This window comes from Sphaerotilus hippei (assembly GCF_003201595.1).
GTDB lineage: Bacteria > Pseudomonadota > Gammaproteobacteria > Burkholderiales > Burkholderiaceae_C > Sphaerotilus > Sphaerotilus hippei.
Map to the genome: position 1 here is coordinate 57672 of NZ_QJJS01000013.1, position 57671 is coordinate 115342.

A 57671-nucleotide genomic window follows, 5' to 3' on the forward strand; every position below is an offset into this window, starting at 1 on the left:
GGCAAGGAGCCGCACCACCTCTACCTGTCGCCCGACGAGAAGTCGCTGCTGGTGGCCAATGCCGTCGGGGACTCGATCACGCTGGTCGATCCGCGCACCGGCCTGATCCAGAAGGTGCTGACCGGCATCGTCGATCCGTACCACCTGCGCTTCTCGCCGGACATGAAGTGGTTCGTCACCGCGGCCAACCGGCTCAACCACCTCGACATCTACCGCGTCACCCGTCCGGCGGCGGGCGGCTTCGAGCTGGCGCTGGCCAAGCGTGTGCCCGCGGGCAAGACGCCCAGCCACCTGGCCATCGACACCCGCAGCACGGTGGTCTATTCGAGCCTGCAGGACAGCGACCAGCTGATCGCCGTCGACCTGGCGACCCAGACGCCGCGCTGGACCGTGCCCTGCGGCAAGATGCCGGCCGACGTCTACCTCACGGCCGACGACAAGACGCTGCTGGTGGGCCTGACCGGCGACTCGGTGGTCGAGGCCTACGACGTCAGCGTCAACCCGCCGAAGCTGATCAAGCGCATCCCCACCGGGGCCGGCGCCCACGCCTTCCGTGCCTGGGGCGACAAGCGCCACGTGCTGGTCAGCAACCGGGTGGCCAACTCGATCAGCCGCATCGACACCCAGACGCTGAGCGTGGTCGACACCTATCCCGGCCCGAGCGGCCCGGACGACATGGACCTGACGCCCGACCGCAAGTTCATCCTGCTGGCCTCGCGCTGGGCGGGCAAGCTCACCATCATCGACACCGAGACGAAGAAGGTGGTCCGGCAGGTGCCCGTGGGCAAGTCGCCGCATGGCGTGTGGACGCTGGAGCATGCGGGCCGGCTGTGACCTGAGCCGCCGCGTGCGGGCGGCCGCGGCCCTCGCCCTCCGGGCGGTGGCCGCCGCGGTGCTGGCCGTGCCGGCCGGCGTGGTCTCCTCGGCGCCGGTCGCGCCGCTCGCCTGTGCCCGGCCGCTCTTCCTGACCTTCGACACCGGTCACATGGGCGTGGCGCCGCTGGTGGCCGACGTGCTGGCCCGCCATCAGGTGCGCGCCACGTTCTTCCTCGCCAACGAGAGGACGCTGACCGACGGCAGCAGCCTCGATGCGCAGTGGGCGCCCTGGTGGAAGGCGAGGGCGGCCGAGGGCCACCTGTTCGGCTCGCACACCCACGACCACGTCTACTGGCGCGCCGACCGCCCCGACGGCCGCTTCGACATGCGTGCGACCTTCGGCCCGGACGCCGGGCGCACGCGCGTGATGGACGCGGCGGCCTACTGCGCCGAGCTCGACCGCTCCGCCACCCGCTTCACGCAGATGACTGGCCAACGCATGGCGCCGCTGTTCCGGGCGCCGGGGGGCAAACATTCCCCGGCGCTGCTGGCCGCGGCCTCACGCTGCGGCTGGGCCCACGTGCCCTGGAGCCCGGCCGGCTTTCTGGGCGACGAGCTGCCGAGCGAGCGCTACCCGAACCGGATGCTGCTCGAGCGTGCACTGCGCGACATCCGCCCGGGTGACATCCTGCTGGCCCACCTGGGCATCTGGTCGCGCCAGGACGTCTGGGCGCCGGCCGTGCTGGAGCCGCTGCTGGACGGCCTGCGCCAGCGTGGCCACTGTTTCGCGACTCTCGCCGAACACCCTGCCTACCGGGCTGCGGTGGCGCGGGGTCGTCAACCCTGACCCCTGTTTCCCATGATCGAGATCCTGTCCCAGGCCTTTGCTGCGGCTCAGCAGCTGCTGTTCGAATCGATGGTGCAGCCCCTGGTGTTCGCCCTGGGCGGGGGCTCGATCCTCGAGGACGCGTTCGCGGCCACCGGCTGGCTGCTGGTCGGCCTGCTGGAGATCGTGGTGATGCTGCTGGTGATCGCCCCGCTGCAGCGCTGGCGGCCGATCCAGCGCCGCCGGGACGCGGCGGCCGTGCGGGTCGACGTGATCTACACCTTGATCCACCGGCTGGGCCTGTTCCGCGTGGCGATGTTCTTCGCCTTCGATCCGCTGTGGAACTCGTTCTGGGGCTGGCTGGCGGTGCAAGGGGTGTCGGGCTGGCAGCTCGATTCGCTGCTTGCCACCGCGTGGCCCGGCGTGGCCGACAGCGCGCTGGCCAGCTTCCTGGTCTACCTGGTCGTGTTCGACCTGGCCAACTACCTGATCCACCGCGGCCAGCACCAGTTCGACTGGTGGTGGGCGCTGCATGCCGTGCACCACAGCCAGCGCGACATGACGATGTGGACCGACAACCGCAACCACCTGCTCGACAGCGTCATCGTCGACATCCTGATCGTGCAGCTCGGCCACGCGATCGGGGTCGCCCCCGGCCAGTTCGTCGCGGTGGTCGCCTTCAGCCAGCTGCTCGAGAGCCTGTCGCACGCCAACCTGCGCCTGAGCTTCGGCTGGCTGGGCGAGCGCCTGCTGGTGAGCCCGCGCTTCCACCGCCTGCACCACGGCATCGGCGTCGGCCATGAATCGCAGGGCAAGGGCACGCTGGGAGGCCACAACTTCAGCGTGCTGTTCCCGGTCTGGGACCTGCTGGCCGGCACGGCATCGTTTGCCGCCCGCGACCCGGCCACCGGCATCCGCGACCAGCTGCCCGAGGAGGGCGGTCGTGACTATGGCCGGGGGTTCTGGTCCCAGCAGCGGCTCGGCCTGCAGCGGCTGCGGGCGGCCCTGACGGCCCGCTGATCCACGCGGGTGGGTGGCCGGTCGCGGCGGCTTGCGGCTATCCTCGTGCGCATGTCACAAGTTCTAGCAGCCTTCTGGCGTGCGGCGGCGTACACGCTGCACCCCCGCGTGATCCTCCTGTCCCTGCTGCCGGTGCTGCTCGCCGGTGGCCTGGCGTCCGGGCTGGCCTGGTACTACTGGGAGGGGGCCGTCGACGCCGTGCGCGTGACGCTGGAGCAGACCGCGCTGATCGCGCCCGCCATGCTGTGGCTCAACCAGATCAGCGGGGGCATGTTCCGCTCGGTCGTCGGGCCGCTGGTGGTGGTGCTGGTGGCCGCGCCGCTGCTGCTGATCCTGTCGATGCTGCTGGTGTCGGCCTTCATGACCGGCGCCATCGTCCGGCTGGTGGCGCGGCGGCGCTTCCCGTCGCTGGAGCGGCGTTATGGCGGGCGCTGGTGGCAGTCGCTGCTGTGGTCCGTCGGCGGCACGCTGGTGGCGCTGGTCGCGCTGGTGCTGTCCATGCCCTTCTGGCTGCTGCCCCCGCTGGCGCTGCTGCTGCCGCCGCTGATCTGGGGCTGGCTGAGCTACCGGGTGATGAGCTATGACGCGCTGGCCGAACACGCCAGCGCCGAGGAGCGCCAGCAGCTGATGAAGGAGCACCGCTGGCCGCTGTTCTCGATCGGCATGATCACCGGCTACCTGGGCGCGGCGCCGTCGCTGGTCTGGGCCTCGGGGGCCATCTTGCTGCCGATGGTGCCGCTGCTGCTGCCGGTGTTCGTGTGGCTCTACACGCTGGTGTTCGCGTTCGCCGCGCTCTGGTACACCCACTACGGCCTGGCCGCCCTCGAGGTCCAGCGCAAGAAACGCAAGGCCGCCGTGCCGGCGTCCCCGCTGCAGCCCGTCTCCTCGTCGCCGGCGGCGCTGCCCGGCAGCGGCGGCCCGGCGGCCCTGCCGTCGGTGGCGAACGGCCGCTGAAGCCGCCGTCCCGGTCTTTCCTCCCCCACAGCTCACGGTTTCCACATGAACTTCGGCCTCATCATCATCGGCGACGAGATCCTCTCGGGCAAGCGCCAGGACAAGCACATGGCGCGGGTCATCGAGATGCTCGGCGCCCGCGGACTGACCCTGTCGTGGGCCGAATACCTCGGCGACGATCCGCTGCGCATCACCGCGGCCCTGCGCCGGGCGTTTGCCGGCGGGGACATCGTGTTCTCGTGCGGGGGCATCGGCGCGACCCCGGACGACCACACCCGCCAGTGCGCGGCGGCGGCGCTGGGCGTCGAGCTGGCGCTGCACCCCGAGGCGCGGGAGCTGATCATGCAGCGGGTGCGTGCCATGGTGGCCGAGAAGGGGGGATCGGCCGAGCCGGATCACCCCGACACCGTCCATCGCCTGAACATGGGCCTGTTCCCGGTCGGCGCGCAGATCATCGCCAATCCCTACAACCAGATCCCCGGCTTCTCGGTGGGCGACGTGCACTTCGTGCCCGGTTTTCCGGTGATGGCCCATCCGATGATCGAGTCCCTGCTCGACGCCCGCTACCGGGCGCTGCACGGCAGCCACCAGCAGCGTGAATGCTCGCTGGTGGTCTACGGCGCGATGGAGGCGAGCCTGACGCCGCTGATGATCGAGATCGAGGCCCGTTTTGCCGACATCCGGGTCTTCAGCCTGCCCAGCGTCGATCACCCGGTGCATGGCCGCCACATCGAGCTGGGGGTCAAGGGCGTGCCGGGACCGGCGCTGGAGGCGGCCTACGCCCACCTGCGAGCGGGCCTGGATGCCCGTGGCGCGAAGATAGGCCCCGAAATGGTGCGCCCCTGAACGAGGCGAAATCACCAAGTTGGTGCAAATGATCAGCATCTGCCGTCGCATCCTTCACGGCCAGGCGCGGATGGTGTTCTGGCTTGCACCGACGACGGGCAGAGGCACGGATTCTGCTACATTGCCGTGCGCCCTGGGGTCGCCTCAGGGCCGTAGCTGAATTTCATTCATATACCCGCATCTCTCGCTAGGAGCCTCCTGATGGCCAAGACCGTCGCCGACGTGATGAAGCTGGTGAAGGAAAACGAAGTCAAGTTCGTCGACTTCCGTTTCACCGACACCCGTGGCAAGGAACAGCACGTGTCCGTGCCCGTTTCGCACTTCGATGAAGACAAGTTCATCTCGGGTCACGCGTTCGACGGTTCGTCGATCGCCGGTTGGAAGGGCATCGAAGCCTCGGACATGCAGCTCATGCCCGACCCGAACACGGCCAACATCGACCCGTTCTTCGAAGAGCCGACGCTGATCCTGTCCTGTGACGTGATCGACCCGGCCGACGGCAAGCCCTACGAGCGCGATCCGCGCTCGCTGGCCAAGCGTGCCGAGGCCTACATGAAGTCGACCGGCCTGGGCGACACCGCCTACTTCGGTCCGGAACCCGAGTTCTTCGTGTTCGACAGCGTGCGCTGGGGCGCCGACATGTCCGGCTCCTTCTGCTCGATCGAGTCGGAAGAAGCGGCCTGGAACACCGGCAAGGACTACGAGCACGGCAACAAGGGCTTCCGCCCGACCGTCAAGGGTGGCTACTTCCCCGTGCCGCCGGTCGATTCGGGCCAGGACATGCGCTCGGAGATGTGCCTGATCCTGGAAAGCCTGGGCATTCCGGTCGAAGTGCATCACCACGAAGTGGCCAACGCCGGCCAGATGGAAATCGGCACGCGTTTCAGCACGCTGATCGAGCGCGCCGACTGGGTCCAGCTGCAGAAGTACGTGATCCACAACGTGGCCGCCGCCTACGGCAAGACCGCCACGTTCATGCCCAAGCCCATCGTTGGCGACAACGGTTCCGGCATGCACGTGCACCAGTCGGTCTGGAAGGACGGCAAGAACCTGTTCGCCGGTGACGGCTACGCCGGCCTGAGCGACTTCGCGCTGTACTACATCGGCGGCATCATCAAGCACGCCCGTGCGCTGAACGCGATCACCAACCCCGGCACCAACAGCTACAAGCGCCTGGTCCCGGGCTACGAAGCCCCGGTGAAGCTGGCCTACTCGGCCAAGAACCGCTCGGCCTCGATCCGCATTCCGTACGTCGCCAATCCGAAGGGCCGCCGCGTCGAAGCGCGTTTCCCGGATCCGCTGATGAACCCGTACCTGGGCTTCGCCGCGCTGCTGATGGCCGGCCTGGACGGCGTCGAGAACAAGATCCATCCGGGCGAAGCCGCCACGAAGGATCTGTACCACCTGCCGCCGGAAGAAGACGCGCTGATCCCGACCGTGTGCTCGAGCCTGGAGCAGGCCCTCGAGTACCTGGACAAGGGTCGCTCGTTCCTGACCAAGGGTGGCGTGTTCACCGACTCGTACATCGATGCCTACATCGAACTGAAGATGCAGGAAGTCCAGCGCATGCGCATGACGACCCATCCGATCGAGTTCGACATGTACTACACCCTGTGAGTCCGCGCAGCCGCTCGTCGGCTGCGTGCCTCACGGCAAGCGAGACGGCCTTCGGGCCGTTTTTTTTTGTGTCACTTGCCCACCGCGGCCGGGTGCGCGGCGTCCTGATGCCTTGCCGGACGCATGCGCGTCGCGCGGGGGGTCGATACTGGACGCCTTCCCATCGTGTCCACCCGAGGTCCATGCCACTCATGCCGTCTGTTCCCTTCTGCCGTCGCCGGGTCTGCGCCGCACTGCTGATCGGTCTGGCTGCTGCTGCCCAGGCGCAGGAGCGGCAGGTCTACCGCTGCCCCGGCAACCTCTACACCGACCAGCTCACGCCCCGCGAGGCCCAGGAGCGCGGCTGCAAGACCCTGGACGGCCTGCCGGTCTCCGTCATCCAGTCGCCGGTGCGGCGTGCGCCGGCCGCCACGGGGGGGTCGGCTCCGGTGGCCGCCGGCTCGGCCCCGGTGTCGCCGCGTCCGGACCTGCGCATCGACAGCCGCGACCAGCGCGCGCGCGACAGCGATGCCCGGCGCATCCTGGAGTCCGAGCTGCGCAAGGAAGAGGAGCGCCTGTCCCAGCTGAAGAAAGAGTTCAACCAGGGCGAGCCCGAGCGCCGCGGCGACGAGCGCAACTACGCTCGTTACCAGGAACGGGTCGCCGAGATGAAGGCCGCGATCGCCCGCAAGGAGGCCGACATCGCCGCCTTGCGACGTGAACTGGCCAAGCTACCTGCCTCACCATGAAAATTTCCCGCCCCCAAGCCCCGGCCTATGACAGCTTCGACCACCTCGCGACGATGGTGGCGGTGCTGCGTCCGGACGGCCGCTGCGTCTATGTGAACGCGACCTTCGAGGCCGCCCTAGGCGTGCCCCGCAAGGCGCTGCAGAAGGGTGACGTGTTCGACTGGTTCGTTGACGACACCACGCTGCGCAGCACCTTCGCCTCCGTGGTGAACAACGAGTTCAGCACGGGCCGTTTCGAGGCCCTGATGCGCCGTCCGCCCGGCGGGCCGGCCGATCCGCTGCCGGTGCACGTGATCATCACGCAGATCGATCATGGCGAGCAGGTGCTGCTCGAGCTGGTCGAGGTCGAGCAGCAGGCTCGCCAGGAGCGCGAGACCCGCACGCTCGACCAGGCCCGCGTCACCAAGGAGCTGATCCGCAACCTGGCCCACGAGATCAAGAACCCGCTGGGTGGCATCCGGGGGGCCGCCCAGCTGCTGGAGATGGAGCTCGACGATCCGGCCCTGATCGAATACACGCAGGTCATCATCCACGAGGCCGACCGGCTGCAGGCGCTGGTCGATCGCCTGCTGGCACCGCACCGCCGGCCCCACATCGTGGCCGACGTCAACATCCACGAGGTGCTGGAGCGGGTCCGCTCGCTGGTGCTGGCCGAGTTCTCGCGCGGGCTGAAGGTCGTGCGCGACTACGACGCGTCGCTGCCGGAGTTCCGCGGCGACCGCGAGCAGCTGATCCAGGCGGTGCTCAACATCATGCACAACGCCGCCCAGGCGCTGTCGCAGCGTCGCCAGGACGGTGACGCGGTGATCATCCTGCGCACCCGGGCCGGCCGCCAGGTGACCATCGGCAAGCAGCGCTACAGGCTGGCACTGGAATTGCATATCGAGGACAACGGCCCCGGCGTGCCGTCCGAGATCCGCGACCGAATCTTCTTTCCCCTGGTGTCGGGACGGGATAGTGGATCGGGGCTCGGACTGACGCTGGCCCAGGACTTTGTCCAGCAGCACCACGGTCTGATCGAATGCGAGAGCGAATCGGGACGGACCGTGTTCAAGATACAGATTCCACTTCCTTGAGCGACTGCGCGCGGTGGCTCGGGTCCGTGGCCCTCGTTTCCTGGCAACGACAGGCTTTGCATGAAACCCATCTGGATCGTTGACGACGACCAATCCATCCGCTTCGTCCTGGAGAAGGCGCTGGCCCGCGAGGAGCTGCCCGTGCGCAGCTTCACCAATCCGCGTGACGTGCTCGCGGCGCTCGACGAGGACTCGCCTCAGGTGCTGGTGAGCGACATCCGCATGCCGGGCGGCTCGGGCATCGACCTGCTGGCGCGGGTCAAGGAGCGTTTCCCAGCGCTGCCGGTCATCATCATGACCGCCTATTCCGACCTGGACAGCGCGGTGTCCGCCTTCCAGGGCGGGGCCTTCGAATACCTGCCCAAGCCCTTCGACCTGCCCAAGGCGGTCGAGCTGATCCGCCGGGCGGTCGACGAGAGCCTGCGCGAGGAAAGCGTCGACGAGCAGGCGCCCGAGGTGCCCGAGATGCTGGGCCAGGCGCCGGCGATGCAGGACGTCTTCCGGGCCATCGGCCGCCTCAGCCAGAGCAACGTCACGGTGATGATCACCGGCGAATCCGGCTCCGGCAAGGAGCTGGTCGCGCGTGCGCTGCACAAGCACAGCCCGCGCGCCAACGGCATGTTCGTGGCGATCAACACCGCGGCCATCCCGAAGGATCTGCTGGAGTCCGAGCTGTTCGGCCATGAGCGTGGGGCGTTCACCGGTGCCCAGGCCACGCGCCGCGGCCGTTTCGAGCAGGCCGAGGGCGGCACGCTGTTCCTCGACGAGATCGGCGACATGCCCTTCGATCTGCAGACCCGGCTGCTGCGGGTGCTCAGCGACGGGCAGTTCTACCGCGTCGGCGGGCATCAGCCGCTGAAGGCCAATGTGCGGGTCATCGCGGCGACCCACCAGAACCTGGAGGAGCGCGTGCGCGACGGCGTGTTCCGCGAGGATCTGTTCCATCGCCTCAACGTCATCCGGCTGCGCCTGCCGCCGCTGCGCGAGCGGCGCGAGGACATCGCCGGCCTGGCCCGTCACTTCCTGCAGCGCAGCGCCAAGGAGCTGGGCGTCGAGCCCAAGCGCCTGTCGGACGCGGCACTGCAGCAGGTGGTCCAGTTCGACTACCCGGGCAACGTGCGCCAGCTCGAGAACCTGTGCCACTGGCTCACGGTGATGGCGCCGGCCCAGATGGTCGACCCCAAGGACCTGCCGCCCGAGCTGATGGGGGCGGGGGCGACGGCGGGCTCGCCGTCCATCGCCCACCTGAACGCCTCCGGCGTGCCCGCCGCGGCGCCGGCGGGCCTGGCCCCGGCCGGGGACCTGTCCCTGTCTGCGGCCCCGGTCGGCAGTGCGCCGGTGCCCGTTGGCCTGACCCAGACCTGGCTGGCCGATCTGGAACGTGATGCGCGGGCGCTGCTCGAGCGTGGCCAGCCCGACGTCTGGGACCACCTGACCCGGCTGTTCGAGGGCCGGCTGATCCAGACCGCGCTGACGATGACCAAGGGCCGGCGCATCGAGGCCGCCCACAAGCTCGGCATCGGGCGCAACACCATCACCCGCAAGATCCAGGAACTCGGGCTCGAGTGAGTACCACCTTCGGCTGAGTCCCCCGGTACATCCGGGGGCATGCCGCCTTGATGTGTCTCAATGGCGAGCCGGGCAGCTTCTGTGACAGTCGTGTCACCCTGAGCTGAATGGGCCCTGGCCCAGTCTGGATGCCGTGGAGACTCTCTACACCCCTGCTGATCGCGAATCCGATCGACGCCCGCTGAGCCTGCGCCCGCGGCGTCGTGTCGCGGACGCCCCTCCGGCACCTGCCGATCCCGCCCCCTGGAAACAGGCCTTCGGTGACTTGATCCTGGATGACCGGGAGGTGGGTCTGCTGATGCGGCTGGCTCGCCGCCGGGTCGTGGCCGCCGGTGAGCTCGTGCTGCATGGCGATCACCCGGCCAGGGATCTGGTGCTGCTGCTGTCCGGTGACGTCGTGCTGGGTTCGCGTGCCGCGGACGGATCGCTGCGCACCGAGCGCAGCCTGAGCGGCCCGGCGTGGCTCGACCTGAGTTCCGCCTGGCGCGAGGCCGTCTACGAGATGGAGGCGCTGGCGCTGTCCGACGTGGTCGTGGCCGAACTGGATCTGGTGATGCTGCGCGCCGAACTGCTGCTGCAGCCGGCGCTGGCGCTGAAGCTGTGCAGCCGGCTGTCGCTGCAGGTCCATCAGCTGATCGATGCGTCGCGCAACCTGCTGCACAACGACGCGTCGGCCCGTTTTGCCCAGTGGCTGTTGCAGCGCTGCCCCGATGCCGAGGGTGAGGTGCAGCTGCGCCTGCAGGAACGCAAGCGTGACATCGCCCAGCAGCTGGCGATGACCCCCGAGACCCTGTCGCGCCTGATGCGCAGCTTCGAGGGGCGTGGCGTGATCGACGTGCGCGGCTACCAGGTGCGCATCCGCGACGTCGCCCGGCTGCGTGAGCTGGCGGGCGGCGCGGTCGACTGAAGGCCGTGGTCGTGGCCGCGGCGGGGCGGCGAGCGTGTGACAAATGGCAGCCTCCCCCGAGCGTGGGGATCGCCCCGCTTTGGCACTCGGGAATCCCGAGTGCTAAGATTCAAGGAACCAATCCTGGTTCTGGTGGTTCATACAGGCCATGAATCTGATCATGTCGAATGTCGTGACGAGTCCTGTCTCTTCTGTTGTTGCCCTGCGTGACCCGTGGGCGATGGTGCCTTCGCTGGGCAACCTCGAGTCCTACATCGGCGCGGTCAACCGCCTGCCGATGCTGACGCCCGAAGAGGAGCTGTCGCTGGCGCGCAAGCTGCGTGAGCATCAGGATCTGGATGCCGCCGGCCGGATGGTGCTGTCGCACCTGCGGCTGGTGGTGTCGGTGGCCCGCCAGTACATGGGCTACGGCCTGCCGCAGGGTGACCTGATCCAGGAAGGCAATGTCGGCCTGATGAAGGCCGTCAAGCGCTTCGACCCCGACCAGGGCGTGCGGCTGGTCAGTTACGCGATGCACTGGATCAAGGCCGAGATCCACGAATACATCCTGAAGAACTGGCGCACGGTCAAGGTGGCCACCACCAAGGCCCAGCGCAAGCTGTTCTTCAACCTGCGCTCGATGAAACGCGAGCTCAAGGGCGCCGCGGCCGACAGCGACAGCTACCGCTCGTCGCTGACCGAGGCCGAGATCGAGACGGTCGCCACCAAGCTCAACGTCAAGCGCGAGGAAGTCATCGAGATGGAGGCGCGCTTTGCCGGCGGTGACGTGGCGCTGGAGCCCGGGGCGAGCGAGGACGACGAGAGTTTCGCGCCGATCGCCTACCTGGCCGACGACCGCCAGGAGCCGACCCGCGCGCTGGAGGCCCGTCGTCGCGACGAGCTCGCCGGTCCCGGCCTGCTGCGTGCGCTCGATCTGCTGGATGCCCGCAGCCGCCGCATCGTCGAGGAGCGCTGGCTGAAGGTCAACGACGACGGCTCGGGCGGCATGACGCTGCATGACCTGGCAGCCGAATACGGCGTCAGCGCCGAGCGCATCCGCCAGATCGAGGTGGCCGCGATGAAGAAGATGAAGAAGGCGCTGGCCGAGCCCGCCTGAGTCCCCTGTTCACCCTCCTGTCCGACGCCGGCCTCGTGCCGGCGTTTTTCATGGTGCGTCCGGCACCGGCAGGTGAGGCGGCTTCAGCGCAGCAGGGCGTCACGGGCGCGCTGGAACGCGGACCAGAAGGTGGCGTCCTGCGACGAGGCGAAGTTGATGCGCATGCAGGAACTGGCCTGCCGGCGGGCATGGAACAGGCTGCCGGGTGCGAGCAGCCAGCCGTCGTCAAGCAGCCGCTGGGCCAATGATTCGGTGTCGACGCCGGTCTCGACCCAGCCGAACAGTCCCTGCGGCGGGCAGAGGAAGCTACAGCCGGCCTCGTGGGCGAGCTGCACGCTGCGCGAGCGCGCCGCATCCAGCCGCGTGGTGACCCGTTCGGCGTGGCGCCGCAGCTGGCCCTGTTCCAGGCAGATCGCCATGGCCTGCTCCAGCAGGGCCGGGGTGGTCAGGCTGGCCAGCAGCTTGATGTCGATCAGGCGCTCGACCTGCTCGGCCGGTGCCGCGACGAAGCCGATGCGCCAGCCCGGCGCCAGGATCTTGGAGAAACCGCTGACGTAGAACGTGCGCCGCAGCCCGTCCAGTGCCGACAGGCGGGGTGCATGGGCCGGCGCGAGGTGGGCATAGGTGTCGTCCTCGATGATCTGCAGGTCATGGTGCTCGGCCAGCCGCAGCAGCTGGTGGGCGGTCGACAGGCTGAGCATGCCGCCGGTGGGGTTGTGCAGCACCGAGACGGTGACGTACAGGCGCGGGCGGTGTTCCCGCGCCAGCGCCTCCATCACCTCCAGGTCGGGGCCGTCCGGGCCCCGGGGCACGGGCAACAGGCGCATGCCCAGCTGGGTCAGGCGGGCGTACTCGACCGACCAGCCGGGCTCGTCCACCAGCACGGCATCTCCCGGCGTGAGCAGCGTGCGCGAGATCAGGTCCAGCGCCTGCGTGGCGCCCATCGCGGTGATGATCTGGCCGGCGCCGGCGCGCACGCCGAAGTCGGCGATGCGCATCGACAGCGCGGCCCGCAGGCGCCGGTCGCCCGCCGGCTCGCCGTAGTGCAGCGAGGCGGCGGCTTCGCCCGTCACGCGGTCTTCGGCCAGCACCTTGCGCAGTGCCGAGTGCAGCATCGGCAGGTCCAGCCAGGACGCGGGCAGCGTGCCCAGGCCGGGGCCTGGCCGCTGGCTGTTGCCGCCCAGCATGCCCCGGATCAGCGCGCTCGCATCGACCGGCACCCGGTGCGGGGCGGGGTCGGCGGCGAGCGGGGCCGTGGGCAGCTCGCGGCGGATCTCGCGCACGAAGAAGCCGCGCTGGCTGCGCGCCTCGACCAGCCCCTGGGCCAGCAGCTGGTCGTAGGCGGCCACGACGGTGTGCGGACTGACCTCGTGCCGTTCGGCGCAGGCCCGCACCGACGGCAGCCTGGCCCCTGCGGCCAGCAGCCGGTGGCGGATGCGTTCGGCGAAGTGGGCGGCCAGCTGCTCGGCCAGGGTCTGGTCGCTGCGCCGGCTGAGCAGCGGGCTGGTGGCGCGCGCCGGCAGGGCGGGGGCGTCGGGGGCGTTCATGTCGATCTTCGGCTGTGTCTGCGCATGAGCCAGTACAGTGGTGAACAGAGATGATGGAAAGTGTACTGCTGGTGTACTGTCGTTCGCCCCTAGACTCATTCCCATGTCCAAGACTTCCTTCCCGGATCGACCGTACTCGGTGTCTGCCGAGCAGCGTGGCCTGTGGCTGGGGCTGCTCGGGGTGCTGATCTTCGCGATGACGCTGCCGATGACCCGGCTGGCGGTCGGCCCGCTCGAGGACCCGCAGTTGCCGCCGGTGTTCGTCACCGCGGGCCGGGCCGCCGGCGCGGGTCTGCTGGGGGCCCTGTACCTGATGTGGGTGCGTGCGCCCTGGCCGCTGCGGGCCGACCGGGGGCTGCTGCTGGTCAGCGCGCTGGGCTCGGTCGTCGGATTTCCGCTGTTCCTCGGCCTGGCGCTGCGTGAGGTGCCGGCCATGCATGCCGCGGTGATCACGGGGGTGCTGCCGCTGTGCACGGCGGTGGTCGCGGCCTGGCATCTGCGCCAGCGTCCGTCGACCGGCTTCTGGGCCTGTGCGCTGCTCGGGGCGGCGCTGGTGCTGATGTATGCGGCCCGCCAGGGTGGCGGACGGCTGGTCGCCGCCGACGGGCTGCTGCTGCTGGCCATGCTGAGCGGGGCCATCGCCTATGTGTCGGGGGCCCGGTTGTGCGCGCACCGGCCGGCCGAGCAGGTGATCAGCTGGGTGCTGGTCTTCAGCCTGCCGCTGACGCTGCCGATCGCCCTCTGGCAGTGGCCGGCCATGCCGGTGCGGCCGTCGGCCTGGGGGGCGCTGGCCTATGTCACCGTGTTCTCGATGTGGCTGGGCTTCTTCGCCTGGTACCGGGGCCTGGCCATGGGTGGTACCGTCCGCGTCAGCCAGGTGCAGATGGTCCAGCCCTTCCTGTCCCTGCTGCTGGCCGCGCCCGTGCTGGGCGAGGCCCTGCAGGCCGAGACGCTGTGGTTCGCTGCCGCGGTGATGGCCGTGGTGTGGGTGGGCCGGCGGCTGTCCGTCGGACGGCCGACCCGGATTCAAGTCGATCAAGAGGAGACGTGTACATGACGATCCAACATCCTTTCGGACCCTGGCAGCCTGCGCGCCGGGCCGAGCGCATGAACCCTTCGGTGATCCGCGAGATCCTGAAGGTCACCGAGCGGCCGGGCATCCTGTCCATGGCAGGTGGCCTGCCGTCGCCGGACACCTTCCCGATCGAGGCGATGCGCGAGGCGACGGCCCGGGTGCTGGCCGATTCGCCGCGCGAGGCGCTGCAGTACGCCGCCAGCGAGGGCTACGGGCCGCTGCGCGAGTGGGTCGCCGCCCACCTGGCGCAGCAGGGGCTGAGCGTCGAGGCCGATCAGGTGCTGATCACCACCGGCTCTCAGCAGGGCCTGGACCTCATCGGCAAGGTGATGGTCGACCCGGGTGCGCCGGTGGCCGTGGAGATGCCGACCTACCTCGGGGCCCTGCAGGCGTTCAGCCCGTTCGAGCCGCAGTTCGTCGGCGTGGCCGGTGACCACGAGGGGCCGCTGCCCGAAGCCGTGCGGGCGCTGTCGCACGATGCGCCGGGTTGCCGCTTCTTCTACGTGCTGCCCAATTTCCAGAACCCGACCGGGCGCCTGATCAGCGCCGGGCGCCGCCAGGCGCTGATCGAGGCGGCTCAGGCCGCCCGCCTGCCGCTGGTCGAGGACAACCCCTACGGCGACCTCTGGTACGACGAGCCGCCGCCCGCGCCGCTGAGCTCGCTCTGGCCCGAAGGCTCTATCTACCTGGGTTCGTTCTCCAAGATCCTCGCCCCCGGCCTGCGGCTGGGTTACCTCGTCGCGCCCCGTCCGCTGCACCCCAAGCTGCTGCAGGCCAAGCAGGCGGCCGACCTGCACACGCCCAGCTTCAACCAGCGGGTGGTTCACGAGGTGATCCACCGCGGCTTCCTCGATCAGCACATCCCGACGATCCGGGCGCGCTACCGGCTGCAGCGTGACGCGATGGCCACGGCCCTGCGCCACCATCTGCCCGAAGGCTGCGAGTGGCAGGCGCCCAGCGGCGGCATGTTCTTCTGGGTCCGGCTGCCCGAGGGCTGCGATGCCGTGAGCCTGCTGGACCGGGCGGTCGCCGCCGGTGTCGCCTATGTGCCGGGGGCGGCCTTCTATCCGCGCCAGGCCGATGCCCGCACGGTGCGCCTGTCCTTCGTGACCCTGTCGCCCTCGGAGATCGACGACGGGGTCGGCATCTTCGCCCGGGTCGTGCGCGAGCAGCTGCAGCGGCAGGCCGAGCACGCGCCATGAGTTCGCCTCGCCCGCGTCCCTTCGTGCAGGTCGATGTCTTCACCGACACCACGCTGCGTGGCAATCCGCTGGCCGTGGTCGTCGATGGCAGCGGCCTCGACGAGGCGTGCATGCAGGCCTTCGCGCGCTGGACCAACCTGTCGGAAACCACCTTCCTGCTGCCGCCCACGGGGGTGCAGGCCGACTACCGCGTGCGCATCTTCACCCCGGGTGGCGAGCTGCCGTTTGCCGGCCATCCGACGCTGGGCAGCTGCCAGGCGTGGCTGGCGCACGGCGGGGTGCCGCAGCAGGCCGACGAGGTGGTGCAGGAGTGTGGTGTCGGGCTGGTGCGCATCCGTCGGGATCCCCTGCGGCCCGCGCGGCTCGCCTTCGCCGCTCCGGCGCTGCGCCGCAGCGGGCCGGCCGATGCCGCGGTGCGTGAGCAGGTCTGTCGTGCGCTGCGCCTGGCGCCGGACGAGGTGCTGCGCGTCCAGTGGGTGGACAACGGGCCGGGCTGGGTCGCCGCCTGGCTGAAGGATGCCGCCACGGTCCGGGCCCTGCGGCCGGACTGGGTCGCGATGAGCGGTCTGAATGTCGGCGTGGCCGGTCGCTGGCCGGCCGGCGCGGCCGTCGACCTCGAGGTGCGTGCCTTCGTGCCCGGTCTGGGGGTTCCGGAAGACCCGGTCACCGGCAGCCTGAATGCCGGACTGGCACTGTGGCTGATCGACGAGGGGCTGATGCCCGAGCGCTACGTGGCCGGGCAGGGTCATGCCCTGGGTCGCGACGGGCGCGTGCAGGTGCAGCGCATCGATGGGGTGACCTGGATCGGTGGTGACGTGGCGCCTTGCATCGGTGGTCAGGTCCTGCTCTGACCGTGCGGTGGGATGGTGGCCGTGTGAGGCGTTCGCCGACGGTGTACGCTCACCGCATGTGCGTTGGTGTGAGTGCATGAGCATGAGCAAGCCTTTGTCCCCTTCCGGGATCCCGGCCCGCTGCGGGCGGCGTGGTGCTTTGAAGGGGCGGTGACGATGGACACCGTGCCCACCAGCCTGGTCGTTCCGGACACGCCGGTGCTGATCGAGGCGACCCGTGACATCTTCCGGGAGTACGCCGACGGCCTGGGGGTCGATCTGTCCTTCCAGGGCTTCGAGCAGGAGCTGCTCGAGCTGCCCGGGACCTACCAGTCGCCCGATGGCCTGCTGCTGCTGGCCGTGGTCGATGGCCAGGTGGCCGGGTGTGGTGCCTTCCGTCCGATCTACGAGGCCGACTACGCCAATGCCTGCGAGATGAAGCGCCTCTACGTGCGCCGGGCCTTCCGGCGTTTCGGCCTGGGGCGCACGCTGGCTCAGTCGCTGATCGACCATGCCCGCGAGCGCGGTTATTCCACCATGCTGCTCGACGCGCTCGACGACATGGAGGCCGCCCGCGAGCTGTACCGCTCGCTGGGCTTCGTCGACATCCCTCCCTACTACTACAACCCGGTGCCTGGGGCCCACTACCTGAAGGTGGACCTGCTGCACACGGCCGCCCGCTACTGAGGTGTCCGCGAGGCCGCGCACTCGGTGCTTTCCCCCGGGCCCGCGGCTTGGTTACGCCGGGGTACACCGGTAGCATGCGCGATTGATCGAAACATCGAGAGCGCATCTTGCACATCCAACCGATCCGGGCCGTCAGCGAGCCCTGCCTGCTGGGCGAATCGCCCATGTGGCACCCTCAGGAACAGGTGCTGTACTGGTGCGACATCCCGGCCCGCCGCCTGCATCGCCTCGACCCGGTCACCGGCGAGTCCGGCCGCTGGGAGTTCGCCGTCGAGCCGGCCTGCTGCGCTCCGGCGCTGGGTGGAGGGCTGGTGCTGGGCATGCGCGACGGCCTGTGGTGGTTCGACCCGGTCACCTCGAAGCGCAGCCGGCTGGCCAGGGCGCCCTATGACCCGGCCACCGAGCGGTTCAACGACGGCAAGTGTGATCCGCAGGGGCGCATGTGGGTGGGCACCATCTACGAGCCGCGCGACCCGCCCCGGGCGGCGCTCTACCGCTGGTCGCGCGAGCGCGGGCTCGACCGCATGGCCGGCGACATCACCGTCTCCAATGGCCTGGCCTGGAGCCCCGATGGCGCGACGCTCTACTGGTCCGACACCAAGGCGCACGAGATCAGTGCGCTCGACTTCCAGTCCCAGGACGGCAGCCTGTCGCGCCGTCGGATGTTTGCCTCGTTCCCGAAGCGCGACGCGGCGCTGCCGCTGGAGGCCTACGGCGGCCGGCCCGATGGCGCGGCCGTCGATGTCGAGGGCTGCTACTGGGTGGCGATGTTCGAGGGCCAGCGGGTGCTGCGGCTGTCGCCGCAGGGCGAGGTGCTGCTGGAGGTGCCCCTGCCGGTGCGCTGTCCGACCATGCCCTGTTTTGGTGGCCCGGACCTGCGCACGCTCTACATCACCACCGCCCGCGACAAGCGCCCCGAGGCCGAGTTGATGGAGCAGCCGCTGGCGGGCTGCGTGCTGGCACTGCAGGTGGAGGTGGCCGGATTGCCAAGCAACTTCGTGCACACCTGAAAACCCAGGGTTAACCCGGGTGTTGCTTCGGATGCACGTTGCAGGTGCGTCGGCACCAGATCCAAGGGTTTCGCACCACAAGGACTTCCAGAAGCGTGGGGGTTTCCACGTATAATTCGATGGTTTTGCCGAAACCTGCCTGTAACCCCTGTGATGTCGAACACGAATGGACTGACCCGCCGCACGGTCGCGGTCGCTCCGGTGGCGACTGATGTTGAAGAGGGTGAGGGCGTCGAGGAGGAATTCAAGCCCCTGACCGCCGAGCAGGCGGCCGCGCTGAGATCCAGCCTGGCCGTACTGTCTCCGTGGAAGGTGGTCGCTGCCCAGGCAGTGGTCGGGCTGGTGATGGTGGCCCTGGTGGGGCTGCTCTACCAGCGTCCGGGGGCGATGGGGTCTGCGCTGTATGGCGCGATCACGGTGGTGCTGCCGTCGGCCTTGCTGGCTCGCGGCATGAGCCCCTCCCGGGTGATGGTTCCTGGTGCACTGGCCTTCGGGTTCATGCTCTGGGAGCTGGTGAAGCTGGGGGTGTCGGTGGCCATGCTGGCCGCGGCGTCCCTGGTGGTGCCTGACCTGAGCTGGCCGGTTCTGCTGGTCACGATGGTCGTTTGCATGAAGATGAATTGGCTGGCCCTGCTTTGGCGGGGTCGGGTGTCAACACCGCGGTCCTGACCGACCGAACGAGAAAACACGATGGCTGCCGAAGAACACGTTGCCGAGCACGCGCCGACCGCCGGGGAGTACATCTCTCACCACCTGACGCACCTGACCAGTCGTGCGCAGACGGGCATTGCGGACTTCTCCCTGTCCGATCCCGTCCTGAAGCTGGACTCGCTGTTCTGGTCCATCCTGCTGGGTGTGCTGGGCAGCTTCTTCCTGTGGCGTGTCGCCCGCAGCGTGACCTCCGGCGTGCCCGGTCGTGTCCAGGCCGCGGTCGAGTTCCTGGTCGAGATGGTCGACACCCAGGCCAAGGGCATCATCCACAACGAGCAGTCCCGCAAGGTCGTCGCCCCGCTGGCGCTGACGTCCTTCGTCTGGATCTTCCTGATGAACGCGATGGACCTGCTGCCGCTGGACCTGGTGCCGCGCATCTGGGAGATGATCTACGGTGCGGCCGGCCATGATCCGCACCACGCCTACATGCGCGTGGTCCCGACCGCCGACCTGTCGGTGACGCTGGGCATGTCGGTCACCGTGCTGCTGGCCTGTCTGTACTACAGCATCAAGATCAAGGGCCTGACCGGCTGGGTCGGCGAGCTGTTCTCGGCGCCTTTCCACGCCCACGGCCCGATGGCCCTGGTGCTCGCGCCGATCAACTTCACGCTGCAGATCATCGAGTTCCTGGCCAAGACCATCTCGCACGGCATGCGACTGTTCGGCAACATGTTCGCCGGCGAACTGGTGTTCATGCTGATCGCCCTGATGGGTGCCGTGGGCTTCGGCTCCTTCGGCGGCATCGCGCTGTGGGTCGGCCAGATCATCGCCGGCACCGCCTGGGCGATCTTCCACATCCTGATCATCACGCTGCAGGCCTTCATCTTCATGATGCTGACCCTGGTGTACGTGGGTCAGGCTCACGACAAGCACTGATCAGCGCATCGCTGCTGTCGTTCCGCTCTTTCCGTTTCCTTTTTTTCCGTCCGTCAACAACCTCTCCTTAGGAGCAATCATGGAAAACGTCCTCGGTCTCGTCGCTCTGGCTTGCGGCATCATCATCGGTCTGGGTGCCATCGGCGCTTGTATCGGCATCGCCCTGATGGGTGGCAAGTACCTCGAAGCTTCGGCCCGCCAGCCTGAGCTGATGAACGAACTGCAGACCAAGATGTTCCTGCTGGCCGGTCTGATCGACGCCGCCTTCCTGATCGGCGTTGGTATCGCGATGCTGTTTGCCTTCGCGAACCCGTTCGTCCTGAAGTAATCGGTCTTTCTCGTCGTTCTTTATTTCCCTAAACGAGAAAGGTCGAAGCCGTGAATCTGAACGCAACACTGTTGGCTCAGATCGTCGTCTTCGCGATCCTGTGGTGGTTCACGATGAAATTCGTGTGGCCGCCGATCACGAAGGCGCTCGACGAGCGCGCCCTGAAGGTCGCTGACGGCCTGGCTGCCGCTGACAAGGCCAAGCTGGAGCTGGCATCTGCCAACAAGCGCGTCGAGGAACAGCTCGTCCAATCGCGCAACGAGACAGCTCGTCTGCTCGCTGATGCCGACAAGCGCGCCCAGGCCATCGTCGAAGAGGCCAAGAAGCGCGCTGAGGAAGAGGGCGCCAAGATCGTCGCGGCCGCCAAGGCCGAAGTCGATCAGCTGGCGGTCCAGGCTCGCGAGACCCTGCGTGAGCAGGTCGCCGTGCTGGCCGTCAAGGGTGCCGAACAAATCCTCAAGCGCGAAGTCAACGTCGGCGTCCACGCCGATCTGCTGACTCGCCTGAAGATGGAGCTGTGACCATGGCCGAGCTCGCAACCATCGCGCGGCCTTATGCCGAAGCGCTCTACCAGGTGGCCCGTCAGCATGACGTGGCTTCCTGGGGGCAGCAGATCGAGGCCCTGGCCCAGGTGGCCGTCAACGCCGAGATGCGCCAGTTCGCCGACAACCCCAAGGTGTCGGCCGAACAGGTGTACGAGGTCGTGACGGCTTCCGCCCGCCTGCCGCTGGATGCTGGTGTCCAGAACTTCGTGCGTGCAGTGATCGACAACGGTCGACTCTCTGCACTGCCCGAAGTCGCGGCCCAGTTCCATCAGCTCGTCAATGCCTCCGCCGGTGTTGCCGATGCGGAAGTGTTCAGCGCTTACCCGATCGACGACGCCCAGTTGTCCGAAGTGGTCGCCACGCTCGAGAAGCGTTTCGGCCGCAAGCTGACAGCCAGCGTCACGATCGAGCCTGAGCTGATCGGTGGCATCCGCGTGGTGGTGGGCGATGAGGTGCTCGACACCTCGATCCGAGCTCGCCTCGACCGTATGAAGGTGGCGCTGAGCGCGTGAGGCGCGCGACGACACGCATCGAATCACCCCTGCGTCAATCGTCCGCCCTCTGCAAAGAGGTCGCTTGACCAGACTGGGAGCAAGCAATGCAACTGAATCCCGCAGAAATTTCCGAACTGATCAAGAGCCGCATCGAAGGGCTTGGCGCCGCCGCTGACATTCGCAACCAGGGCACCGTGGTTTCGGTGACGGACGGTATCGTCCGAGTCCACGGTCTGAGCAATGTCATGCAGGGCGAAATGCTCGAGTTCCCCGGCAACGTCTTCGGTCTTGCACTGAACCTCGAGCGCGACTCCGTCGGCGCCGTGATTCTGGGCGAGTACGAAGGCATCTCCGAAGGCGACACGGTCAAGTGCACCGGCCGCATTCTGGAAGTGCCCGTCGGACCCGAGCTGATCGGCCGTGTGGTCAATGCCCTCGGTCACCCGATCGACGGCAAGGGCCCGATCAACGCCAAGATGACGGACGTGATCGAGAAGGTCGCGCCGGGCGTGATCGCCCGCAAGTCGGTGGACCAGCCGGTGCAGACCGGCCTGAAGTCCATCGACTCGATGGTTCCCGTCGGCCGTGGTCAGCGCGAGCTGATCATCGGCGACCGCCAGACCGGCAAGACCGCCGTGGCGATCGACGCGATCATCAACCAGAAGGGTCAGAACATGACCTGCATCTACGTCGCGATCGGCCAGAAGGCCTCGTCGATCAAGAACGTGGTGCGTGCTCTGGAACAAGCTGGCGCGATGGACTACACCATCGTCGTGGCTGCCTCGGCTTCCGAATCGGCCGCCATGCAGTACGTCTCGGCGTACACCGGCTGCACGATGGGCGAGTACTTCCGCGACCGCGGTGAAGACGCGCTGATCGTCTATGACGATCTGTCCAAGCAAGCCGTGGCCTATCGCCAGGTCTCGCTGCTGCTGCGCCGCCCGCCGGGCCGCGAAGCCTTCCCCGGTGACGTGTTCTATCTCCACAGCCGCCTGCTCGAGCGCGCAGCCCGCGTGAACGCCGACTACGTCGAAGCCTTCACCAAGGGTGCCGTCAAGGGCAAGACCGGTTCGCTGACGGCCCTGCCGGTCATCGAGACGCAAGCCGGCGACGTGTCCGCCTTCGTTCCGACCAACGTGATCTCGATCACCGACGGTCAGATCTTCCTGGAAACCAGCCTGTTCAACGCCGGTATCCGCCCCGCCATCAACGCCGGCATCTCGGTGTCGCGGGTGGGTGGTGCAGCGCAGACCAAGCTGATCAAGGGCCTGTCCGGCGGTATCCGTACCGACCTGGCGCAGTACCGTGAACTGGCTGCGTTCGCGCAGTTCGCCTCGGATCTGGACGAGTCGACCCGCAAGCAGCTCGACCGTGGCGCCCGCGTCACCGAACTGCTCAAGCAGGCCCAGTACTCGCCGCAGCCGATCAGCCTGATGGCTGCCACGCTGTACTCGGTCAACAAGGGCTACATGGACGACGTCGAGGTCAAGAAGATTCTTGCCTTCGAAAGCGGCCTGCACCAGTACCTGAAGACCAGCCACGGCGCGCTGCTGAAGAAGCTCGAGGACAACAAGGCAATGGACAAGGACGCGGAAGCCGAGCTGCAAGGCGCGATCGCTGCGTTCAAGAAGTCCTTCGCCTGAGCCGGGAGCATCGTCATGGCGGCAGGCAAGGAAATACGCGGCAAGATCAAATCGGTGGAGAACACCAAGAAGATCACCAAGGCCATGGAAATGGTGGCCGCGTCCAAGATGCGCAAGGCGCAGGAACGCATGCGCGCGGCTCGTCCGTACGCTGACAAGATCCGCAACATCACGGCCAACCTGTCGCGGGCGACCCCTGAGTATCACCATCCGTTTGTGGTCAAGAACAGCGGCACGGGTTCGGTGGGCATGATCATCGTCACGACCGACAAGGGTCTGTGCGGTGGCATGAACACCAACGTGCTGCGTCAGGTGACCACCAAGCTGCGTGAACTCGAGGGCACCGGCACCAAGGTGCAGGCGGTCGCGATCGGCAACAAGGGCTACACCTTCCTGAACCGGGTCGGCGTCAAGGTGGTGGCTCACGCCACCCAGCTTGGCGACACCCCGCACCTCGAGAAGCTGATCGGCCCGGCCAAGGTGCTGCTCGACCAGTACGCCCAAGGCAAGCTGGACGCTGTCTACCTGTGCTTCACCCGCTTCCTCAACACGATGAAGCAGGAACCGCAGGTGGAACAGCTGCTGCCCCTCACGGCGCAGCGGCTGGAACAGTCGCAGAGCGAGCAGCAGTCCCACAGCTGGGACTACCTCTACGAACCGGATGCGAAGTCGGTCATCGATGACCTGATGGTGCGTTACGCCGAAGCGCTGATCTACCAGGCGGTGGCCGAGAACATGGCCTCCGAGCAGTCGGCACGGATGGTGGCCATGAAGGCAGCAACCGACAACGCGGGCACCCTGATCAACGATCTGAAGCTGGTCTACAACAAGACCCGCCAGGCCGCGATCACCAAGGAACTGTCCGAGATCGTCAGTGGTGCGGCGGCGGTGGGCTGATCCAGCCTCGCGACGAGACGCAACGAATCAAGATTGAAGGAACGAAAAATGGCGAACACTCAAGCAGTGGGCAAGATCGTTCAGTGCATCGGCGCCGTGGTGGACGTGGAGTTCCCCCGCACTCAGATGCCCCGGATCTACGACGCCCTGAAACTCGACGGCAGCGCACTGACGCTGGAAGTCCAGCAGCAGCTGGGCGACGGCGTGGTGCGTACCATCGCGCTGGGCACGTCCGACGGTCTGCGTCGTGGTCTGGAAGTGCGCAACACCGGCGCTTCGATCACGGTGCCGGTCGGCAAGGCCACGCTGGGCCGCATCATGGACGTGCTCGGTCAGCCGATCGACGAACGTGGTGAAGTCAGCATGGCGCAGTCCGCGTCCATCCACCGCAAGGCCCCGGCCTACGACGAGCTGAGCCCGTCGCAGGAGCTGCTGGAAACCGGCATCAAGGTGATCGACCTGATCTGCCCGTTCGCCAAGGGCGGCAAGGTGGGTCTGTTCGGTGGCGCCGGTGTGGGCAAGACCGTGAACATGATGGAGCTCATCAACAACATCGCCAAGGCCCACAGCGGTCTGTCGGTGTTCGCTGGTGTGGGCGAGCGGACCCGTGAAGGGAACGACTTCTATCACGAAATGGCCGATTCGGGCGTCGTGAACCTGGAGAACCTGGGCGAGTCCAAGGTCGCCATGGTCTACGGCCAGATGAACGAGCCGCCGGGCAACCGTCTGCGCGTGGCCCTGACCGGCCTGACCATTGCCGAGTCGTTCCGCGACGAAGGCAAGGACGTGCTGTTCTTCGTGGACAACATCTACCGCTACACGCTGGCCGGTACCGAAGTGTCCGCACTGCTGGGTCGCATGCCGTCCGCCGTGGGCTACCAGCCGACGCTGGCCGAAGAAATGGGCCGCCTGCAAGAGCGCATCACGTCGACCAAGGTCGGCTCGATCACCTCGATCCAGGCCGTCTACGTCCCTGCGGACGACCTGACCGACCCGTCGCCTGCCACGACCTTCGCCCACCTGGACGCCACCGTGGTGCTGTCGCGTGACATCGCCTCGCTGGGCATCTACCCGGCCGTGGATCCGCTGGATTCGAACAGCCGCCAGGTCGACCCGAACGTCGTCGGTGAAGAGCACTACGGCACCACCCGTGCCGTGCAGCAGGTGCTGCAGCGCTACAAGGAACTGCGCGACATCATCGCCATCCTGGGCATGGACGAACTCGCGCCGGAAGACAAGCTGGCCGTGTCCCGTGCACGGAAGATCCAGCGTTTCCTGTCGCAGCCCTTCCACGTCGCCGAAGTGTTCACCGGCTCGCCGGGCAAGTACGTGCCGCTGAAGGAAACCATCCGTGGTTTCAAGATGATCGTGGCTGGCGAATGTGACCACCTGCCGGAGCAGGCGTTCTACATGGTCGGCACCATCGACGAAGCCTTCGAGAAGGCGAAAAAGATGCAGTAAGCGGCGCATGCGACGCCCGGGCGTCGTTGCCGTGCGACAGCGGACGCGAGTCCGCTCGCGCGCGGTGCCAGGCCCGGACGCCGTCTGCTTGCTTCCTGCAACTTCTTTACACGCTCATCGAGGACCGTTATGGCCACCATTCATGTTGACGTCGTTTCGGCCGAGCAGTCGATCTTCTCGGGCGAGGCCAAGTTCGTCGCGCTGCCGGGTGAAAACGGCGAGCTGGGCATCCTGCCCCGCCACACGCCGCTGATCACCCGCATCAAGCCGGGCGCGGTCCGCATCGAGCGGGCCGACAACGGTGAAGAAGAGTTCGTGTTCGTCGCCGGTGGCATCCTGGAGGTCCAGCCTCACAAGGTGACCGTGCTGGCCGACACCGCCATCCGCGGTCACGACCTCGACGAAGCCAAGGCCACCGAGGCCCGTCGTCTGGCTGAAGAAGCCATGAAGAACGCCCACAGCGAGATCGACCTGGCACGTGCCCAGGGCGAGTTCGCTGCGATGGCGGCCCAGCTCGCGGCCATCCGCAAGTTCCGCCGCAAATGATCGGTGCGGCCGGCCCACGAGGCTGGTGCGCACGCTCAACGCCCGCCACGGCCACCCGCTGTGCGGGCGTTTTTTCATGGCGCGAGCACTTGCGCGCCGGCGAGCCGCAGCCGTCTTGACCTGCCTGAAGGCCGTCCTTCACCCCCTCTGCCTACAATCCGCTCATGTTTGCGCCTCTCCAGAACGACACCTTCCTGCGCGCCCTGAGGCGCCAGCCGACCGACTACACCCCGCTGTGGCTGATGCGGCAGGCCGGGCGCTACCTGCCCGAGTACTGCGCCACCCGCGCGAAGGCCGGCAGCTTCATGGGCCTGGCGACCAACGTGGATTACGCCACCGAGGTCACGCTGCAGCCGCTGGAGCGCTTTCCGCTCGACGCGGCCATCCTGTTCTCCGACATCCTGACGGTGCCTGACGCGATGGGCCTCGGCCTGAGCTTCGCCGCCGGTGAGGGGCCGAAGTTCGCCCGGGTCGTGCGTGACGAGGCGGCCGTCGCGGCCCTCGAGGTGCCCGACATGGAGCGCCTGCGCTACGTGTTCGACGCGGTCACGTCGATCCGCAAGGCCCTGGCGGGCCGCGTGCCGCTGATCGGCTTCTCCGGCTCGCCGTGGACGCTGGCCTGCTACATGGTCGAGGGCGGCGGCAGCGACGACTACCGCCACGTCAAGTCCCTGATGTACAGCCGCCCGGACCTGATGCACCGCCTGCTGGCCGTGACGGCCGACGCGGTGGCGCTCTACCTCAACGAGCAGATGCGCGCCGGTGCGCAGGCCGTGATGGTCTTCGACAGCTGGGGGGGCGTGCTGGCCGACGGGGCCTTCCAGGAGTTCAGCCTGGCCTACACCCGCCGGGTGCTGGACCAGCTGCACCGTGGCGTCGACGGCGTGGACGTGCCCCGCATCGTGTTCACCAAGGGCGGCGGCCTGTGGCTCGACCAGATCGCCGGCCTGGAGACCGATGCGGTGGGCATCGACTGGACGGTCGACATCGGCCAGGCCCGCGAGCGGGTGGGCCACCGGGTCGCGCTGCAGGGCAACCTGGATCCCAATGTGCTGTTCGCGCCGCCCGCGGTCATCGAGCAGCAGGCCTGCCGCATCCTCGACCGTTTTGGCGCCCATCCGGGCCATGTGTTCAACCTGGGCCACGGCATCAGCCAGTACACGCCGCCCGAGTCGGTGGCGGTGCTGGTCGAGGCCGTGCACCGGCATTCGCGGCGGATCCGCGCGAAGGCCTGATCCTGTGCACAAGTCGGGCGCCAGGCGCTCGGCCGCCGCCCTTCGCGGCCGAGTTATCCCCTGAAGCGGCTCCGCGGCCGTGGCGGCGAGCGCGAGGCCCGGGCGGGTACTCCCCGGATTGGAAAATCACGCAAGTCCTTGATTTTCATGGAGTCCGCCGGGTTGCCACGAAAGCGGGCATCCCAGGTGAAGTGCCTGTCAGGCAACGTTTTTTTGGCGGCTTGCCCAGCTTGTTCACACAGTTATCCACAGAAACCGTGGATACGCTGACAAATTCATTACGGATCAATGACTTGGCGTTTGAAGCTCGAACCGGCCTGAGCGGATGCTGCCAAGTTATCCCCACCTGCGGCGACCCTCGAATCGTCGGGCTCGAATGACTTGTGCACAAGCCTGGGGACAGCTTGTTCGTGCTAAGTCGTTGATTTACAAGCGGATCAATCGGTGCTGAGAAACAAGGCAATCCAGGAAAAGTCGCCGGATGACAAGCACTTCGCGCGCTCCTGCCCAGCTTGCCCACAAAGTTGTCCACAGAGGCCGTGGATATCCCCGTGATGGAATGCACACCCGAGACCGAGCGCGTGCCGCCCCCGGAGGCCGGTCGCTGCATCGTGCGCGTGCTGGTCGAGCTGCCCCGCCATGTGGGGCTGCACGAGGCGCTGGACTACCGCTGCGACCGGCCGCTGGCGCCGGGCACGCTGGTGCGGGTGCCGCTGGGTCGGCGGGTGGTGACCGGCCTGGTCGAAGGCATGGCCGAGCCGACGCCGGCCTGTGGACAAGTTGTCCCCCCGGCCGAACCGGAGCGCCTGCGCGACGTGGCCGAGGTGTTCGACGCCCTGCCGCCGATGACGGCGGGCTGGATGCGGCTGCTGGACTTCGCGGCGGCCTATTACCAGCGCAGCCGTGGCGAGCTGGCCCTGTCCTGCCTGCCCACGGCGCTGCGGGCGCTCGACGGCGTGCAGCTGCAGCGGCGGCTGAAGAAGCTGGCCCGGCGGGCCGATGTGGCGCCGGAGGGCGCCACGCCGCAGCGGCCGGTGCTGGCGCCCGGGCAGCAGCAGGCGCTGCAGAAGCTGGTCGAGCAGGCGCCGTCGACCTTCTTGCTGCATGGCGTGACCGGCAGCGGCAAGACCGAGGTCTACCTGCGCGAGGCGCAGCGGGTGCTCGAGGCCGGGCGCCAGGTGCTGGTGCTGGTGCCCGAGATCAACCTGACCCCGCAGCTCGAGGCCCGTTTTGCCGCCCGTTTCCCCGGCCGGCGCCTGGCGGTGCTGCACAGCGGGCTGACGCCGCCACAGCGCCTGCAGCACTGGCTGGCGGCCCACCTCGGCCAGGCCGACCTGGTGCTGGGCACCCGCATGGCGATCTTCGCGTCGCTGCCGCGCCTGGGCCTGATCGTGGTCGACGAGGAGCACGATCCGTCCTACAAGCAGCAGGAGGGCGCGCGTTATTCCGCCCGCGACCTGGCGGTCTACCGCGGCCGCCAGGCGGGGGCTTCGGTGATCCTCGGCTCGGCCACGCCGTCGCTGGAGAGCTGGCTCAATGCCGCGCCGGCCGCGGAGGGGGGCGGGCGCTACCGCCGCATCGACCTGCCCGAGCGCATCGGCGGAGGGGCCCTGCCGGCGGTGCGGCTGGTCGACCTGGAGCGGGTGGTGGCCCAGCACGGCCGCCAGGCGCTGCGGCTGCACCCGATCTCGCCGCCGCTGCTCGCGGCGCTGCGCGAGCGCCTGGAGCGGGGCGAGCAGAGCATGCTGCTGCTGAACCGGCGGGGTTATGCGCCGGTGCTGCACTGCACCAGCTGCGGCTGGAAGAGCGCCTGCCCGCACTGCAGCGCCTGGCGGGTGTTCCACAAGGTCGACCGCACGCTGCGCTGCCACCATTGCGGCAGCGGCCAGCGGGTGCCGCTGGCCTGCCCCGAGTGTGGCGACCCCGACATCCAGCCCATGGGCCGGGGCACCGAGCGGCTCGAGGAGCAGCTGGCCACGCTGCTGCCGCAGGCCCGCGTGGTGCGCATCGATGGCGACACCACCCGCCAGTCCGGCAGCCTCGAGAGCCAGCTGGCCCAGGTGCACGACGGCGAGGTCGACGTGCTGGTGGGCACGCAGATGGTGGCCAAGGGCCACGATTTCCGCCGCATGACGCTGGTGGCCGCGGTCGATGCGGACGGGGCGCTGTTCTCGAGCGACTTCCGCGCCCCCGAGCGCCTGTTCGCGCTGCTGATGCAGGCGGGCGGACGGGCCGGACGGGATGCGGCGCTGGCCGCGCGCAGCGAGATGTGGGTGCAGACCTGGCATCCTGCCCACCCCCTGTTCGCCGCGCTGAAGGGCCACGACTACATCGCCTTCGCGCGCTCGCAGCTCGACGAGCGGCGCATCGCCGCGATGCCGCCGTTCTCCGCCCAGGCGCTGCTGCGGGCCGATGCCTCGACCCAGGAGCTGGCCCAGGCCTTCCTGCAGCGTGCCGAGGCGCTGGCCGGCGAGCTGCAGGCCGCCGGCCAGGTGTCCGCCGAGGTGTTCCTCTACCCGCCGGTGCCCACCTCGGTGCAGCGGGTGGCCGACGTGGAACGGGCGCAGCTGCTGGTCGAGGCGCCACGCCGTGCCCAGCTGCAGGCCTTCCTGGCGGCCTGGGTGCCGCTGCTCGACGACATCAACCGCCCGCCGACCCGGGTGATCCGCTGGGCGGTCGATGTCGATCCGCTCTCGATCTGATCCGACCAGGACCTTCCGTGCCATGAAGCCATCTGCCTGCCCTGTCTCTCCCGCCGCGCTCGACCTGGCGATCATCGGTGCCGGCCCGGCCGGCCTGGCCCTGGCGCTGCACGCCGCGCAGCGCCTGCCGCGCGCGCGCATCACCGTCTACGACCGCTGGCCGGCCCGCCACGACCTGAGCGGTGACCGCCGCACGCTGGCGCTGGCGCAGGGCAGCGTGCAGTTCCTGGACCGGCTCGGCGTCGGGGCGGCGATCGCCGGGCGGGCCGCCCCGATCCTCGAGGTGCATGTCTCCCAGCAGCAGCCCGGGCTGCTCGAGCTGCTGGGCCTGCCGGCCGCCGCGCAGCTGAGCCTGAAGGCCGCCGACCTGGGCGTGCCGCAGCTGGGCGCGGTGGTGGCCTATGGCGCCATCGTCGAGCCGATGCGTGCGGCCTGGAGGGCCCGTTGCGAGGCCGAGCCGCAGCGCCTGCAGGCCCGCCTGGGCTGTGCGGTGCAGGCGGTCGACACGCTCGACGAGGCCGCGGGCGAGGGGCGTGGGGTCGCCGTCCGCTGGCTCGAGGCCGCCGTGGCGCGGCCCGAGGGCCCGGCCGAGGTGCTCGAGACCGCGCGCGCGCGCCACGACCTCGCGGTGATCGCCGAAGGGGGCGTGTTCGCCGAGCAGTCCCGCAAGGCCGTGGCCCGCGACTACCGTCAGGTGGCCTGGGTGGGCACGGTCGAGCTCGAGGGCGGGCGGCCCGGCGTGGCCTACGAACGTTTCACGCCGCAGGGGCCGGTGGCCTTGCTGCCCCTGCCGGCGGCCGCGGGCGGACGCGCGCAGGCCGCGCTGGTCTGGTGCGTGCCGGCCGACGACGATCCGGTGCGCGGGCTCGACACGGCCCAGCGCCTGGCGGTGCTGCAGCATGTGCTGCCGGCATCGGTGGGCCGGCTGGTCGGCCTCGGCCCGCTGAAGGATTTTGCGCTCGGACTGAACGCCGAACGCACGCTGGTGCAGGGCCGCGCGGTGCGCATCGGCAACGCCGCGCAGACCCTGCACCCGGTGGCCGGCCAGGGCCTCAACCTGGGGCTGCGGGACGTGCATGCGCTGGTCGAGCAGCTCGAGCGCCGGCCGGACCTCGAGCAGGCGCTGTCGGGCATGGAATGGCAGCGCGGCCCGGATCGCTGGAGCCTGATCGCCGGCACCGACTTCCTGGCCCGCAGCTTCACCTGGGACGCGCCGGGGCTGAGCACGCTGCGGGGCGTCGGCCTGGGCCTGCTGCAGCGCCTGCCGGGCCTGTCGACGCTGCTGGCGCGCCAGATGATGTTCGGCCGGCGCTGAGCCGGCCCGGCTTCAGTCGCCCGCGGCGGTGGCCGGCAGGCCGGGGCCGAGCACCCGGTGCTCCAGGGCCGGCAGCTGCTGGCGCACCTGGCGCAGCACCGCCGGGTCCAGCGTGCCGGTGACCAGGCCTTCGCCGTCGGGTCGGCAGTCCAGCACCCGGCCCCAGGGGTCGACCAGCAGGCTGTGGCCCCAGGTGCTGCGGCCGTTCTCGTGCCGTCCGCCCTGGGCCGGGGCCAGCACGTAACACTGGTTTTCCACCGCCCGGGCGCGCAGCAGCAGCTCCCAGTGCGCCTCGCCGGTCGGGCGGGTGAACGCGGCGGGCACGACCAGCAGGTCGCAGGGCGGCTGCATCAGCGCGCGGAACAGTTCCGGGAAGCGCAGGTCGTAGCAGACCGACAGGCCGACCCGGTGCGCCGTGCCATCGCGGGCACGGGCCTCGAAGGCGGCCGGCTGCCGGCCGGGGCAGAGGGTCTGCGACTCGTCGTAGCGGCGCTCGCCGTCGTCGTAGCGGAACAGGTGGATCTTGTCGTAGCGGCTGGCCTGCCGGCCCTCGGGGCCGAACACCAGGCAGCTGTTGGTCGCGTGCAGCGGGTCGGCCTCGCGGGCCAGCGGCAGCGTGCCGCCGACCAGCCAGATCCCGTGCCGCCGGGCCCAGTCCGACAGCGCCTGCTGGATCGGGCCGTGGCCCGGGGCTTCGGCCACCGCCAGCTTGTCGCCGTCCTGACGGCCCATCAGGCAGAAGTACTCGGGCAGCGCCACCAGCTCGGCCCCGCCGGCGGCGGCCCGGGCGACCAGCGTGGCCGCCTGCTCGAGGTTGCGGTCCACGTCGGGCGTGGACACCATCTGGATCGCGGCAAGTCTCATGGTCGGTTCTCCGGCGAGGTGCGGTTGGCGCTGGTCGGTGCGGGGGTCCACTGCGTGGCGGCGGACGGCGGTGTCGCCGAGGCGCCCGGCGCCGGCAGGCTGGCCGCGCCGGTGTCGGCGGGCGCCTCCTCGCCAGGGGTCGGCGTGCGGCGGCTGGCGGGGACCATCAGCGGCGCGTCCCAGCGGCCGGTGATGTGGAACTGCCGGGTGGCCGCCTCGGTCAGCGGCTTGCGCAGGAAGACCTGGCCGATCAGCGTGCCCAGCCCGATCGCCGGATTGATCACCGCATAGGCCAGCGAGGCCGCACCGGCGTTGATGTCGGGCACGACCCAGACGTTGAGGTCCTGGGTCTCGCGGGCGAGGTCGGCGCTGCCTTCGGTCAGCACCAGCGCCTGCACCCCGCGGATGCGCAGGTTGCGGGTCTGCGCCACCCCGCGCTGGATGTTCACGTCGCCGTCGACGCGGTCGAAGCTGAAGCCCTGCTGGAACACGTCGCGGAAGTCGAACAGCAGCCGGCGCGGCAGCGACTGCAGGCTGAGCACGCCCAGCAACCGGGCCACGCCCGGTTCGGCCCGCAGGAACTGGCCCCGGTCCAGCCCGAGCGAGAGCTGGCCAGCCAGGCTGTCGACGTTGAACTGCAGCGGCGAGCCGTCCCACTCGAGCTGGCCGGCCAGCAGGCCCTGGCCACCCCGCAGCGCGCCGCTGTTGCCGAAGCGGCCGAGCAGGGCGCCGCTGTCGCTCAGGTCGAGCCGGAAGGTGATGCGGGTGCTGTGGGTCCGGTGGCCGGCGGCGGGCGGCACCCAGCGGCCCACGGCGCTCAGCTGGGCGTCGGGGTTGCCGATGTTCAGCCGCTTCAGGATCCAGGTGCCGCGTTCACCGTCTTCGGCCTGGTGACCGGCCTCCAGCACCAGCCGCCCCAGCGCCACGCCCCGCAGCTCGAACTGCTCGGCCTCCAGCAGCAGGCCGGGCAGGCGGTGCGGTCGAGCGCCGGTCGAGCGGTCGGTCTCGACCGGGGTCGGGGCGCCGGGCTCCTCGGCCGGCAGGCTCAGGCGGGCGAGGTGGGCGTGCAGCTGGGGGATCTGCCGGGCATCGAGCGGCAGCCGGGCCTCGACGTTGCCGGCCAGCTGGTCGGCCCGGACCTGGCCGCGCCAGAGGTCGACGTCGCCCTGGCGCTCGCGGTTCAGGTCGGCCTGCACCGCGGTGAACAGGCGGCTGCCGACCTGCAGCCGATCGACCTCGAAGCGCAGCTGGCGCGGCACGTGGTCGAGGTCCGGGGCCGTCGGGTCGGAGGGCGGCAGCAGGCCGACGTCCTCGGCCCGGGTGCGCCACCGGGCCCATTCGACCAGGTTCGCCTCCGGCAGCTGGATCTGCGTGAGCAGACCCTGCGCCGGCAGCGCCTGGCTGCCGCCCTGGGTGGCCGCGCGCCCGACCTGCACCAGCCCGCGCAGCAGGCGCTGGCCGCCGTCACGCTCGCGCAGCATCTGCACCGACAGCAGCGGCCCGGCCTGGAGGCGCCACCATTCACGCGGCCGGCCCGGCGCCGGCGCGCTGGCCGGCTGCAGCGTGACCCGCAGCGGCAGGCGCTCGGCGGCGGCCTTGCCCAGCGGGGCGGGGGCCTGCAGCGCCAGGCCCTGCAGCGTGCTGTCGAGCTGCACCTCGACGCCGGCGCCGCTGAAGCCCAGGTCCAGCTCGTAGCCGGCCTGGCCGCTCATCAGGCGGGCCAGCGGGGCGAGCAGCCCCAGCTGCGGCGCCTCGCGCAGGCCGGCGGCGGTCGCGGTGCCGACCGCCCGCAGGTGCACCGTGCCGTCGGGCCGGGTGCCGCCCTGCAGCGTCAGCGGGCCGCCCAGCGCGACCGCGCGTGCGCCCTCGATGCGGAAGCCCCGTTCGTCGAAGCTCAGCTGGCCGTGCACGTCCTCGAGCTGCGGGGATTCGCTGCGCACCTGCAGCTGGTTGCCCTCGAGGGTCAGCAGGCCCTGAGCGGTGCTGCGTTCGAGGTCGTTCAGCGGCAGGGCCAGGTCCAGCTTCAGCCGGGCCGGACCGGCACCGGTGGCCTGGTCCAGGCTGTGCTGCAGCCAGCCGCCGATCGGACTGCGGCTGACGTAGGCCAGCGCGTCGGTCAGCGGCCCCTGGCCCTGGCCCTCGATGTGCAGCACCGGGTCGGCGACGAAGTCGCCGATGCGCGCCTGCACCCGGTGCAGCTCGAAGCCGCCGCTGCCGGTCTCGCCCAGCCGGGCCGAGGCGTTGCGGATGAACATGCTCTGGCGGTCGAACACCAGCTCGCCGCCCAGGTGGGTCAGCCGGGGCCAGGCCGGCGTGCCGGGCTGGGGGCCGGCATGGTTGGGCGCGACGTCGTAGCTCAGGTTCTCGACCTGGCCGACGAGGTGGAACTCGCCGTCGCTGTCGTGGGCGAACGGGAAATGGTCGATCGGCCCGCGCACCCGGGCGACCACCTGCCGGGCGCTGCCGCCGCGCATGCCGTCGCGCACGTAGTGGCGCACCTCGGCGGGCAGGCCGACCGGCAGGTAGCGGTGGATGCGGTGGGCCGGGATGCGGTCGAGCCGGGCATCGAGCCGCAGCACGCCCGGCAGCCGGTCGATGTCCTTGCCGTTGCCCGTGCGCCACTGGCCGGAGACCTCGCCGCGGCTGTCGGGGTTGGAGAAGGTGGCGCGGCGGATGTCCACCTGCAGGTCGGGCAGGCCGTCGGCGCCCGGCACCGCGCCGACCTGCCAGCGCACGTCGGCATCCAGCGTGCCCAGCGGCACGCGGGTCTCCTCGAACACGCCGGGCAGGTCGAGCTCGCCGTCGCGCAGCCGCACCCGTGCCCGTCCGCCCCGTTCGCTGGCCTGCAGCACCACCTCGGCGCCCTGCACGCCGGGTCGGCCGGGCAGCGGGTGGCCGGCGCGGCTGCGCGGGTGTTCCTTCGAGCGCAGGCCCAGCTGCTGGCCGACCGCCTCGGCCTGCCAGCGCAGCGGCTGTTCGGCCGGCCCGTCCCAGCGCCAGGAGACGTCCTTCAGCCGCCCCTCGGGCTCGGCCCCCGCCACCCAGCGGCGCCAGCCGTCGGACAGCGGCAGGTGGGCGGTGATGGTGGCCAGGGTCGCCAGGTCGAGCCGCGACGCGGTGAACTGGCCGCCCGTCCAGTCCGGCCCCTGGCCCCGCAGCTCGAGCGCCAGCGTCGTGGGCGCCCAGAGGTGCTCGTGTCCCTGCGCGTCACGCAGCGTGAAGGCGAGGCGTTCGGCGCGCAGGCGGGTGCGCTGCGGGTCGCGGGTCAGGTGCAGGCTGCCGTCCAGGCGTTCGATGTCCAGGGCCGGCAGGCGCGACTGCAGCTGCAGCCGGGCTTCCTGCAGCGCCACGTCCGCACGGGCCTCGCTCAGCGCGCCGTCGTCGATCTCCAGCTGCAGCGCCAGCTGCCCCTGGCCCCGCTGCAGGTCGAAGGGCAGGCTGACGTGGCGGCGCAGGGCCTGCACGTCGACGTGGGGCAGCCGGGCCTCGAGGCGGCCGCGCCAGCGGGTCCAGTCGCCCGGGTGGCGCAGGTGGTCGAGCAGGCCGGCGCGCAGGTCGGCCTGCACGTCCAGGCGCCGGCCCCAGCCGCTCGGCGGGGTGGCGGCCAGCTCGATCCGGTGGTGCCGGCCGCGGTTGTCCACCCGCAGGTCGACCTGCTCCAGCAGCAGCGGGGGTTCGGCGCGTGTCGCGTCGGACCAGGTGATGCGGCCGCCCCGGATCAGCCATTCACCCTGGCTGAACAGCCAGTCGGCCACCGCCTGTTCCCGCTCGGGGTCGGCCGGGCCGTCGAGCCGCAGCCCGCCCAGGCTCAGCCGGCCGTCCCGGTCGCGCTGCACCAGCAGGTCGGGGCCCTGCAGTTCGATGCGTGCCAGGTGCGGCTGCCAGTGGCCCCAGCTGCGGGGCAGCAGCGAGCCGGGGGTGAGGGTCGCGCGCACCTCGTCGAGCCGGAAGGCCGGGCGGCCCTGCATGTCCAGCAGGCTGAGCTGGCGCAGGCGCAGCACCGGGGCCCACAGGCCCCCGTCGACCTCGATCCGGCCGATCTTCACGGGAGTCTTCAGCGCCTGCGTGGCCCAGCCCTCGATCTGGGGTTGCCACACTTGAAGCCGGGGCAAAATGACCCAGTGCAAGCCCACCCAGAGGGCCAGCACGATACTCGTCAGACCGAGGGTGATCCAGGCAGTTGCCCGCGCCACCTTCGAGGCCGCACGCAGCCAGCGTGCCGGCTCAGGCGGGCGAGAGGATGGATCGGACATGAAATCAGCAGGCAAGGATGGAGACAGGATGGCGATCGGACGGATCCCTCAGGGACTGACCCGGACCGGGGCGGCACGACAGGCCGATGGCCTGGCCCCGCGCCGGATCTCCAAAGCTAGCACAGACCCGGGCGCGTGATGACGACGACGAAGCCACTCCAGGCCCAGGCCGAGCACTCCCGTTACATCCAGCGCGTCCGCCGCGTCGCCTCCTCGCTGCTGCCGCTGCTGCCCGAGGGTCAGCCCGACACCGCGTCGATGCAGCGCTGCATCGACGCGCTGCTGGCCGCCGGCCGCAGCCTGCCGGCCGCGCTGCGCCTGACGCGCCAGCTGGTGATGGAGCGCCTGGCGGTGCTCGACATCGAGCAGCAGGCGCCGATGGAGGCGATCACGCTGGCGATGACCGAGCTGGCCGAGGTCACCCTCGAGCGCGCGCTGCAGGCCGCGCGGGCCGCGCTCGACGCCCAGTACGGACCGCCGCTGACCGAGGCCGGCGAGCCGATCGACTTCTGGATCGTCGGCATGGGCAAGCTCGGCTCGCGCGAGCTCAACGTGTCCTCGGACATCGACCTGATCTACGTCTACGAGGACGAAGGCCACACCAGCGGCCTGCCCGGGCGCACGGTCGCGCCGATCACCGCCCACGAGTATTTCGGCCAGGTGGTGCGCCAGCTCTGGACGCTGATCGGCGAGCCGACCGAGGACGGCTTCGTCTTCCGCATGGACCTCGCGCTGCGCCCCAACGGCAACTCCGGCCCGCCGGCGGTCAGCCTGGCGATGCTGGAGGAGTATTTCCTCGTCCAGGGCCGCGAGTGGGAACGTTTCGCGTGGCTCAAGAGCCGCGTGGTGGCCCCGCGGGCGGCCGTCGAGAGCGGGCGGGCCCGGGCGCTGCGCGACGTGGTGACCCCGTTCGTCTACCGCCGCTACCTCGACTACGGCGTGTTCGAGGCGCTGCGCCAGCTGCACCAGAAGATCCGCATCGAGGCCAATCGCCGCGCCTGCGGCCGCCCCGACCGCGCCAACGACGTCAAGCTCTCGCGCGGGGGCATCCGCGAGATCGAGTTCATCGTGCAGCTGCTGCAGGTGGTGCGTGGTGGCCATTACCCCGAGATCCGCACCCGGCCCACGCTGAAGGCGCTCGACCGGCTCGCCGCGGTCGGCCTGCTGCCGGTCGAGGCGGCCGCACGGCTGGGCCAGGCCTACGTCTTCCTGCGCCGGGTCGAGCACCGCATCCAGTTCCTCGACGACCAGCAGACCCATGTGCTGCCTTCGGCCGATGCCGACCTGCACTGGATCGCGCAGTCCATGGGCCTGCAGTGCCGCGACGACGCCTGCGAGCTGCTGGACCAGCTCTGCAGCTTCCGCGAGTTCGTCGCCACCGAGTTCGACGCGCTGCTCAACGAGGGGCGCGGCCCCGGCGGCGGCGGGGGCACCTGCAAGGGCTGCTCGGCGCCGGTGCCGGCGCTGGACTCGCCCTCGCTGACCGAGGGCATGGCGCCGGCCGTGGCCCAGCGCCTGAAGGCGCTGATCACGCAGCCCCGCGTCGCCGTGCTGCGCGACGAGGCCCGCCAGCGGCTGGCCCGCCTGCTGCTGCGCGCGCGCAAGCTCAGCGAGCAGGAGAGCGTCGCCGGCTCGACCCTCGGCGACGACGCGATGCTGCGCTTCATCGACTGGCTCGAGCCGCTGCTGCGGCGCGACAGCTACCTCGCGCTGCTGGCCGAGCGGCCCCAGGTGCTGGGCCGCCTGCTGCGCCTGCTGGGCCTGGCCCGCTGGCCGATGCGCTACCTGATGCAGCAGCCCGGCGTGATCGACGAGCTGGCCGACGCCCGGCTGTCCCACGAGCGCTTCGACGCCCAGGCCTACCTGCGTGACCTGGAAGAGCGTCACCAGGCCTGGGTGCGCAGCGGCCAGGCCGACGAGGAGGCGCTGCTCGACACGCTGCGCCGGGCCCACCACGCCGAAATGTTCCGCACGCTGGTGCGCGACGTCGAGGGCGAGCTGACGGTCGAGCAGGTGGCCGACGACCTGTCGGCCCTGGCCGATGCCACGCTCGACTGCACGCTGCGCTGGGCCTGGCAGCACCTGCGCACGCGCCACCGCGACGTGCCCGCGGTGGCGGTCATCGCCTACGGCAAGCTCGGCGGCAAGGAGCTGGGTTATGGCAGCGACCTCGATGTCGTCTTCCTGTTCGATGACGATGACGACCGCGCCAGCGAGGTCTACGCCGCCTTCGTGCGCAAGGTCATCACCTGGCTGTCGCTGCGCACGCCGGCCGGCACGCTGTTCGAGATCGACACCGCGCTGCGGCCCAACGGCAACTCCGGGCTGCTGGTGACCTCGATCAGCGCCTTCGGCCACTACCAGCGCGGTCGGGGCAGCAACACCGCCTGGACCTGGGAACACCAGGCGATCACCCGGGCCCGCTGGTGTGCCGGCGACCCCGGGCTGGCGCCGCGTTTCGAGGCGGTGCGGCGCGAGGTGCTGTGCGCCGAGCGCGCGACCACCACGCTGCGCGAGGAGGTCGTGACGATGCGCGAGCGGGTGCGCCAGGCGCATCCGGTGCGTGCCGGCCACTTCGACGTCAAGCACAGTCGCGGCGGCATGATGGATGCCGAGTTCGCGGTGCAGTACCTGGTGCTGTCGCAGTCGGCGCGGCATCCGGCGCTGCAGGTCAATTCGGGCAACATCGCGCTGCTGATCGATGCCGAGCGTGACGGCCTGCTGCCCGAGGGCGTGGGCCAGGCGGCGGCCGCCGCCTACCGCGCCTTGCGCCAGGTTCAGCACCGGGCCCGCCTCGACGAGGCGAGCACGCAGTTCCCGGTCGAGACGCTGGGTGAGCTGGCCGTGCACCGGGATGCGGTCCGGGCGCTCTGGCGTGCCGTCTTCGAATGAGGTCGGCAGGGGCCGCCTGGCCTGGCTCGCCGTCGCGCTGCTGCTGAGCCTGCCGGCCTGGTGGCTGGGGGCCGGACGGGGTTCCGGTGCGGCCGTCGGTGGCTGGGTCGGCCTGGTCGCCGCCGCGATGCCCAGGGCCCAGGCCCTGTCCGCCGGCCTGCTGGCCTGGGACGGGGCTCAGTGGTTGAGCCAGCCCTGGCGGTTGTGGAGCGCGGCCTGGGTGCATCTGAGCGGCCTGCACCTGCTGGCCAATCTGCTCGGGGTCGTGCTGGTGGCCGGCCTGGGCTGGGTCGCGGCCCCGGGGCCGCGGGCCGCCTGGGCCTGGGCGGCGTCCTGGCCGCTGACCCACCTGGGGCTGGCGCTGCGGCCGGAGCTGATGTCCTATGGCGGGCTGTCGGGCGTGCTGCACGCGGGCGTGGCCGTGGTGGTGGTCTCCACGCTGGCCGACCCCCGCGACCGGGCCTCCCGTCTCATCGCCACGCTGCTGGGCCTCGGGCTGCTGGCCAAGGTGATGCTGGAGCGTCCCTGGGCTCGGCTGCTGAGCCACCCCGAGGGCTGGGACATCGCCGTCGTGCCCTGGGCCCATGCCAGCGGAGCCGTCTGCGGCATGGCCTGCGCGCTGCTCCTGCTGGTGCTGCCGACCCGGTGGGCGGGTCGGCCGGGCGCAGGCTGAGCCGGCCCCCGCGGCCTCAGATCTCGACCTTGGAGCCGAGTTCGACCACTCGGTTGGCGGGCAGGTAGAGGAAGTCGGCCGCACCGGCGGCGTTGCGGTGCATGCTGGCGAACAGCTTCTCCCGCCACAGCGCCATGCCCGCGCCCAGCGTCGGGATGACGATGTCGCGCGACAGGAAATAGCTGGTGTCCATGTCCTCGAGCACCACGCCCCGGCCCTTGAGCAGCTTGAGCGCCTCGGGCACGTCCGGATCGTTCTTGAAGCCGAAGTTCAGCGTGACCTGCCAGCAGTCGTGCCCCAGCGGCTCGATGGCGATCCGCTGCTCGAAGCCGATCCACGGCACGTCGTGGGCCAGCACGGTCACGAACAGGTTCTGTTCGTGCAGCACCTTGTTGTGCTTGAGGTTGTGCATCAGCGCATTCGGTGTCAGCCCCTTCTCGGCCGACAGGAACACCGCCGTGCCGCTGACCCGGGTCGGCGGGCTGATGAAGACCGCCTCGAGGAAGCTGTCGAGGTCGATCGCCTCGTCGTGCAGGCGCGCGCTCATCAGCGAGCGGCCCTGTTTCCAGGTCAGCATCAGCACGAACATGCCGGTGCCCAGCACCAGCGGGAACCAGCCCCCGCCCAGCAGCTTGAGCATGTTCGACGAGAAGAAGGCGAGGTCGATGACCAGGAAGCCGGCGGTCGGCAGCAGGCTGGCCAGCAGCGGGTACTTCCAGCCGTAGCGGATCACGTAGAAGGTCATGATCGTCGTGATCGTCATGTCCAGCGTCACCGCGATGCCGTAGGCCGAGGCCAGGTTCGAGGAGGTCTTGAACAGCGCGACCGCCAGCACGATGAACACGTACAGGCCCCAGTTCACGAAAGGCACGTAGATCTGGCCGAGGTCGCGTACCGACGTGTGCTTGATGTGCATGCGCGGCAGCAGGCCCAGCTGGATCGCCTGGCGCGTGACCGAGAACGCGGCGGTGATCAGCGCCTGCGAGGCGATCACCGCGGCCGCGGTCGCCAGCACGAACACCGGGATCTCGGCCCAGGCCGGTGCCATGTGGAAGAACGGGTTGACCGCCGCTTCCGGCTCGGCCAGCAGCATCGCGCCCTGGCCGAAGTAGTTGATGACCAGGCAGGGCATCACCACGCCATACCAGGCGATGCGGATCGGGCGCTTGCCGAAGTGGCCCATGTCGGCGTAGAGCGCCTCGCCACCGGTCACGCACAGCACCACCGCGCCCAGCGCGACGAAGCCGACGACCTTGTTGTCGAGGAAGAACTGCACCGCGTACAGCGGGTTCAGCGCCACCAGCACGGCCGGGTTGGCCAGCACGTGCGGCAGGCCCAGCGCGGCCAGCACGACGAACCACACCAGCGTCACCGGGCCGAAGGCCTTGCCGATGCCCCCCGTGCCGAAGCGCTGCACCGCGAACAGCCCGGTCAGCACGACCAGGGCCAGCGGCAGCACCAGCGACTGCAGGCCGGGCTCGTAGATGGCCAGGCCCTCCATCGCGCCCAGCACGGTGATGGCCGGGGTGATCACCCCGTCGCCGTAGAAGATGGCCGTGCCGAACATGCCCACGCCCATCAGCACGCGGCGCAGCGTGGGCCGGTCGCTCACGGCGTGGGTGGCCAGGGCCAGCATGGCGATCAGCCCGCCTTCGCCGTTGTTGTCGGCCCGCAGGATCAGCAGCACGTACTTCAGCGAGACGATGACGGTCATCGTCCAGAAGATCAGCGACAGCACGCCGAGGATGTTCTCCGGCGTGACCGGCACGTGGCCGCCGTGGAAGACTTCCTTCAGCGCGTAGAGGGGGCTGGTGCCGATGTCGCCGTAGACGACACCGAGGGCCCCGAGGGTCAGGGCCGCGGTGGCGGCCGGGGGGGAATGATGGGTCGAAGCAGCGCTCACGTGCAGGAGGTGACGGCGGACTGAAGCCGTTCTTCGTTACGAATGAGCCGATTGTGCGCTACCGCGTCTGCCGCGCGAGAATTACCGCACACCCGCTGGCGGCGCCTGCGCAGCGGTGTTGTGCGCCCGCCGCGACGGGCGGACCGGGGGCCCGGTCGATGTTCAGTTCTGGAGCATCGGCACCAGGCCGCCGGCCTGGTCGAGCGCCATCAGGTCGTCGCAGCCGCCGACATGGGTGTCACCGATGAAGATCTGCGGCACCGTGCGCCGGCCGGTCAGCGCCATCATCTGCTGGCGCTGCTCGGGCAGCAGGTCGATGCGCACTTCCTCGATCTCCGTCACGCCACGCTGCTTCAGCAGGGCCTTGGCGCGCAGGCAGAACGGGCAGACCTGCGTGGTGTACATCTTGACGGGTTTCATGCGGAGGGCGTCCAGTGGAGATCGAGAGGCGGATTCTCGGTGCAGGCCGGACCGCCTGCAGCCCGGTGCACCGATGTCCCGCCCGTGATCAGGCCGATTTCTCGACCGGCAGGCCGGCGTCGCGCCAGCCGTTCATGCCCCCGCCCAGCACATGCACCTGGGCATGGCCGAGCTTGCGCAGTTCGGCCGCGGCGCGGCGCGCCCGGGCCCCGCTGGCGCACACCACCACCAGCGGCAGCGCCTTGTTGGCGGGCAGGGCCTTGCCGCCCTCGCTCACCTGCGCGAGCGGCAGGTTGCGGGCGCCACCGATGTGGCCGCCGGCGAACTCGGCGGGCTCGCACACGTCGATCACCACCGCCTTCTCGCGGTTGATGAGCCGCACCGCCTCGTTGGTGTTGACGGCATCGCTGCCGCCGTTGCCGCTCAGGGAAGGCCACAACAGCCCACCCCCTGAAACGAGGGCCCCGACGATCCAGTGCCAGTTGTCTAGAAGGAAATTCACGCGAGCATGCCGCCGCAGCGGGGCGGACGGTGTAGGTCAGAAGAGAGGCGGATTATAGAATTCCCGGATCCCTTCCACTCTTTCTGACGCTCGCGTCCTCATCATGTACAAGCTCGTGCTGATCCGCCACGGTGAATCGACCTGGAACCTGGAAAACCGCTTCACCGGCTGGACCGATGTGGAGCTGACCCCCACCGGCGTCGAGCAGGCCAGGCAGGCCGGTCGCCTGCTGAAGGAGGCGGGCTACGAATTCGACGTCGCGTACACGTCCGTGCTCAAGCGCGCGGTCTGGACGCTGTGGCACGCGCTCGACCAGATGGATCGCACCTGGCTGCCGGTGGTGCACAGCTGGCGCCTCAACGAACGCCACTACGGCGCGCTGCAGGGCCTCAACAAGGCCGACACGGCCAAGAAGTACGGCGATGACCAGGTGCTGACCTGGCGGCGCAGCTACGACACGCCGCCGCCGGCGCTCGAGGCCACCGACCCGCGCGGCCAGCGCCAGGACGTGCGCTACGCCCGCCTCGATGCCGAGCAGATCCCGCTGACGGAATGCCTGAAGGACACCGTGGCCCGCGTGCTGCCGTTCTGGAACGACACGATCGCCCCGGCCATCCAGTCGGGCCAGCGCATCGTCATCGCCGCCCACGGCAACTCGATCCGCGCCCTGGTCAAGTACCTCGACGGCATCGGTGACGACGAGATCGTCGGCGTGAACATCCCCAACGGCATTCCGCTGGTCTACGAGCTCGACGCCAACCTCAAGCCCATCCGCAGCTACTACCTCGGCGATGCCGAGGCCGCCGCCAAGGCCGCCGCCGCCGTGGCGAGCCAGGGCAAGGCCTGATCCGCCCGGCGGACCCGGGCGTCGGTCCCGGGTCAGCGCCCCGGCAGGGTACCGGGTTGAACCCGTATCCTGATTGAGCTACGCTCGCAGCCCTGTTGACGCAGGGCTTCTTCGAGCCGGGGCAGCAGCTGCCGCAGCTTGGCCGCTACCGCCGGGTTGGCGGCCAGCAGGGTCCAGCCTTCATCGTCCACCGGACCTCCGGTCACCCACGGTCGCAAGGCCGGGGGCAGGTGGGCACGAACCGCATCCACGCGGGCCTGGGACTGGGCCAGGCGCAGGCGCAGGCGCTGCAGGGGCTCGCAGCCTTCGAGCACCTTCTGCATCGGCATCGCGGCCGGGACAGCGGGAACAATGGGTTTCACCCGAGGAGTGTAGCGACGATGGATATCCTGATCACCCACGGCGGACTGGCTCGAACGCGCTCCATGCATGTGCGCCCGGTGCAGCTGTGGCTGATCGTGATCACCCTGGTGCTGCTGCTGATGCTGCTGTCGGGGGCGATCTACCACTTCGTCTTCCTGAAGGCCGCCCGCGAAGGCTGGCCGGTGGTCAGCCAGGTCGTCGGGCTGGTGGTGCGCGACGAGTTCGAGCAGCGTGACCGCTACATGCGCGAGAACCTCGACGCGATGGCCCAGCGGGTGGGCGAGATGCAGGCCAAGGTGATCCGCCTCGAGGCGGTCGGCGCCCGGGTGTCGGGCCTGGCCGGCCTCAAGCCCGAGGAGCTGCGCGCCCTCGACGAGGCGGGCAAGGAGGCGGCGGCTCAGGCCTCCGCCCCGCCTGCGGCGGCTTCGGCGGTGCCGGCGGCGGCCAAGGTGAGCCAGGCCAGCGCTTCCCGCGCGACCGGCCTGGGCGGTCCCTACCTGCCCGCGTCGCCTTCGCCGTCGCTGCAGCAGCTCAACGACTGGATCGACCAGGTCGACGCCGATGCCGACCTGCGCAACGACGTCTTCACGCTGGTCGAGTCGCGGCTGCTCGAGCGCAAGCTCGAGCAGCTGGTCGTGCCCAGCATGGCGCCGGTGTCCGGGCCGGTCGGCTCGGGCTTCGGCTTCCGCTACGACCCGTTCACCGGCCGGGCGGCGCTGCACACCGGCCTGGACTTCCCGGCCCCGTCGGGCACGGCCATCCATGCGGCCGCCGGCGGCAAGGTGGTCGCGGCCGAATGGGACGGTGCCTATGGCCAGGCGCTGATGATCGACCACGGCAACGGCCTGGTCACCCGCTACGCCCACACCTCGGCCATCCTGGTCAAGCCCGGCGAACTGGTGCGCCGCGGCCAGCGGGTCGCCCAGGTGGGCAGCACCGGCCGCTCGACCGGCTCGCACCTGCACTTCGAGGTGCTGCTGGGCGGGGTGCCGCAGAACCCGGCGCGTTTCCTGGCCCGCGGTGAACGCCTGGACGACACGCCCGCCACGGCCCGGGCCGATGCGGCCCCCGCCCGTGCGGGTGGCCAGCGTGCCAGGGCCCGGTGATAGACTCAAATGCTTTCTGAGGGCGCCAGGCTCGCAGGTCTGCCAGCGGTGTCCGCACACACGGCGTGTCCAGCAGTCCCGGTGCCCTCGGCTCCGATTCCCCACACTGCCGGCGCGGGCTGAAGCGCCGGTAGTGCACCGATTGCCTTCTTCATGTTGCCCAAGCTCCTGACTCAGATTTTCGGCAGCCGCAACGAACGCCTGCTCAAGCAATACCGCCGCGTCGTTGAGCGCATCAATGCGCTGGAAACCCAGTACGAGCAACTGAGCGACGAGGCGCTGACCGGCAAGACCGCCGAGTTCCGCCAGCGCCTGCAGCAGGGCTCCACGCTGGACGATCTGCTGCCCGAAGCCTTTGCCGTCGTGCGCGAGGCGAGCAAGCGCTCGCTGAAGATGCGCCACTTCGACGTGCAGTTGCTCGGCGGCATGACGCTGCACAACGGCAAGATCGGCGAGATGCGCACCGGCGAAGGCAAGACGCTGATGTCGACGCTGCCGGTCTACCTCAATGCGCTGTCCGGTCAGGGCGTGCATGTGGTGACGGTCAACGACTACCTCGCCGCGCGTGACGCCGAGGCCATGGGCCGGCTCTACGCCTTCCTCGGCATGACCGTGGGCATCAACCTGCCCAACATGTCGCGCGAGCAGAAGCAGGCCGCCTACGCCGCCGACATCACCTACGGCACGAACAACGAGTACGGCTTCGACTACCTGCGTGACAACATGGTCTACGAGGTGGCCGACCGGGTGCAGCGTCCGCTGAACTACGCCATCGTCGACGAGGTCGACTCGATCCTGATCGACGAGGCGCGCACGCCGCTGATCATCAGCGGCCAGGCCGAAGACCACACCGACATGTACGTGCGCATCAACGCCGTCGTGCCGCACATGAAGAAGCAGATCGGCGAGGCCGATCCGCGCACCGGCGAGGGCGTGATCGAGCCGGGCGACTTCACCGCCGACGAGAAGACCCACCAGGTCTTCCTGACCGAGTCCGGCCACGAGAAGGCCGAGCAGCTGCTGGCCGAGGCCGGCCTGCTGAGCCCGGGCGCGTCGCTCTACGACGCCGCGACCATCACGCTGGTGCATCACCTGTACGCCTCGCTGCGCGCGCACCACCTGTTCCACCGCGACCAGCATTACGTGGTGCAGAACGGCGAGGTCACCATCGTCGACGAGTTCACCGGCCGCCTGATGACCGGTCGGCGCTGGAGCGACGGCCTGCATCAGGCCGTCGAGGCCAAGGAAGGCGTGAAGATCCAGGCCGAGAACCAGACGCTCGCCTCGATCACCTTCCAGAACTACTTCCGCATGTACCGCAAGCTCGGCGGCATGACCGGCACGGCCGACACCGAGGCCTACGAGTTCCAGGAGATCTACGGCCTCGAGACCGTGGTGATTCCGCCCAACCGCCCGACCATCCGCAAGGACGAGCTCGACCTGGTCTACAAGACCGACCGCGAGAAGTACAACGCGGTGGTCGAGGACATCCGCGCCTGCTACGAGCGTGGCCAGCCGGTGCTGGTGGGCACGACCTCGATCGAGAACTCCGAGCTGGTTGCCGGCCTGCTGGACCAGGCCGGGCTGCCGCACCAGGTGCTCAACGCCAAGCAGCATGCCCGCGAGGCCGAGATCATCGCCCAGGCCGGCAGCCCGAAGATGGTCACGATCGCCACCAACATGGCCGGTCGTGGCACCGACATCGTGCTCGGGGGCAACGTCGAGAAGCAGATCCAGTTCGTCGAGGCCGACCCGGCCCTGTCGGACGCGGACAAGGCTGCCCGCATCGCCCAGCTGCGCAATGAATGGCAGGGCCTGCATGACCAGGTCAAGTCGCTGGGCGGCCTGCGCATCATCGCCACCGAGCGCCACGAGAGCCGCCGCATCGACAACCAGCTGCGCGGGCGGGCCGGCCGCCAGGGCGATCCGGGCAGCTCGCGCTTCTACCTGTCGCTCGAGGATTCGCTGATGCGCATCTTCGCCGGCGAGCGGGTCAAGGCGATCATGGAGCGCCTGAACATGCCCGAGGGCGAGGCGATCGAGGCGGGCATCGTCACGCGCAGCATCGAGAGCGCGCAGCGCAAGGTCGAGGCGCGCAACTTCGACATGCGCAAGCAGCTGCTCGAGTACGACGACGTCTCCAACGACCAGCGCAAGGTCATCTACCAGCAGCGCAACGAGCTGCTCGAGCAGACCGACATCGATGCCCAGATCGCGCACCTGCGCCGCGGCGCGATGACCGACGTGGTGCGCAACCATGTGCCGGTCGAGAGCGTCGAGGAGCAGTGGGAGCTCGAGGCGCTGGAGAAGACGCTGCGCGAGGAGTGGCAGCTCGACGTGCCGCTGCGCGCCGAGGTCGAGAAGAGCGACGCGATCACCGACGAGGACCTGGTCGAGCGCGTCTGCGCCGCCGCCGATGCCGCCTTCGAGGCCAAGCAGGCGCTGGTGGGCAAGGACCAGTTCGCCAGCTTCGAGCGCATGGTGCTGCTGCAGGCCATCGACACGCACTGGCGCGAGCACCTCGCCGCGCTGGACTACCTGCGCCAGGGCATCCACCTGCGGGGTTATGCCCAGAAGAACCCGAAGCAGGAGTACAAGCGCGAGGCCTTCGAGCTGTTCAGCCAGCTGCTCGACACGGTCAAGCTCGAGGTCAGCCGCCTGCTGATGACGGTGCGCGTGCAGAGCCCCGACCAGGTCGTCGAGGCAGCCGAGGCGATCGAGGAGCGCGCCGAGCATTTCGCCAACGTCACCTACACCCATCCGAACGAGGATGGCAGCGTGTCGCAGGACGCGGCGCCCGGTGCGATGCCGGCGGGCGAGGTGCCGCGGGTCGGCCGCAACGATCCTTGCCCCTGCGGCAGCGGCAAGAAGTACAAGCAGTGCCACGGCCAGCTCGCCTGAGCGGGCTCATGGTCGTCGCACGCTGAGGCGGCGATGATCGGGGGGCCGCCCCGCGTCCTTCAGGCGCGCCGGTCCCCATGTGCCACTGCCTTTTCCTGCCGTGCCGGCGGTGATCGCCACCGCCCGCCCTCCCGCCGGCCAGCGCCCGCTGGTGCTGCTGGACCCGGAACCCTCGGCCCGCTGGCTGGGCTGGGCGGTGCTGCCGGTCGTGCTGGTCTCGCTGGTGCTGCTCGGCTGGGCTTCGGCGCAGATGGTGCAGCCCTACCGGCCGGGCACCCCGCTGCTGCTGACGCTCGACCCCCGGCAGCTGCCCGAGCTGCTGCTGCGCACCAGCCTGCGCATGCTGATCGCCCTGGCGGCCTCGCTGCTGTTCGCCGCGCTGTTCGCGGTGTCGGCCGCCCGCTCGCGCCTGGCCGAGCGGGTGCTGGTGCCGCTGCTCGACGTGCTGCAGTCCATTCCGGTGCTGGGTTTCCTGACCCTCACGGTCACCGGATTCCTCGCGCTGTTCCCGGGCCGGCTGCTGGGCGTGGAGTGCGCGGCGATCTTCGCGCTGTTCACTTCCCAGGCCTGGAACCTCGCGTTCAGCCTGCACCAGTCGCTGCGCTCGGTGCCGTCCGAGCTGCACGAGGCCGCCCGCATCTTCCAGCTGTCGGGCTGGCAGCGCTTCTGGCGGCTGGAGCTGCCGCTGGCCACGCCGGCGCTGCTGTGGAACCTGATGATGTCGGTGGCCGGCGGCTGGTTCTTCATCGTCGCCTCCGAGGCGATCACCGTGTCGGGCCGGGACATCAAGCTGCCCGGCGTGGGCTCCTACATCGCGCTGGCGATCGAGGCGCGTGACCTGGGCGCCATCGCCTGGGCGATCGTGACCATGTTCGTCGGCCTGCTGCTGTACGACCAGCTGCTGTTCCGGCCGCTGCTGGCCTGGGCCGACCGGTTCCGCTTCGAGGAAGGCGCGGGCAGCGCGCCGCCACGCTCGTGGCTGCTGCGCGGGCTGAGGCGTGCCCCGCTGCTGGGCGCCATCGGCCACGGCCTGACGCAGCCGCTGCGCTGGAGCCTGCAGCACTGGGGGCGTCGCACCGACGGCCTGTCCCCCTCGGCGCGACCCCGGGGGGCGCCCGTCTGGCACGACCGGCTGACCGACGCCACGCTGCTGCTGGCGGCCGGGCTCAGCACCGGCGCGCTGCTGCACTGGCTGCAGTCGCGCCTGGGCTGGGCCGAACTGGTCGAGGTGCTGCTGCTGGGCAGCCTGACGCTGGCGCGCGTGCTGGTGCTGATCACGCTGGCGGTGCTGGTCTGGGTGCCCGTGGGGGTGTGGATCGGGCTGAATCCGCGCTGGAGCTCGCGCCTGCAGGTCGTGGTGCAGTTCCTGGCGGCCTTCCCGGCCAACCTGACCTTTCCGGTGGCGGTGATGGTGCTGCTGCACTGGCGGCTCGACCCCGACGTCTGGCTGTCGCCGCTGATGGTGCTGGGCACGCAGTGGTACATCCTCTTCAACGTCATCGCCGGGGCGGCGGCCATCCCCGAGGAGCTGCGCCTGGCCGCGGCCAGCCTGGGCCTGCGGGGCTGGCTGAAATGGCGCCGCTGTCTGCTGCCCGCGGTCTTCCCGAGCGTCGTGACCGGTGCGATCACCGCCAGCGGCGGCTCCTGGAACGCCAGCATCGTGGCCGAATGTGTCACCTGGGGCGACACCACGTTGCAGGCGCGCGGCCTGGGCAGCTACATCGCCCGCATGAGCGAGGCGGGCGACTTCGCGCGCCTGGTGCTGGGCATCGCGGTGATGTGCCTGTTCGTCATGGTGCTCAACCGCCTGCTGTGGCGCCGGCTCTACCGACTGGCCGAGCAGCGCTGGCATGGCTGAACACCCGGTGCTGATCGAGCTGCGCCAGGTCGGCAAGCGCTTCCGCAGTGCCGACGGCCACTGGCGCCCGGTGCTCGAGGGGGTCGACCTGGCGCTGCACGACGGCGAGATCGTCGCCTTGCTGGGCGCCTCGGGCTCGGGCAAGAGCACGCTGCTGCGCCTGCTGGCCGGGCTGATCCCGGCCGACACCGGCCAGGTGCTGCTGCACGGCCAGCCGCTGAACGGGCCGGCACGGGCCGTCGGCATGGTGTTCCAGTCGTTTGCGCTGTTCCCGTGGCTGAGCGTGCGGCAGAACGTCGAGCTGGGCCTGGAGGCGCGTGGCGTGGCGCCGGCCGAGCGTGAACGGCGCGCGCGCCTGGCCATCGAGATGATCGGCCTGCCGGGCTTCGAGGGCGCGCTGCCCGGGGAGCTGTCGGGCGGCATGCGCCAGCGGGTGGGCATCGCCCGGGCGCTGGTCACCGAGCCCGAGGTGCTGCTGATGGACGAGGCCTTCTCGGCGCTCGACGTGCTGACCGGCGAGCGCCTGCGCGACGAGATCCTGCAGCTGTGGGCCGGCGGCACCATGCCCACCCGCGCGATGCTGGTGGTCTCGCACAGCATCGAGGAGGCGGTGCTGATGGCCGATCGGGTGCTGGTGCTGGCGAGCGATCCCGGCCGCGTGCGTGACCAGCGCCTGGTGTCGCTGCCGCGCCCGCGCGATCCGGACAGCCTCGAGGTGCGCGACCTGGTCGACGAGCTCTACGCGCTGATGACGGCGGGCCACCCTGCGGCCGGCCCGCCGGCCCGTCCGGGCGAGCCCGCTCGCCTGCACCTCGGCGACCGCCTGCCCCAGGCGGGCATCGGCCTGCTGCACAGCCTGATGGCGGTGCTGGCCGGACCGCCTTTCCAGGGGCACGCCGACCTGCCGCGGCTGGCCCAGGTCAGCGCCTTGCCCGATGCCCGGCTGCTGCCGGGCGCGCGGGCGCTGGCGCTGCTCGGCCTGGCGACGCTGGCCGGCGGCGATCTCACCCTCACCGCGCTCGGGCACCGCTACCTCGAGGCCGACGTGGCCGTGCGCCGCGGCCTGTTCGGCCAGCAGGTGCTGACCCACGTGCCGCTGGTGGCGCACATCCGCCATGGCCTGGAGTCCCAGGCCAGCGGCCGGCTGCCGCGCGAACCCTTCCTGGTGCTGCTGCGCCAGCACCTGCCCGACGACCAGGCCCGCCAGACGCTGCTCACCGCCACCGAATGGGCGCGCCATGGCGAGGTCCTCGAGTTCGATGCCCGCAGCGGCCAGCTGCACCTGCCCGACGGCAGCGAGGCCGGCGAGCCCGGCCCGGCGCCGTGACGTCATCGCGCCTGCCTACAATCGCGCCTCGCCAGAATCCCTTCATTTCCCCCTGCGGAGAGCCCCATGCCCGTGAACCTGCAAGCCCCGATCGCCAGCGACCTCCATCCCGTGCCCGGCGTGATGCTGGGCATCACGATGGCCGGCGTGCGCAAGGCCAATCGACGTGACCTGACGGTCGTCACCCTGGCCGAGGGCTCCAGCGTCGCGGGCGTGTTCACGAAGAACCGCTTCTGCGCCGCGCCGGTGCAGATCTGCCGCCAGCACCTGGCCGCCGGTCCCGCCAAGCGGGCCATCGTCATCAACACCGGCAACGCCAACGCCGGCACCGGCGAGGACGGCCTGGTGCGTGCGCGCGCCATCTGCGTCGCGCTGGCCCGCCACCTGCACATCGCCCCCGAGGAGGTGCTGCCGTTCTCGACCGGCGTCATCATGGAGACGCTGCCCAGCGAGCGCATCGAGGCCGGCCTGCCCGCCGCGCTGGCCGACCTGAAGGCCGACCAGTGGGGCATCGCCGCCGAAGGCATCATGACCACCGACACCCTGCCCAAGGCCGCGTCGCGCCAGGTGCAGATCGGCGGGCGCACGGTCACCGTGACCGGCATCAGCAAGGGCGCCGGCATGATCCGCCCGAACATGGCGACCATGCTCGGCTTCGTCGCCACCGACGCGGTGATCGCCCCCGAGCTGCTGCAGCCGCTGGTCACGCAGGCCGCCGACCTGAGCTTCAACCGCATCACCATCGACGGCGACACCTCGACCAACGACAGCTTCCTGCTGATCGCCACCCACCAGGCCGGCCACGCCGCCATCACCTCGCTGGACTCGACCGAAGGCCAGGCCCTGCGCGAGGCGGTGATCGCCGTGTCGCAGCAGCTCGCCCAGGCCATCGTGCGCGACGGGGAGGGCGCCACCAAGTTCATCACCGTGCGCATCGACGGGGGCCGCACCGAAGAAGAGTGCCGCCTGGCCGCCTACGCGATCGCCCACTCGCCGCTGGTCAAGACCGCGTTCTTCGCCAGCGACCCGAACCTCGGCCGCATCCTGGCCGCGGTCGGCTACGCCGGCATCGACGACCTCGACCAGGGCCTGATCGACCTGCACCTCGACGACGTGCTGGTCGTCGAGCACGGCGGCCGCCACCCGGCCTACCGCGAGGAAGACGGCCAGCGCGTCATGAAGCAGGCCGAGATCACCGTGCGGGTGGACCTGCACCGCGGCAGCGCCACCACCACGGTGTGGACCTGCGACCTCTCGCACGACTACGTCACCATCAACGCCGACTACCGCAGCTGAGCGGCGGCCGTCGGGCGCCGCTCAGCCGTTGTCGACCACCAGCTGGTTCTTCGCCAGCAGGTCCAGCACCACGCTCATGTCGCTGCCGCCGCCCAGGGTCACGCCGCTGAGCGTGATCGTCTGGTCGGTGTGGCTGCTGTCGTAGCCGCCGGCAAACCCGCCGGTCGAGCTGATGCTCACCACGGTGTCGCTGCCGCTGGTCTCGAAGTGCAGGTAGTTCGTCAGGTTGGCGTGGTTCTCGCCCTGCAGCAGGTCACGCAGGTCGAGGGCATCGCCGCCCACGGTGGCCACCTTGAAGTCGGTGACCGTGTCGTGGGCCGGCGCACCCGCCGAGCCCGCATCGGCCAGTGACCAGGCGAACACGTCCGCCCCCTGGCCGCCGGTCAGCACGTCGTGGCCCGAGCCGCCCTCGAGGCGGTCGTCGCCCTGGGCGCCGTCGATCGTGTCCCGGCCCGCGCCGCCGCGGATCACGTCCTTGCCATCGCTGCCGGTGACCTGGTCGTTGCCGCTGGTGCCGGTGTAGTCTTGGCCCGTGCGGATCTCCCAGACGCCGTTGGTGGACGACTCGACGATGTCCTGCTGCGCGCCCAGCACGGGCACCTCGCCGGGGGCGAACAGCGCGTACTCGTCGCTGCCCAGCACCTTGTAGTCGGTGTCGGCCGCGCCCGAGGGCTTGAGCTCGATGCGCAGGCTGGCGTGGCCGCCCTGGTCCCAGTAGAGGATCTCGATGGGCTGCAGGCCGTCGCTCAGGTCCACGCCGGTGAAGGTGCGCACCGCCACGTACTGGTTGACGTCGACCTCGGCCACCGTCTCGCCGCCGATCAGCAGCCGGTAGCCGTCGTCGCCGGTGACCCGGATGTCGTAGGTGCCGCCGGTCATGTCGATGTAGCCCACGGCGCGGATGATCGCGTCGGTGCTGTCGCCCATGCCGCTGGTGGCCGTGATGGCGCTGGCGTTGCCGGCGTTCGAGCCGTGCAGGAAACGGTCGAGGTTGTTGCCCGTCACCGTCTGGCCGCTGGCGAAGGTGCTGCCGCTCTGGCCCAGGTCGGTGCTGAACAGCGCCTGGTCCGTGCCCGCGACCAGGCCGAACTCCACGTTGCGCATCGTGAAGGTGGCGTCCGCCGCGCCGGCCAGCGACAGTTGGGCGTTGCCCACCAGGTCGGTGTTGCCGTTGCGGCCCTCGACGATGTGCTCGATGTCGGCCAGGTGGTTCAGGTTGGTGCTGGTGTTGCCGCCCAGCGTGGCCGAGCCGTCGTCGGCGTGCAGACGCGTCGCGCCCGAGAAGGTGGCGTCGTGTGCCGTGCCCGTGCGGTTGTCGTTGTAGCCGAAGTACTCGCCGCCCAGGCCGATCGAGTCGCTGTCGATGGTCTGCGTGGTGCTGGTCAGCGTCACCGGGGCGAGCGTTTCCTCGCGTGCCAGCGCCACCGTCACGCTGCCGCTCGTCACGTCGCCGTCGCGGTCGACCACCTGGTAGGTGAAGGTCTGCGTCAGCGCCTCGCCCGAGGCCGCCAGCGCCTCGCGGGTGGCCTGGTTCATCACGAAGGTGTAGCTGCCGTCCGCGTCGCCGGTGAAGGTGCCGTAGGCGCTGCCGGTGTCGCTCCAGCGGATCGCCGCCAGCCCGTCGGCCCCGGCGTCGACCTGCACCTGCCCGACCAGGTCGGGCGGCAGGTCGGTCGGGGTCACGCTGCCGTACAGCCCGAAGGTGTTGGACGCGGTGTTCTCGTCGGTGCGGATCTCGGTGAGCAGCTGGCCGCTGCTGTCCTTGAAGCCCAGCAGGTTGACCTCGTAGTCCTGCCCGTTCACCTGCACCGTCACCGTCTGCGCCGGCAGCTGGATGATGTCGCGCGAGGCGACCGCATCGCTGCTGTTGGGCGTCTCGGTGTGCACCAGGTGGGCCGTGAACGTCACCTGCGTGCTCACGCCGTTGATCTCGACGGCCATCGTCAGGTCGAGGTCGGTCTCCTTCAGCGTCGACGAGCCGCTCGCGATCGCGTAGTTGCGGTGCGTGAAGTCGGCCAGCTTGAACACCTCGCCGGCCTCGACCGTGGCGCCGGTCGCGGTCGTGAGGCGGGTGCTGTCCACCAGGTCGTAGCCCGACTGGCGGTTCTGGTCGTTGGCGGCCTGGCCCCAGCGCAGCTGGTCGATGTTGCCGTCGTGGCTGTCGGTGTCGCTGCGCGACACGTCGCAGTCGTTGTTGCGGTAGGTGTCGTCGCTGAAGCCCGCGTCCATCTGGCTGATGCGGATGCTGTCGTGGCGCACCAGCAGCGTGGCCGTGCTGTGCGAGGCCGTGGGGGCGTCGTCCTCGATGCCCACCGTCAGCGTGGCGGTGCTGGTGTGCGTGCCGTCGGACACCCGCACCCCCACGTCCAGCGACAGCAGGTCCTCGCCCTGCAGCGCATGGTCCAGCGCGGCGTCGAGCGTCACGTCATAGGCCCCGCTGGCATCGATCGTGATGCTCAGCGCCACCGCACCGGTGGCCGAACCGATGTGGCCCACCAGCGTGCCGGTGCCGTCGCCGGTCCACACCACCGGCTGGCCGCCACAGCTCAGGCCGGTCGTCGGCGCCGTCAGCGTGACCTGCAGCGAGGCCGAGTCCGCATCGCTCAGCGTCAGCTGGCCGTGCACGCTGCGGCTGTTGCCCGTGTCGTCGCCGGCCCGGGCCCCGGTGCCGTCGGCCAGACCCTGCGCCAGGCCTTCTTCCGAGACCCGCACGTCGAGCGGGCCGCTGATCTGCGGCGCGGTCGCTGGATCGACCACGGCGGTGACCACCTGCGCCGCGGAGCCGTCCACGGCCAGCACCTCGAAACCGCCGCCGTGGGTCGCGCCGATGCCGATCACGATGCACTCCGCCCCCTCGGGCTGGCCGTCGGGCAGCGTGGCCAGATCGAAGCCGACGCTGCTGGCGCCGGCCGGAATGGTCACGGTTGCCACCCGCATGTAGTCGCTGCCATCGGTGGCCGTGCCGCCGTAGGTCAGCTGCACCGTCAGGTCGGTGACGGCCGCCTGCGACAGGTGCACCACATAACCCGTCGCGACCTCACCCTCGCCGACCTGGTCCGGGCCGGAGATGCCGATCAGCACCGTGTCCTCGGGACCGGCCGGCGGGCTGCCCGGGGGCAGGTCGGGGCCGGCATCGTCGACGATGGTCGTGGTCACCGCATTGGCCGCCGGATCCACCGCGACCTCCTCGAAGCCACCGCCCGTCGTGCCGCCCACCGCGATCGTGAAGCGCTCGCCGACCTCGGCCAGCGCATCGTCGAGCGTGGGCACCTCGAACGCCGCCGAGGCCGAGCCGGCCGGGATGGTCACGCTCACCACCGCCTGGAAATCCTCGCCGTTGGTGGCCGTGCCGGTGTAGATCAGCTGCACCGTCATGTCGGTGGCCGCCGCGTGCGACAGGCACACCGTGTAGCCGCTGGCCGTCTCGCCCTCGATCACCGAACCCGGGCCGCTGATGCTCACCAGCACCGTGTCCTCCACGCCCGGCGCGCCCGGGCCGCCGGGTGCCGCCGGCCCGGCATCGTCCACGATGGCCGTCGTCACCGCGTTGGCGACCGGATCGACCGCCAGCGCCTCGAAGCCCCCGCCGCTGGTGCCGCCGATGCCCACGATGAACGATTCACCCCGCTCCACCAGCGCATCGTCGATCGTTGCGATGTCGAAATCCGCCGACGCCGAGCCCGCCGGGATCGTCACCGAGACCACCTTGGAGAAGTCGCTGCCGTCGGTCGCCGTGCCGCTGTAGATCAGCTCGACCGTGACCTCGCTGGCCGCCGGCTGGGACAGATGCACCGTGTAGCCGCAGGCCACTTCGCCTTCGACCACCGTGCCGGGACCGGTCAGGCTGATGGTGACCGTGTCCTCGGCGCCCGGCGTGCCGCCGCCAGGAACGCCGGGGCCGACGTCGTCAGAGATGATGGTGGTGACCGAGCTGGCGACCGGGTCGACAGCAACCGCTTCGAAGCCACCACCCGTGACCGCGCCGAGCGTGACGGTGAACGATTCACCGTTGTCTGCCAAGGCATCGTCAAGCGTGGTGATGTCGAACGAGGTCGATGCCGAGCCCGCAGGCACGGTGACGGAGATGACCTTTGTGTAGTCGGACCCGTCAGTGGCCGTGCCTGAGTAAGTCAGCTGGACAGTCAGATCAGTAGCCGCGGGTTGAGACAGCTGGACGGTGTAGCCAGTTGCCACTTCGCCTTCAACGACGGTGCCGGGTCCGGTCAGGCTGATGGTGACCGTGTCCTGAGTACCCGGCGTGCCGCCACCGGGAACGCCAGGTCCGACGTCGTCGGAGATGACGGTGGTGATCGAAGCTGTTGTCGGATCGACAGCAATCGTTTCGAAGCCACCACCCGTGACAGCACCGAGCGTGACGGTGACGGACTCCGAGCCTTCGGCCAGTGCATCGTCCAGCGTGGCCAGGTCGAACGAGGTCGAAGCCGAGCCAGCGGGCACGGTGACGGAGATGACCTTCGTGTAGTCGGAGCCATCCGTGGCCGTGCCGGAGTACGTCAGCTGGACAGTCAGATCGGTCGCCGCAGGCTGCGACAGGTTAACGGTGTAGCCGGTTGCCACTTCACCTTCGACCACCGTACCGGGACCGGTCAGGCTGATGGTGACCGTATCTTCCGATCCAGGCGTGCCACCGCCGGGAACGCCGGGGCCGACGTCGTCGGAGATGACGGTCGTGACCGAAGCCGCTGTCGGGTCGACAGCAACCGCTTCGAAACCACCGCCAGTGACAGCACCGAGCGTGACGGTGACGGACTCGGAGCCTTCGGCCAGAGCATCGTCCAGCGTGGCCAGATCGAACGAGGACGAAGCCGAGCCGGCAGGGACGGTGACTGAAACGACCTTGGTGTAGTCGGAGCCATCCGTGGCCGTGCCGCTGTAGGTCAGCTGGACGGTCAGATCGGTAGCTGCCGGTTGCGACAGATGAACGGTGTAGCCGGTAGCGACTTCACCTTCGACGACGGTGCCGGGGCCGGTCAGGCCGATGGTGACTGTGTCCTCGGTGCCCGGCATGCCGCCGCCGGGAACGCCAGGGCCGATGTCGTCTGAGATGACGGTCGTGACCGAGGCAGCGGTCGGGTCGACAGCAACCGCTTCGAAGCCACCACCCGTGACCGCACCGAGCGTCACGGTGAACGATTCACCGTTGTCTGCCAAGGCATCGTCGAGCGTGGTGATGTCAAAGGTGGTCGAAGCAGAACCCGCAGGCACGGTGACGGAGATGACCTTCGTGTAGTCAGATCCGTCAGTGGCCGTGCCGCTGTAGGTCAGCTGGACAGTCAGATCAGTAGCCGCAGGCTGAGACAGCTGGACGGTGTAGCCAGTGGCGACCTCGCCTTCGACGACGGTGCCAGGACCGGTCAGGCTGATGGAGACGGTGTCTTCCGGCCCGGGCTTGACGCCCGGAGCATCAGGGCCGACATCGTCAACGATGACCGTCGTGATCGAGCCGGCCGTCGGATCGACGGCCACGGCCTCGAAACCGCCACCGGTAATCGTGCCGAGCGTGACAGTGACGGACTCGGAACCTTCGGCGAGGGCATCGTCCAGCGTGGCCAGATCGAACGAGGTCGACGCCGAGCCAGCAGGGACGGTGACGGAGACGACCTTCGTGTAGTCGGAACCGTCGGTGGCCGTGCCGCTGTAGGTCAGTTGAACGGTCAGATCAGTAGCTGCCGGTTGCGACAGGTGAACGGTGTAGCCGGTAGCGACTTCGCCTTCAACGACGGTACCGGGACCGGTCAGGCTGATGTTGACGGTGTCCTCGGCGCCCGGCGTGCCGCCACCGGGAATGCCGGGGCCGACATCATCGGCGATGACCGTCGTGACCGAAGCTGCCGTCGGATCGACAGCAACCGCTTCGAAGCCACCGCCAGTGACAGCACCGAGCGT

At 69.8% G+C, this 57671-nt stretch carries 44 protein-coding genes (2 of these 44 cut by a window edge); 36 read left to right on the forward strand and 8 right to left on the reverse strand.

Features of this window, described 5'->3' with window-relative positions; translation table 11 throughout:
- The 11 genes from C7444_RS13890 to rpoH form a co-directional block, all read left to right on the forward strand.
- Positions 1-834 carry the 3' portion of a YVTN family beta-propeller repeat protein gene (locus tag C7444_RS13890; protein ID WP_245909570.1) on the forward strand. Its footprint begins 171 nt before the window's first position, so only the last 834 of its 1005 coding nucleotides appear in the window; its start codon lies beyond the left edge, outside the window; its stop codon occupies positions 832-834.
- On the forward strand, positions 818-1663 hold the full coding sequence (locus C7444_RS13895; RefSeq protein ID WP_110401450.1) for a polysaccharide deacetylase family protein: 846 nt from the start codon (positions 818-820) through the stop codon (positions 1661-1663). The genes C7444_RS13890 and C7444_RS13895 overlap by 17 nt, the downstream gene beginning before the upstream one ends.
- A 12-nt stretch (positions 1664-1675) precedes the next feature.
- Positions 1676-2662 carry a sterol desaturase family protein gene (locus C7444_RS13900; RefSeq protein ID WP_110401451.1) on the forward strand — a complete coding sequence of 329 codons (987 nt, stop codon included), beginning with the start codon at positions 1676-1678 and terminating at the stop codon, positions 2660-2662.
- A gap of 108 nt (positions 2663-2770) precedes the next feature.
- Positions 2771-3616: an EI24 domain-containing protein gene (locus C7444_RS13905; protein ID WP_245909571.1), complete on the forward strand. Its 846-nt coding sequence runs from the start codon at positions 2771-2773 to the stop codon at positions 3614-3616.
- A 45-nt stretch (positions 3617-3661) separates the two neighbouring features.
- Positions 3662-4462, forward strand: a complete 801-nt coding sequence (locus C7444_RS13910; protein WP_110401452.1) for a competence/damage-inducible protein A — start codon at positions 3662-3664, stop codon at positions 4460-4462.
- Positions 4463-4663: 201 nt separating this feature from the next.
- The gene (gene glnA, locus C7444_RS13915; RefSeq protein ID WP_110401453.1) at positions 4664-6079 is read left to right on the forward strand and encodes a type I glutamate--ammonia ligase; all 1416 of its coding nucleotides are present in this window, start codon (positions 4664-4666) and stop codon (positions 6077-6079) included.
- 191 nt (positions 6080-6270) lie between these two features.
- Entirely contained in the window at positions 6271-6807 is a 537-nt protein-coding gene (locus C7444_RS13920) for a coiled-coil domain-containing protein (RefSeq protein WP_110401454.1), read from the forward strand.
- Positions 6804-7883: a nitrogen regulation protein NR(II) gene (glnL, locus tag C7444_RS13925; RefSeq protein WP_110401455.1), complete on the forward strand. Its 1080-nt coding sequence runs from the start codon at positions 6804-6806 to the stop codon at positions 7881-7883. The genes C7444_RS13920 and glnL overlap by 4 nt, the downstream gene beginning before the upstream one ends.
- A 60-nt stretch (positions 7884-7943) precedes the next feature.
- Positions 7944-9452 (forward strand): nitrogen regulation protein NR(I), encoded by a 1509-nt coding sequence (ntrC, locus tag C7444_RS13930; protein WP_110401456.1) that lies wholly within the window; start codon positions 7944-7946, stop codon positions 9450-9452.
- Positions 9453-9717: 265 nt separating this feature from the next.
- Entirely contained in the window at positions 9718-10359 is a 642-nt protein-coding gene (locus C7444_RS13935) for a Crp/Fnr family transcriptional regulator (protein ID WP_245909572.1), read from the forward strand.
- A 160-nt stretch (positions 10360-10519) separates the two neighbouring features.
- Positions 10520-11455 carry an RNA polymerase sigma factor RpoH gene (gene rpoH, locus C7444_RS13940; RefSeq protein ID WP_110401493.1) on the forward strand — a complete coding sequence of 312 codons (936 nt, stop codon included), beginning with the start codon at positions 10520-10522 and terminating at the stop codon, positions 11453-11455.
- Between the two features lie 83 nt (positions 11456-11538).
- Here rpoH and C7444_RS13945 read toward each other — a convergent pair whose 3' ends face one another.
- Positions 11539-13002, reverse strand: coding sequence for an aminotransferase-like domain-containing protein (locus C7444_RS13945; protein WP_375136935.1), 1464 nt, complete (start codon positions 13000-13002; stop codon positions 11539-11541).
- 103 nt (positions 13003-13105) lie between these two features.
- Between C7444_RS13945 and C7444_RS13950 the strand changes: the two genes are divergently transcribed.
- From C7444_RS13950 to C7444_RS14030, 17 genes are all read left to right on the forward strand, one after another.
- Entirely contained in the window at positions 13106-14059 is a 954-nt protein-coding gene (locus tag C7444_RS13950; protein ID WP_110401457.1) for a DMT family transporter, read from the forward strand.
- Positions 14056-15279: an aminotransferase-like domain-containing protein gene (locus C7444_RS13955; RefSeq protein WP_110401458.1), complete on the forward strand. Its 1224-nt coding sequence runs from the start codon at positions 14056-14058 to the stop codon at positions 15277-15279. Before C7444_RS13950 ends, C7444_RS13955 begins: the two co-directional genes overlap by 4 nt.
- A complete protein-coding gene (locus C7444_RS13960; protein ID WP_110401459.1) occupies positions 15276-16130 on the forward strand; it encodes a PhzF family phenazine biosynthesis protein in 855 nt (284 codons plus the stop codon). The genes C7444_RS13955 and C7444_RS13960 overlap by 4 nt, the downstream gene beginning before the upstream one ends.
- Positions 16131-16286: 156 nt before the next feature.
- Positions 16287-16796: a GNAT family N-acetyltransferase gene (locus C7444_RS13965; RefSeq protein WP_110401460.1), complete on the forward strand. Its 510-nt coding sequence runs from the start codon at positions 16287-16289 to the stop codon at positions 16794-16796.
- 107 nt (positions 16797-16903) lie between these two features.
- Positions 16904-17806 (forward strand): SMP-30/gluconolactonase/LRE family protein, encoded by a 903-nt coding sequence (locus tag C7444_RS13970; RefSeq protein WP_245909573.1) that lies wholly within the window; start codon positions 16904-16906, stop codon positions 17804-17806.
- A gap of 153 nt (positions 17807-17959) precedes the next feature.
- Positions 17960-18475, forward strand: coding sequence for an ATP synthase subunit I (locus tag C7444_RS13975; RefSeq protein ID WP_110401461.1), 516 nt, complete (start codon positions 17960-17962; stop codon positions 18473-18475).
- Positions 18476-18496: 21 nt separating this feature from the next.
- Positions 18497-19393, forward strand: coding sequence for a F0F1 ATP synthase subunit A (gene atpB, locus C7444_RS13980; RefSeq protein WP_110401462.1), 897 nt, complete (start codon positions 18497-18499; stop codon positions 19391-19393).
- 79 nt (positions 19394-19472) lie between these two features.
- On the forward strand, positions 19473-19721 hold the full coding sequence (atpE, locus tag C7444_RS13985) for a F0F1 ATP synthase subunit C (RefSeq protein ID WP_012348532.1): 249 nt from the start codon (positions 19473-19475) through the stop codon (positions 19719-19721).
- A gap of 50 nt (positions 19722-19771) precedes the next feature.
- Positions 19772-20242 (forward strand): F0F1 ATP synthase subunit B, encoded by a 471-nt coding sequence (locus C7444_RS13990; RefSeq protein WP_110401463.1) that lies wholly within the window; start codon positions 19772-19774, stop codon positions 20240-20242.
- 2 nt (positions 20243-20244) lie between these two features.
- A complete protein-coding gene (locus C7444_RS13995) occupies positions 20245-20778 on the forward strand; it encodes a F0F1 ATP synthase subunit delta (protein WP_110401464.1) in 534 nt (177 codons plus the stop codon).
- An 86-nt stretch (positions 20779-20864) separates the two neighbouring features.
- On the forward strand, positions 20865-22403 hold the full coding sequence (gene atpA / locus C7444_RS14000) for a F0F1 ATP synthase subunit alpha (protein ID WP_110401465.1): 1539 nt from the start codon (positions 20865-20867) through the stop codon (positions 22401-22403).
- A gap of 15 nt (positions 22404-22418) precedes the next feature.
- Positions 22419-23300 carry a F0F1 ATP synthase subunit gamma gene (gene atpG / locus C7444_RS14005; RefSeq protein WP_110401466.1) on the forward strand — a complete coding sequence of 294 codons (882 nt, stop codon included), beginning with the start codon at positions 22419-22421 and terminating at the stop codon, positions 23298-23300.
- Between the two features lie 48 nt (positions 23301-23348).
- Positions 23349-24761 (forward strand): F0F1 ATP synthase subunit beta, encoded by a 1413-nt coding sequence (atpD, locus tag C7444_RS14010; protein WP_110401467.1) that lies wholly within the window; start codon positions 23349-23351, stop codon positions 24759-24761.
- A gap of 129 nt (positions 24762-24890) precedes the next feature.
- Positions 24891-25307 (forward strand): F0F1 ATP synthase subunit epsilon, encoded by a 417-nt coding sequence (locus C7444_RS14015; protein ID WP_110401468.1) that lies wholly within the window; start codon positions 24891-24893, stop codon positions 25305-25307.
- Between the two features lie 164 nt (positions 25308-25471).
- On the forward strand, positions 25472-26542 hold the full coding sequence (gene hemE / locus C7444_RS14020; protein WP_110401469.1) for a uroporphyrinogen decarboxylase: 1071 nt from the start codon (positions 25472-25474) through the stop codon (positions 26540-26542).
- 554 nt (positions 26543-27096) lie between these two features.
- On the forward strand, positions 27097-29244 hold the full coding sequence (gene priA, locus C7444_RS14025; protein WP_110401470.1) for a replication restart helicase PriA: 2148 nt from the start codon (positions 27097-27099) through the stop codon (positions 29242-29244).
- Positions 29245-29266: 22 nt separating this feature from the next.
- Entirely contained in the window at positions 29267-30559 is a 1293-nt protein-coding gene (locus C7444_RS14030; RefSeq protein ID WP_110401471.1) for an FAD-dependent monooxygenase, read from the forward strand.
- Between the two features lie 12 nt (positions 30560-30571).
- Here C7444_RS14030 and C7444_RS14035 read toward each other — a convergent pair whose 3' ends face one another.
- Together C7444_RS14035 and C7444_RS14040 are read right to left on the reverse strand one after the other, a co-directional pair.
- Positions 30572-31423, reverse strand: coding sequence for a carbon-nitrogen hydrolase family protein (locus C7444_RS14035; protein WP_110401472.1), 852 nt, complete (start codon positions 31421-31423; stop codon positions 30572-30574).
- Positions 31420-35676, reverse strand: coding sequence for a YhdP family protein (locus tag C7444_RS14040; protein WP_110401473.1), 4257 nt, complete (start codon positions 35674-35676; stop codon positions 31420-31422). Before C7444_RS14040 ends, C7444_RS14035 begins: the two co-directional genes overlap by 4 nt.
- Before the next feature lie 138 nt (positions 35677-35814).
- Between C7444_RS14040 and glnE the strand changes: the two genes are divergently transcribed.
- Positions 35815-38568: a bifunctional [glutamate--ammonia ligase]-adenylyl-L-tyrosine phosphorylase/[glutamate--ammonia-ligase] adenylyltransferase gene (gene glnE, locus C7444_RS14045; protein WP_110401474.1), complete on the forward strand. Its 2754-nt coding sequence runs from the start codon at positions 35815-35817 to the stop codon at positions 38566-38568.
- On the forward strand, positions 38552-39241 hold the full coding sequence (gene rrtA / locus C7444_RS14050; RefSeq protein ID WP_170130757.1) for a rhombosortase: 690 nt from the start codon (positions 38552-38554) through the stop codon (positions 39239-39241). The genes glnE and rrtA overlap by 17 nt, the downstream gene beginning before the upstream one ends.
- A gap of 16 nt (positions 39242-39257) precedes the next feature.
- On the opposite strand, the gene C7444_RS14055 is transcribed toward rrtA, so the two are convergent.
- The 3 genes from C7444_RS14055 to C7444_RS14065 all read right to left on the reverse strand — a co-directional run bounded on the left by C7444_RS14055 (position 39258) and on the right by C7444_RS14065 (position 42066).
- On the reverse strand, positions 39258-41144 hold the full coding sequence (locus C7444_RS14055) for a potassium transporter Kup (RefSeq protein ID WP_110401476.1): 1887 nt from the start codon (positions 41142-41144) through the stop codon (positions 39258-39260).
- Positions 41145-41306: 162 nt separating this feature from the next.
- Complete coding sequence (gene grxC, locus C7444_RS14060; protein WP_110401477.1) at positions 41307-41564, reverse strand: glutaredoxin 3; 258 nt, start codon at positions 41562-41564, stop codon at positions 41307-41309.
- Positions 41565-41652: 88 nt separating this feature from the next.
- Positions 41653-42066 (reverse strand): rhodanese-like domain-containing protein, encoded by a 414-nt coding sequence (locus C7444_RS14065; RefSeq protein WP_110401478.1) that lies wholly within the window; start codon positions 42064-42066, stop codon positions 41653-41655.
- A gap of 103 nt (positions 42067-42169) precedes the next feature.
- On the opposite strand from C7444_RS14065, the gene gpmA reads away from it, so the two are divergent.
- The gene (gene gpmA, locus C7444_RS14070; protein WP_110401479.1) at positions 42170-42913 is read left to right on the forward strand and encodes a 2,3-diphosphoglycerate-dependent phosphoglycerate mutase; all 744 of its coding nucleotides are present in this window, start codon (positions 42170-42172) and stop codon (positions 42911-42913) included.
- A gap of 32 nt (positions 42914-42945) precedes the next feature.
- On the opposite strand, the gene C7444_RS14075 is transcribed toward gpmA, so the two are convergent.
- Complete coding sequence (locus tag C7444_RS14075; protein ID WP_245909574.1) at positions 42946-43275, reverse strand: flagellar hook-length control protein FliK; 330 nt, start codon at positions 43273-43275, stop codon at positions 42946-42948.
- Positions 43276-43293: 18 nt separating this feature from the next.
- On the opposite strand from C7444_RS14075, the gene C7444_RS14080 reads away from it, so the two are divergent.
- The 5 genes from C7444_RS14080 to argJ all read left to right on the forward strand — a co-directional run bounded on the left by C7444_RS14080 (position 43294) and on the right by argJ (position 51764).
- The gene (locus C7444_RS14080) at positions 43294-44382 is read left to right on the forward strand and encodes a M23 family metallopeptidase (RefSeq protein WP_110401480.1); all 1089 of its coding nucleotides are present in this window, start codon (positions 43294-43296) and stop codon (positions 44380-44382) included.
- 153 nt (positions 44383-44535) lie between these two features.
- On the forward strand, positions 44536-47283 hold the full coding sequence (secA, locus tag C7444_RS14085) for a preprotein translocase subunit SecA (protein WP_110401481.1): 2748 nt from the start codon (positions 44536-44538) through the stop codon (positions 47281-47283).
- 250 nt (positions 47284-47533) lie between these two features.
- Positions 47534-49141: an ABC transporter permease gene (locus tag C7444_RS14090; protein WP_211317561.1), complete on the forward strand. Its 1608-nt coding sequence runs from the start codon at positions 47534-47536 to the stop codon at positions 49139-49141.
- A complete protein-coding gene (locus C7444_RS14095) occupies positions 49134-50468 on the forward strand; it encodes an ABC transporter ATP-binding protein (protein WP_110401482.1) in 1335 nt (444 codons plus the stop codon). Before C7444_RS14090 ends, C7444_RS14095 begins: the two co-directional genes overlap by 8 nt.
- Positions 50469-50534: 66 nt before the next feature.
- Positions 50535-51764, forward strand: coding sequence for a bifunctional glutamate N-acetyltransferase/amino-acid acetyltransferase ArgJ (argJ, locus tag C7444_RS14100; RefSeq protein WP_110401483.1), 1230 nt, complete (start codon positions 50535-50537; stop codon positions 51762-51764).
- Between the two features lie 21 nt (positions 51765-51785).
- On the opposite strand, the gene C7444_RS14105 is transcribed toward argJ, so the two are convergent.
- Positions 51786-57671: the 3' portion of a beta strand repeat-containing protein gene (locus C7444_RS14105; RefSeq protein ID WP_375136936.1), read on the reverse strand. It continues 2100 nt past the right edge of the window; only the last 5886 of its 7986 coding nucleotides appear in the window; the start codon falls outside the window, past its right edge; its stop codon occupies positions 51786-51788.

Bases quoted from the DNA above. Each gene is read 5' to 3' on its own strand.
- C7444_RS13895 (WP_110401450.1), top strand. From the start codon at position 818: ATGCGGGCCGGCTGTGACCTGAGCCGCCGCGTGCGGGCGGCCGCGGCC.
- C7444_RS13900 (WP_110401451.1), top strand. From the start codon at position 1,676: ATGATCGAGATCCTGTCCCAGGCCTTTGCTGCGGCTCAGCAGCTGCTG.
- C7444_RS13910 (WP_110401452.1), top strand. From the start codon at position 3,662: ATGAACTTCGGCCTCATCATCATCGGCGACGAGATCCTCTCGGGCAAG.
- glnA (WP_110401453.1), top strand. From the start codon at position 4,664: ATGGCCAAGACCGTCGCCGACGTGATGAAGCTGGTGAAGGAAAACGAA.
- C7444_RS13920 (WP_110401454.1), top strand. From the start codon at position 6,271: ATGCCGTCTGTTCCCTTCTGCCGTCGCCGGGTCTGCGCCGCACTGCTG.
- glnL (WP_110401455.1), top strand. From the start codon at position 6,804: ATGAAAATTTCCCGCCCCCAAGCCCCGGCCTATGACAGCTTCGACCAC.
- ntrC (WP_110401456.1), top strand. From the start codon at position 7,944: ATGAAACCCATCTGGATCGTTGACGACGACCAATCCATCCGCTTCGTC.
- rpoH (WP_110401493.1), top strand. From the start codon at position 10,520: ATGTCGAATGTCGTGACGAGTCCTGTCTCTTCTGTTGTTGCCCTGCGT.
- C7444_RS13945 (WP_375136935.1), bottom strand. From the start codon at position 13,002: ATGAACGCCCCCGACGCCCCCGCCCTGCCGGCGCGCGCCACCAGCCCG.
- C7444_RS13950 (WP_110401457.1), top strand. From the start codon at position 13,106: ATGTCCAAGACTTCCTTCCCGGATCGACCGTACTCGGTGTCTGCCGAG.
- C7444_RS13955 (WP_110401458.1), top strand. From the start codon at position 14,056: ATGACGATCCAACATCCTTTCGGACCCTGGCAGCCTGCGCGCCGGGCC.
- C7444_RS13960 (WP_110401459.1), top strand. From the start codon at position 15,276: ATGAGTTCGCCTCGCCCGCGTCCCTTCGTGCAGGTCGATGTCTTCACC.
- C7444_RS13965 (WP_110401460.1), top strand. From the start codon at position 16,287: ATGGACACCGTGCCCACCAGCCTGGTCGTTCCGGACACGCCGGTGCTG.
- C7444_RS13975 (WP_110401461.1), top strand. From the start codon at position 17,960: ATGTCGAACACGAATGGACTGACCCGCCGCACGGTCGCGGTCGCTCCG.
- atpB (WP_110401462.1), top strand. From the start codon at position 18,497: ATGGCTGCCGAAGAACACGTTGCCGAGCACGCGCCGACCGCCGGGGAG.
- atpE (WP_012348532.1), top strand. From the start codon at position 19,473: ATGGAAAACGTCCTCGGTCTCGTCGCTCTGGCTTGCGGCATCATCATC.
- C7444_RS13995 (WP_110401464.1), top strand. From the start codon at position 20,245: ATGGCCGAGCTCGCAACCATCGCGCGGCCTTATGCCGAAGCGCTCTAC.
- atpA (WP_110401465.1), top strand. From the start codon at position 20,865: ATGCAACTGAATCCCGCAGAAATTTCCGAACTGATCAAGAGCCGCATC.
- atpG (WP_110401466.1), top strand. From the start codon at position 22,419: ATGGCGGCAGGCAAGGAAATACGCGGCAAGATCAAATCGGTGGAGAAC.
- atpD (WP_110401467.1), top strand. From the start codon at position 23,349: ATGGCGAACACTCAAGCAGTGGGCAAGATCGTTCAGTGCATCGGCGCC.
- C7444_RS14015 (WP_110401468.1), top strand. From the start codon at position 24,891: ATGGCCACCATTCATGTTGACGTCGTTTCGGCCGAGCAGTCGATCTTC.
- hemE (WP_110401469.1), top strand. From the start codon at position 25,472: ATGTTTGCGCCTCTCCAGAACGACACCTTCCTGCGCGCCCTGAGGCGC.
- priA (WP_110401470.1), top strand. From the start codon at position 27,097: ATGGAATGCACACCCGAGACCGAGCGCGTGCCGCCCCCGGAGGCCGGT.
- C7444_RS14030 (WP_110401471.1), top strand. From the start codon at position 29,267: ATGAAGCCATCTGCCTGCCCTGTCTCTCCCGCCGCGCTCGACCTGGCG.
- C7444_RS14035 (WP_110401472.1), bottom strand. From the start codon at position 31,423: ATGAGACTTGCCGCGATCCAGATGGTGTCCACGCCCGACGTGGACCGC.
- C7444_RS14040 (WP_110401473.1), bottom strand. From the start codon at position 35,676: ATGTCCGATCCATCCTCTCGCCCGCCTGAGCCGGCACGCTGGCTGCGT.
- glnE (WP_110401474.1), top strand. From the start codon at position 35,815: ATGACGACGACGAAGCCACTCCAGGCCCAGGCCGAGCACTCCCGTTAC.
- grxC (WP_110401477.1), bottom strand. From the start codon at position 41,564: ATGAAACCCGTCAAGATGTACACCACGCAGGTCTGCCCGTTCTGCCTG.
- gpmA (WP_110401479.1), top strand. From the start codon at position 42,170: ATGTACAAGCTCGTGCTGATCCGCCACGGTGAATCGACCTGGAACCTG.
- C7444_RS14080 (WP_110401480.1), top strand. From the start codon at position 43,294: ATGGATATCCTGATCACCCACGGCGGACTGGCTCGAACGCGCTCCATG.
- secA (WP_110401481.1), top strand. From the start codon at position 44,536: ATGTTGCCCAAGCTCCTGACTCAGATTTTCGGCAGCCGCAACGAACGC.
- C7444_RS14090 (WP_211317561.1), top strand. From the start codon at position 47,534: ATGGTGCAGCCCTACCGGCCGGGCACCCCGCTGCTGCTGACGCTCGAC.
- C7444_RS14095 (WP_110401482.1), top strand. From the start codon at position 49,134: ATGGCTGAACACCCGGTGCTGATCGAGCTGCGCCAGGTCGGCAAGCGC.
- argJ (WP_110401483.1), top strand. From the start codon at position 50,535: ATGCCCGTGAACCTGCAAGCCCCGATCGCCAGCGACCTCCATCCCGTG.